Below are 54,714 nucleotides of genomic sequence, written 5' to 3' on the forward strand. Positions count from 1 at the left end.
GCCGGCGGTCCATGGCCAGCCAGGAGACGGTGGACATAGGGACCGTCGTGCCGGACGGACCTCTCCTGCGTGCTGCGCAGCGCTCCTATCCTGTCCGCCCACCCTCTAGGATCGAGGTGTCCGAGCCCTGGACGCCCGCTGTGTGCCCCGAGGAGGCCTGCCATGACGAGCCCGATGACCGAACAGCAGTGGACCGACAAGTTCACCGCGGACCACGGCCGCGAGCCTACCCTGTCCGAGTACCGGGCAGCGAAGTCCGCCGGCGAGTTCAGCGAGCCCGCAGCGACGGCCGCACCGGGGACGGCTTTCCCCAACCGCCTCCGAGGCATGCCGGCCGTCTACGAGTACCTTCCGATCATCCTCGCCGGCCTCGGCGGCCTCGCCATCCTCTGCCTGTTCCTGCCCGTCCTCACCGCCCTGGGGGAGAGCGCCAACTGGTTCTCCACCGGCTTGAAGGAAGAGGGATACCTGCTGCTGGTGTCCTTCCTTTTGCTCATCGGCGCCGGGGCCCTGCTCTGGTTCAAGCGCGTCACCTGGGTGCGCATGACCACCGGCGGCCTCGCCGTGCTCGTCGGCATCTTCGCGACCGTGGACGGCTTCGCCAACATCAACCACCTCAGCAACACCCCGTGGGTCAGCCCCGGCATCGGCCTGTACATCATCGGCCTGCTCGGCCTGGCCATGATCGCCGGAGGCGTCCTGTGCTTCCTGCCGGCCGCCGAACGGCACCTCGGGCAGGGACAGCAGCGCCACGCCGTCACCCAGCCCATCGCCTGACCCAAGCCGGTCGAACCCGGTGACCTCAGCGGCGGCGGCGAGCGGCCGCCGTCGGGAAACGCAGGAGGGGAACCCATGACGCAGGACGACCACCACACCACGCCCGAGGAGTGGGAGGAGCTCAAGGCGGAGCAGGCCCGCCAGGACGCCGGCCGGAGGAAGAACCGAGGCGCGGGCGCCCGGCCCCGGAGCCTCGGCCGGGACCTCTGGGACTGGATCTGCGGCTGGGGGCTCGGGATCCTCGGCATCGTGGTGATCCTCTTCGGTGCCGCCTCCATCTCCAACACCCTGAACGGCAAGGGGCTCGTCTCCTCGGACGCCGGCAGCTACGCGATCAGCGGTGCGGCCATCGCCGTGGGGCTGTGGTGCGCGCTCGCCGCGTTCCGGCGGTGGAGCCGCTCCGGCTTCTGAGCCTGCGTTTCGCCGTGCGGCGGCCGTCAGTCGATCCCGAGCCGTGCGCGCTCGGTGGCTCCGGACGCAACACGCCCCCGCCGGCCACACCCACCACGGTGGGCGGACCGACGGGGGCGAGTGCCGTCGTCGGGCATCACCGGCGGGGAGGCCAGCGCCAGGAGACGCTGCGCCGCCGCGCCCGGAGAGTTCAGCGGCCGCGGCCGCCCAACAGCCGGCGCCAGCTGATGCCGACGCCGCGGTTGGAGACGTTGAAGATGCCGAAGCGGCGGCCGACGCGCGGGCCTCCACGGCCGACGGAGGCGGTGGTGTTCTTGCCGATGCGCTTGCCGATACGGAACATGCTGGGGTCCTTTCGTTCGAAGAATGCCTTCGAGTCGCCCACGCTACGGGCAGGCCGTCCCGCCTGGCCACCCGTGGGCGGCCGTCGGGCGGGAGGAAGCACGGAGGGGCTGCCGGTTCGAACGGGCCGTGTCAGGCCGGGCGGCGTGACGTCGGATCCTGGACGAGCGTCAGGCTGGGCTGACGTGGATCCGCAGTGCTCGGGCCGCGAACTCGGCGGCTTCGGGGCCTCCGAAGGCGGGATGGAAGTCCGGATCGGTGACGTAGAGGTCCGCCACGCCGAGCACCATGGCAGTCGCGTTGGTCGGGTCGTCGGCGCAGGTGGGAGTGCCGGGGACCTGGGCGAACCATGCGACATGCGCGGCGGCGTGGGCCTGCGCCTCGGGGCTCGACGGCCCCAGGCCGGCTGCGTGCAGCTCGCCCCAGCGAGCAAGCAGCTGCTCAGCATCGGCCTCGAACTGCTGCTGCTGGGTCAGCGTCTTGGCGTGCCACCACCGGTGGGAGACGTCGAAAGCCTCCTGGCCCCAGCGGGAGACCACCTCAGCCTCATAACGGTCGTTGAAACCCTCGAGCAGCATATCCATGCGGGGTCGGCGCCCCTGGCGACGCATCGCGATGGTGTGCTCGACCGATGCGATGCGCCGGTCCAGCGCCTCACGATCCCGGCGGAGCTGGACGAGGTGCGTCTCCAGGGCTGCCACCTCGTCGGCCTGATCGTGTTCGGAGTCGAGAACGGCGGCGATCTCGTTGAGCGGCAGCCCGGCATCGCGCAGCAGCAGGATGCGTTGGAGGCGGGCCACGGCAGTCTGACCGTAGTAGCGATAGCCGTTGGCGCCGATCCGGTCAGGGTGCAGCAGGCCGATCTGATGGTAATGCCGCAGGGTTCGGCCGCTGATCCCGGCACGCTGCGCCAGCTGCTGGACGGTCCACTCCACCACGACCCGCCTTCCCTCACTGTCCAGTCGTTGTCAGCCCCAACTGGGGCAGGGCCACGGCCACGACGTCGGCTGCGGGGACCGTCACGCACTCGGCCGCACTGCGACCCGTCGCGGACAGGTAGGCCTCGGCGATACGGGCGCCCGCCGCATAGCCCGCTCCGGTGGGCAGGCCGACCGGGGTTCCGCCGAACAGGCGTGCGCTGGCATCCCCCAGCACCCAAGCACCGAAGTCCTGCATCCCGGTCACCTCCAGCCCCTCCACGACGCGCGCGAGGATCGCGTCGCTGGTGCGGGTCTGGTCGCTGACGAAGTGAGTGAGTCCCCGCGTGCCGTAGGCCTCGGCGGCGAACAGGTCCGCCAGCCCCTCGGCCACCACGTGCTCACCGACGGTGACGGTCCTCGGATCCCACACCACACCACCGGGCGAGTAGCGCACGTTGTGGTGGAGCTCGTGCAGGGCAATGGCCTCCAGGCGGTCCAGCACCTCCGACGACGGCCAGACGGTGATCGCGATGAAGCCGCTGATCCCGCCTGAGGCCGACAACCCGCGGACCTCGTCCATGAAGTGCCTGTTGTCAGGGTCGCCCAGGACGAGCAGCACCCGAAGGTCAGGCATGCGCATGGTCGGATTGGCTGCTGACAGACGCTCCAACCCGTCCCGTACAGCACGCTCGACCCGGCCCCACGCATCGGCTTCCTCCAAAGCCCTCAGGCCTTCGAGGACCCGGTCATGTGAGGTTTCCGGTCCGAAACCGAAGTTCTGGGCATGCACCTGGGCCAGGTCCGGCCCACCCGGGATGAAGAAGTACATTCCTGCCATCGGCGCCCACAGATCACGGGCCGCCTCGTTCCACTCGTCAGGCTGGGCGTGGGCCAGGCGCCGCATGCCGACGAGGCTGTCGATCATCGAGACTGTCATGCACTCGACCGTAAACATTGACGCGACGGCAAGGTCAATCCCGGCTTTGAGCAGCGTCTCCGGTGCAGTGCACACGACGTTTTCCCGAACGAAAGCGCATCGGGACGCGACGGTTTTCCGAACGAAAGTGCGCCGGGACGCGACGGTTTCCCGAACGAAAGTGTCACGGGGGTCAGTCGGGCAGGTCGACCTCGTGGCAGCCCTCGTGGCCGATCGGCCCGCCCTCCCATGCGCGGGCGATGCGGTCCAGGCGCTGGACCTGCTCGTCGTGGCCGGTGCCGGCGAGAGTGTTGCGGGCGATCGACCGGGCCAGGGCGTCCGCCAGCTCGTTGCCATGATGGCCCACGTGCCCCTTGATCCAGCGCACCTTCACGGACTTGCCCAGCGAACAGATGTACTCCCGGATCTCCAGCAGGTGGCGAAGGGACTTGCGTACCCGGTCGCCGCGGGCACCGCCCAGCGTCAGCGGCTCGTTCACGGCGTCCCGCAGCAGGGCCAGTGCCGCCCGGGAATCAGAGTGCATCACCACGGGTCCGTCCTGCCGCCCCGCCCATGCGGCCACTACATAGCCCAGCAGCAGCGCGTCCAGTTCGGACTCCACGGGCCGGGTGGCGCCGGGCACGGTGCGGGCCGCCCACACTCCGGGCTCGGCCGTCGCCGCCGCGCCGCCGATGCGGGCCCCGCGCAGGGTGGCGCCGTCCACGAAGACGTCCGTCACCTCCGCGGGGGTGCGGCGGTCCATGTTGTGCAGCAGCTCCGGGGCCACGCGCTGCAGATAGCGCTGCACCCGCCGCCACTCGGCACGGTCCGCGGCAGTCCCCGTGGGGGTCACCGTGCTCGGGGCGTCGTCGAGACGGATGCGCAGGGAACCGAGCTCCATCACCGCGTCCGGGACGATCTCCGGCAGCAGATAGGACGAGCGCTGGGTGCCGTCAGCGGACTCGTCCAGGCGGTAGCCCACCACGTTCAGCCCCGGCGGCCCGACGGCCTCCAGCAGCCGGAGGGTCTCGGCGTCCTCGTCCGACCGCTTGTGCACGATCACCGGGTCTTGCGGATCCTGGTCCGCCAGCGCGTGCTCCCAGAAGCGGTGCAGCTCGGTGACCGGGACCATGCCGACGTACACCTCGCCGCGCTCGTCGTCCCCGAGCTCGTCCAGCACCAGGGCCCGCGTGATGTACACGATGCCTCCGCGCACCGAGAACAGGTCCAGCCGGCAACACGGGCCGAACCGGACGCCCTGGAGCAGGGCGGGCGTCTGCATCACCTTCACGCCGTCCCTGCGGGTCCGCGTCACCGGCGGCCGGGGACGGACGGCCGAGGGGCGGACCGGCGCCGGGGTGGTCAGGCGCACCGGCATGCCCCGGTGATCCACCTCGAGCCGGCGGGGGCGCGGCGGGACAGACCGGGCGGCGGGGCCGAGGAACGCGAGCGCGGGGTCGAGCAGCGCACCCTGCGAGACGGCGTCCGCCTCGCTGTGCAGACCCCGCACGGACTCGCGTGCGGGGTGAGTGCTGCGCTGCTCCATGGTTCCTTTCCCTGCCCGTCGGTCCGGCGTCCTTCTCCGCGTCCGTTCCCGCCGTGCGGTGCGGCGGAACCCCCTGTGCCGCACAAATGGTCAATCCTAGAGCCGCCGGAGCGGAGACCCCACAAGAAGACACCTGCTGTGCGTCCGCTGCGGCCCTTCGCGGGGTGCTAGCCCGGAGCCGCTCTCTCCGCCTGATCTGACCTGCCGCGCCGAGCGTGCGCCTGACAGTCCGGACCGAGCTCCACACCGAGGGCCGCGGCCTGCTCCCGCTGCTGCCGCAGGGCCGCGGCGCCGAGCATGCCGGCCAGCGCGCGCTCGCCGGAGCCCGGATCCGAGGCCGTCTCCACGAACATCCGATGCAGGGCCGAGCCCCCCAGCCCCAGGGCCAGGGAGGAGAGCACCACGTCCGCGCCGTCCCGGTGGCGCAGCAGGACGGCCTCGGCCGCCGAGGTCAGTTCCTCGAGGTCCTCGAGCCGATGGGCACGGACCGTGCGCTCCACGTCCGCGACGATCCTGTCCGCCACGCGGGCCAGCAGCGTCTGCTTGTTGGGGACATGCCAGTACAGCGCCGAGGCCTGCACCCCGAGCACCCCGGCCACGCGGCGCATGGACAGGTCCCCCATGCCGAAGTCCTGCAGGATGGTGACGGCCGCGTCCACGACCTCGTCCACGGTCAGCCGACCGCGGGGGCGAGGAGCGTCAGGAGCAGAGGTCACCCTGCGAACATATCCGAGCCACCCGAGGACCGGGAGGTTCGGCGGCTGAACTTTCGCTGGATGCGTAACAGGACGCAGGCGACACCGCCAGGACGCAGGCGACACCGCGGCGCCGCAGCCCGCCGGCGCCGCACCCCGGCACCCCCGCCGACGGCCGCTGCCGGCGACGGCTCAGACCACGGTGAGGGAGCCGTCGTCGTGCAGGCGGACCACCCGGTCCGCGAGGGCGGCGGCCTCCTCGCGGTCATGGGTGACGTGCACGGCGGTGGTGCCGGTGGCCTTGAGGATCTGCCGGATGTCCGCGGCGAGGCGCTCGCGCAGGTCACGGTCCAGGGCGGAGAGCGGCTCGTCCAGCAGCAGCACCCGCGGGGACGGGGCCAGCGATCGGGCCAGGGCCACCCGCTGGGCCTGACCGCCGGAGAGGTTCTGCACGGGGCGGTCGCCGAAGGCGGCGAGGTCCACCAGCTCCAGCATCTGCGCCACCCGGTCCTGGCGTGCGGCCCGCGGCACCTTCGCGGACTCCAGGCCGTAGGCCACGTTCCGTGCCACCGAGCGGTGTGGGAACAGCTGGCCGTCCTGGAAGACCATGCCCACCCCACGCCGGTGGGTGGGCACACCGGTGACGTCCTGGCCGTCCAGCAGGATCCGCCCGGCACTGACGCGCTCCAGGCCGGCGATGCCGCGCAGCAGAGTGGACTTGCCGGAGCCCGAGGCGCCCAGCAGCGCCACGATCTCGCCCGGGGCCAGCGCCAGGTCCACCCCGGACACCGGCGCGGTGCCGTCCGGGTAGGACACCGTCACGTCCTCGAGCGTCAGGCCCGCACCGTGCTCCATGCCCATGCCCATGCCCATGCCCATGCCCATGCCCACGCCCATGCTCACCATGCTCCTCCCGTCCCGGCGGCGCCGCGCGGACGCAGCCTCTCGCACACCACCATCACGGTGGCGGTGACCAGGGCCAGCACCACCGCGCCGGCCAGGGCCATCCCGTAGTTCTCCGCCCCCGGACGGCCCAGCAGCTTCACCACCACGATCGGCAGCGTCTGATAGTCCGGGCTCGCCAGGAAGCTGGTGGCCCCGAACTCGCCCAGGGACACCGCGAACGCGAAGCCCGCGGCCAGGCCCACCGCCCGCAGCAGCACCGGCCCGTCCACGGTGAGCAGCACCCGCCAGGGGCCGGCGCCGAGCGTGCCGGCGGCTTCGCGCAGCCGGTGGTCCACCGCGCCGAGCACCGGCACGAGCGTGCGCACCACCAGCGGCAGCGCCACCACGGCCTGGGCCAGCGGCACCAGCGCCCCGGACTGGGCGAGCTCCCGGAACTCCAGCTGCAGGGACACCACGAATCCGAAGCCCACCGTCACCGCGGAGACGCCCAGCGGCAGCATCACCGCGCCGTCCAGCCAGCGCTGGGCCCGCCGTGCCGCGGCGGAGTGGAACGGGCGGGTCAGCAGCAGGGCCAGCGGGATGCCGGCCAGCAGGGTGAACACGGTGGCGTCCCCGGCGATCTTCACCGAGTGCTCCAGCGCCTGCAGCACCGTGGTGCCGCCGGCGAACCCAGCGCCCGAGCTCTCTGCGAGCAGCCGGTAGTTCCGCAGCCCCCAGCCCTCGCTTGAGTGGAACGAGCGGACCAGCAGCGAGCCCAGCGGCAGCAGGATCAGCGTGGCCGCCAGGGCGGTGACCAGCGCCGGCGCCCAGTCACGCCGTCCCAGCGGCACCGCGTACGCGTCCCGGATGCGCAGTGCACGCACGGTCCTGGCGGAGGCGGCGGAGGACAGCCCGATGGCCGCCAGCACCACCAGCAGCTGCAGCACAGAGAACACGGCGGCCACCCGCAGGTCCAGGTAGACCGAGGTCTGCACCCAGATCTCCGTCTCCAGGGTGCCCACCCCGGGGCGGCCGAGCGTCTGGACGATCCCGAACGCCGAGCAGCAGAACAGGAACACCAGCGAGCCCGCCGAGGCGATCGCCGGGCCCAGCTGCGGCAGCGTGACCGTGCGGAACACCCGCCACGGGGACGCCCCGAGCGAGGCCGCCGCCTCCGCCTGCCGCGGGTCCAGCACGGACCACAGCCCGCCGACCTGGCGCACCACCACGGAGACGTTGAAGAACACCATGGCCAGCACCACCGCCGTGGTGGTCTGGTCCAGGCCGAGGAACCCGAGCGGCCCGCCCGGGGCCAGCAGGGCGCGGAAGGCCACGCCCACCACCACGGTGGGCAGCACGAACGGCACCGTCACCACGGCGCGCAGCGCGTCCCTGCCCGGGAACGTGCGCCGGTAGAGCACGAAGGCCGCCGGCAGGCCCACGGCCAGGGACAGGGCCGCGCCGGCCGCCGCCATGCCCAGGGTGTGGCCGAGGATCCGCCAGGTGCGCTCGCGGCCGAGGACCTCGCCGAAGGCGGTGAGGTCCAGGGCGCCGTCCGCGGTGACGCCCCGCAGGAACATCGCGCCGACCGGCCACAGGAAGAAGACCGCGAGGAAGGTCAGCGGCAGGACGGCGGCCAGCAGCCACCAGGCGCCCAGCCCGTCTCCGGACGGCCGGGCGCGCGGCCGCCGCTGAAGGACGGACGGCAGGCTCACGTGCTCAGCGGTCCTCGCGCAGGGCGGTGAAGTCCTTCAGCCACTGCTCGCGGTGCTCTGCCACGGCCTTCGGGTCCGGGGTGATGGGGTCCTCCGCCATCTGCGCGTTCTCCGCCCACTCCTCGGGCAGCTCGACGGACTCGTCGATCGGGTACATGTACATGGACTCCGGGAACGCCTCCTGGAACTCCTCGGACAGCATGAACTCGATGAACGCCTGGGCGCCCTCCGGGTTCTGCGCGCCCTCGACCACACCGGCGAACTCGGTCTGCGGGGTGCAGGTGCCCTCCACGTTGCCGGTGGTCGGCGCGTAGGCGGGGGAGGAGGAGTAGGAGAGCACGAGCGGGAAGTCGCCCTCGCCGTCACCGCCGGAGAAGTCGGTGTAGTAGGCGTCGGACCAGGAGGAGGCCACCTTGGTGCCGCCGTCCAGGGCCTTCGTCCACCAGTCCTGCCAGCCGTCCTCGCCCTCGGCCTCCACGGTGGCGGCCAGGAAGGCCAGGCCGGGGGAGGAGGTGACCGGGTCGGTGACCACGAGCAGCTCGGCGTACTCCGGCTTCGTGAGGTCGTCGAGTCCCTGCGGCTCGTCCATGCCCTTGTCCTCGAACCACTCGTGGTCCACGTTGACGCAGACCTGGCCCTGGTCGATCGGGATCATCTTGCCCTCCACCACGCGGTCCTTCGCCGACTCCGGCAGGCCCTCCGGCGTCACATCCGCCAGGACGCCGCCGTCCACGAGGGTGTGGGTGGAGTGGTCCTCCACGCCGTAGACGCCGTCCACGGTGGGGGAGTCCTTCGCCAGCAGCAGCTGGTTGACCACGGTGCCGGCGTCGCCGGGGGCGGTGGTCTTCAGCTCGTAGCCGGTCTCCTCGGTGAACTTCTCCAGCAGCTCCTTCGGGGGCTCGAAGGAGTCGTGGGTCATGATGGTGACCGTCTTCTTCGGGGCGTCCGAGCCCTGCTCCTCGGAGGATCCCCCGCCGGTCTGGTCCGCCACGGAGCAGGCGGACAGGGCCAGGACGGCCAGGGCGGACAGGCCGAAGGCGGCCGTGCGGGAACGGGCAGTGGTGTGGGACATCGTCTGTCTCGGCCTCCTGTGGTGCGGAGGGGCCCGGGCGCCCACACCCGGACGGGGCGCGGAGCATCCGGGTTGAGAGGTTCTCGACTTCCTTCGCCGGTGCGAGCCGGAGCAGGTTCGAGGGTCTGCGCATCGGGCGCACTCTCAGCGCCCCGTGCGGGCGCTCCCCTGTCGATGTGCGCCCCACCCTACCGGCACCGGCGGTGCAGCGGGAAATGCCGGTCACGGGCCGTCGTCGGGAAGGAGACCGGGCGCGGTGCGCCCGTCATCCTGAGGCACGACGACGGCTCCCTCGCCTGGCGCGTCCGTCTCGCCCCGTACACTGCCTGACGTGAACGAGGCCACTTTCAGCGCGCGCGACGACGCGGCGCATGACCACCGCGTGCCGGGCGCATCCCACCCGGCGGGCGACCGTGCGCGTCGGCAGAGGATCCGATCCATCGAGTCCGAGTGGAACACCTCCCGCCCGCACCGGCTCTGGCCGCGGATGCTGGTGCTGGTGCTCATCGCCGCGGGCCTGGTCATCACGGTGGAGTTCGTGCAGGGCCTGTCCCAGATCATCGCCCCGGTCTTCCTCGGCCTGAACTTCGTGGTGGTGGTCTACCCGGTGCAGGCGTGGCTGACCCGCCGCGGCCTCCACCCGGTGTTCGGGGCCACCGTGTCCGTGCTGCTGGTGGCGGCGGTGTTCTGCGCGTTCGTGGGCCTGCTGTTCTGGTCCATCCTCGAGCTCGTGGACGCCCTGCCGCAGTACACCGGCGAGGTGCAGGCGCTGGTCGTGGACGTCAGCGACCAGCTGATCGCGTGGGGCCTGTCCCCGGAGGCCGTCCAGCAGCAGGTGAACGGGATCGACTGGAAAGACGTCTCCGGCGCCGCCGTGTCCACGCTGACCGCCATCGCCACGAACACGTGGGCCGTGTTCGGCCTGCTGCTGACCGTGGTGATGTCCATGTTCTTCCTGGCCATGGACTCCATGGGCGTCGAGCGCCGCGTACACCTGCTCAACACCGCCCGGGACGAACTCGGCGACGCGCTGATCGCCTTCGCTCAGGGCGTGCGCCGCTACTGGTTGGTGACCACCGTGTTCGGCCTCATCGTGGCCATCCTGGACGTGGTGGCCCTCATGATCATCGGCGTCCCGCTGGCCCTGGTGTGGGGTGTGTTCAGCTTCCTCACCAACTACATCCCGAACATCGGCTTCGTGATCGGCCTGATCCCGCCGGCCCTGCTCGGCCTGGTGGAGGGCGGCTGGCCCGCCTTCTTCGCCGTGGTCATCAGCTACTCCGTGCTGAACTTCGTGCTGCAGTCCATCATCCAGCCGAAGGTCGCCGGAGACGCCGTGGGCGTCATCCCCACCGTCTCCTTCATCTCCCTGCTCTTCTGGGCCTGGGTCCTGGGCCCGCTCGGCGCGATCCTCGCCCTGCCCGCCACCCTCCTGGTCAAGGCGATCCTCATCGACGCGGACCCGCACGCCAGGTGGCTCAACGTGTTCATCGCCGCGGACCTGAAGGGCATGGAGCGGTTCCACCTGCCGAAGCTGCTGCAGCGGCGGCAGAAGGAGCAGAAGGCGAAGGACAAGGCCGTGGCGGAGGCCGCGGAGAAGGAGCGCGTGGCCGCCACCGGCGGTGCCGAGGGGCAGGCGCCGCCGGAGAAGGAGCGCATGGCCGCGCAGGCGGAGGAGCACCGCGTGGACGCGCAGAAGGACTGGATGGCCGCCGAGCAGGAGGCCGTGGCCTCCTCGCCCGACACCCCCGTGCAGCCGGTCGCCGAGGCTGTGGCTCCCGCCGAGACCGACGCCGCCACCCACGCCGATCTGCGCCGGGGCACCGAGCTCGAGGACCACGTCGTCCGGGACGTGGACGACGACCCCGGTGCCCGCAAAGGCTGAACCGCTCCGTGCACGCTGAACGGAACCGGGCGGAGAGCCAGAAGCCTGCGGCCCCTCGAACGGAGCCTCGTCGGGAGGGCGCCCGGCGGAAGGGTGCCGGCCGGCAGGATGGTCGGCAGTCCGGTGCCGGTGCCGCCGGGCGGCGCCGCGGTGGGGGACTGCTGTTCGTCCTGGTCAGCATCATGGCGGCCGGACCGCTGCTGAACTACGGCGTCTCCGCCTCCTCCGCCCTGGTGGTCGAGCGCCTCGGCATCAACGACGGCCTGCTTGGCAGCATCGTCTCAGTCGTGTTCGTCTCGGCCGCCGTCACCTCGCTCTGGCTCGGCCGCCTGGCAGACCGGCTGTCCGTCCGCGCCCAGGTGGCGATCGTCTACGGCGGCTCCGCCCTGGCCCTCGTGGTGGCCGCCTTCGCCCAGCAGTACGCCCTGCTCCTCGTGGCCGCCGCCCTCGTGGGCCCGACCCAGGCGATCGCCAACCCGACCACCAACCGCATCATCCTGGCCGAGGCCCCACCTGGGCGGAAGACCAGCTGGATCGGAGTGAAGCAGTCCGGCGTGCAGGCCTCCCAGCTGTTCGCCGGACTGTTCTTCCCGGCCGTGGCCCTGGCCTTCGGCTGGACCGGTGCCGCCCTTGGCGCGGCCTGCGTGACGCTGCTGCTGTGGCTCATCGCCGAGGTCGTCCTCGGCCGCGCCGCGGGCGCCGCCCCGTCGGAAGGCGAGGCCTCCGGGAGGAAGGTGAGGGGCCGCCGTCGCCAAGGGCGTCCGGACGCCGCGGAGAAGGTGAGGGCACCAGACGCGGTGAAGGCGACGACGTCGTCGGCAGGCCGGGGAGCGACGCGCGCTGCGGAGCGGCTGCCGGCCGAAGTGTGGCTGACGGCGGCGATCGCGTTCCTGAACGGCCTCGGCACGCAGAGCACCAACGTGTACCTGGCGCTGTTCGCGGTGCGCGAGGTCAGCTTCGGCGTGACCGCCGCAGGCATGGCGGTGGCCGTGGCCGGCGTCGTCGGTGTGGTCTCCCGCGTGATGTGGGGACGGCGCATGGACGCCGGGGCGCGGCCGACCACGCTGCTGATGATCATCGGGCTCGGAGCGATCGGCTCCACCGTGCTGCTCGTGCTGGCCGGCACGCTGCACCAGCCGGCCCTCGTGTGGGCGGCCGCGGCCATGCACGGCATCTCCGCGCTCGGCACGAACGTGGTGCTCAACGCCTTCCTGCTGACCCTCGTGCCGCGGGAGCGGATCGGCGCCGCCTCCGGCGTGAACTCCATGGGCATGTTCGCCGGGTTCTCGCTCGGGCCGATCGTCATGGGCGCCGTGCTCGGGGCCACCGGGCACTTCACGGTCGGCTGGTGGGTCATGGGCGGGCTCTACGCGTGCGGAATCCTCGTGGTGCTGGTGCTGCGGGCCCGCGTGGGCGGCCGGGCCTGAGACCCGGGGGCCTGTGTGGCAGGCGTAGGATTCCGGGCATGAGTGCAGAGTCCCTCACCCGGTCCGGTGTCCGCCGCCTGTTCGCGGACACGGCCGGCGGACCGCGCGGCGGACGTGCGGTTCTGCTGCTGGTCCCGGGCCTGTGGCTGGGCCTGCTCACCGGCATCTCTCTGATCGAGGCGCCGCTGAAGTTCACCGCACCGGGGATCACCATCCCACTGGGCCTGGGCATCGGCCGCCGCGTGTTCCTCGCCATGAACATCGTGGAGTTCGTGCTCGCCGTGCTCCTGGTGGTGGCCCTGCTGAAGACCGCAGGGCGCCCGGCGCGCCGCCCGCTCTGGGGGTGGACCGCCGGAATCCTGGCGGTCTATGCCGTGAAGGTGCTCGTCATCCGGCCGATCCTCAACGTGCGGACCGACGCCGTCCTCGCCGGTCAGTCCGCAGGTGGCTCCATGACACATCTGTTCTACGTCGCAGCGGACGGTGCCCTCATTGTTCTGCTGGTCGCCTTGACGGTCACCGCTGTCCGGGGCCTGCTGCCGGCCGAACGCTGACCCGGTGAACGCCGATCCGGTGAACGTTGATCCGGTCAACGCTCACCCGGCGCACCCCGACTCGCCGAACCAGAAGGTCTGGCTACTTCACGAGCCGTCGAAGTGGCCGTTTGTTCTGGTTCGCCGTGCCGGACGACATGGTTTGGTGTGCCGAGCCAGAAGAAATGGTTGGTTCGCGGCGGCCTGAAACGGCCGTTTGTTCTGGTTCGCCGTGGCGGACTCTCTGGGTCGTCGTGGCATCCCCAGCACGCTCAGGGGCGACGATCAGAGCGGCCTGCGAACGGCGCCAGGCGGCGAGGGGCGCCGGGCGGCGAGACTCAGGCGCCTCGACTGGCGAACGCCGCGGCCAGGTCCGCCATGAGCGCCAGACGTCCGTCCTTGGTCAGTGCCGAGCCGGCGACGCGGATGACGATCCATCCCTCCGCCTGCATCCGGCGGTCGCGGTCGATGTCCTTGCGGAACTGCTCTTGGCCCCGGTGGTGGTCACCGTCGTACTGGATGCAGATCTTGAGTTCTTCCCAGGCGAGGTCAGGACGCACCAGGCGTCCGTCCGTGAGACGGATCACCGGGTTCACCGCAGGCTCGGGGAACCCGTGGTCCACAGTCATGAGACGGACGCGGGTCTCGGGGATCGAGTCGACGCCGGAGCGCACCGACTCCCATGCTTCTCTCGCGAGACGGACGCCGCGTCGGCCGCGGCGATCGGTCATCGCCTGAAGGACCTCGGAGGGTTCGGCGAGTGGGAACTCGAAGCGGGAGTTCTCGGCGCCGGGGCCGTCTGCGCGCTGGCGCAGGCTGTCGCCGCAGGCCACCAGGTCGTCGAGGAACCGGGTCTGTCCTGCCAGGTCGACCCAGGTGTGCGCCGGCGAAGTCAGCCGTATGCCGTCGACCTCGGTGATGCCGGCAGTGCTCTTCAACTCGTGACCCTTCACCCCGATGCGGCGCGGGGTCCCGCCGTCGTCGCGGTGCCGAGAGAGATGGATGTCGTCATTGCGCGGCTCCAACGTGCCTGGCAGCCACATGCCCCAGAGGGCGGCCGCTGTCCAGTGGGTGGCGATCGATCCGGGGGAGAGCCGCTGCAGGAGCCGGACCTGGTCTGCGAAGCTCGGCGGGCAGTCTGTGCGGGAGCGAACACCCCAGTAGGGGCTGACGAGGTCGCCGGCGCGGAGCCGGTTGCGGCGGACGTCGAGCGAGGTGGCCTCGGCGACGGTGAACAGGGACGGCAGCGAGGCAGGCAACGGGGTGGAGAGCATCGGCATGTGGCCAGCGTGGTTCGAGGCCGCTGTGCTGTGGGCGTCGCAGGCACATTCTGTGGAGGGAACCGGCAGGTCGGTCCGCTGTGGAGGAGAGGAAACGGTTCGTGGACCGTGATGAGGGCGAGGACGACGTGCGCGTGCAGCGTGTGCCGGTGGCGCGCGTCCCAAACGCTGAGACGGCATGGCTCGCCGCGCTGAGAGGGCAGGCCCCGCGCCCTGTGACGGTGCCTCATTGCCCTGGGCCAATGTCTCTGGCTCGGCGAACCAGAGAGTGTGGCCCCTTGGGCCTGCCTGCAAGTGACCGATTCCTCTGGCTCGGCGCACGGGGCTCGCTCCTCTGACAGCGAGCCAGAAGAAATGGCCCCTTCAGCACCCCGTGAAGTGGCCGAAGTCTCTGGCTCGGCGAACCAGAAGGAATGGCCGCTTCAGCGCCCCGTGAAGTGGCCGAAGTCTCTGGCTCGGCGAACCAGAAGGAACGGCCCCTTGAGCCCGCCCGCAAGTAGCCGAAGTCTCTGGCTCGGCGGCACGGGTCCCGGCGCCCACCGAATTGCCCCGTGCCGCCGGTTCCGGACACAGTGGGAGCATGACCGAGACCTTCTCCGCCCAGGACCACGACGACCTCGACCGCCTCCTCGACGCCACCGGAGGCATCCCGGACCCCGCCGACCTGCACGACGCCGCGGACGCCGCCATCGAGCAGGTCCGCACCTGGCTGACCGAGGCCCGCGGCCACAAGGCCGACTTCGCGGCCACCCAGCTCGCCGGCGCGCTCAAGGAGCCGGGCGGCCTGGACTTCATCGTGCGCTTCGTGGACCACGTGGTCCGCCCGGAGGACCCGGCCATCGCCGCCCGGGCCCTGCGTGAGCTCGCCCAGGAGTCTCCGCAGTTCCTGCCGCCGGCCCTCAAGGCCGTGTTCGGCGTCGGCGGACGCGTGGCCCCGATGGTCCCGCACGTCGCGGTGCCCACCGCGCGCCGCGTGCTGCGCCAGATGGTGTCCCACCTGATCGTGGACGCCCGGGACAAGCAGCTCACCAAGGCCATCGCCTCCCTGCGGGACGAGAAGACCCACCTGAACATCAACCTGCTCGGCGAGGCCATCCTCGGCAAGGGCGAGGCCGACCGCCGCCTCGAGGGCATCGCCGACCTCGTCCGCCGTGACGACGTGGACTACGTGTCCGTGAAGGTCTCCGCCGCCACCGCCCCGCACGCCCCCTATGCGTTCGACGAGGCCGTGCAGGAGATCACCGAGCGGCTCACCCCGCTGTACCTGTTGGCGAAGGAGAAGAAGACCTTCATCAACCTGGACATGGAGGAGTACCGCGACCTCGACCTCACGCTGAACGTCTTCACCGAGCTGCTCTCCCAGCCCGAGCTGAAGGACTACCCGGCCGGCATCGTGCTGCAGGCCTACCTGCCGGACGCCCTCGCCGCGATGATCCGCTTGCAGGAGTGGTCCGCCCGCCGCGTCGCCGACGGCGGCGCCCCGGTCAAGGTCCGCGTGGTCAAGGGGGCGAACCTGCCGATGGAGCAGATGCAGGCGTCCCTGATGGGCTGGTCCCTGGCCACCGTTCCTTCCAAGCAGGAGGCGGACACCAACTACAAGCGCGTCCTGAACTACGCCCTCACCAAGGAGCACGTGGAGAACGTGCGCATCGGCGTGGCCGGGCACAACCTCTTCGACGTGGCCCTGGCCCACCAGCTGGTCAAGCGCCGCGGCCTGTCCACCGAACAGCCCAGCGGCGTGGCGGAAGCCGGCGGCATCCCGCCGGAGGTCGAGTTCGAGATGCTCCTGGGCATGGCCACCGGCCAGGCCGAGGCGGTCAAGAAGGACGTCGGCTCCCTGCTGCTCTACACCCCGGTGGTGAAGCCCGGCGAGTTCGACGTAGCCATCTCCTACCTGGTCCGCCGCCTGGAGGAGGGCGCCTCCTCCGAGAACTTCATGTCCGCCGTGTTCGACCTGGACTCGGACCCGGAGCTGTTCGAGCGGGAGAAGCACCGTTTCCTCGCCTCCCTCGAGCAGATGGACACCGAGGTTCCGGTGCCCTCCCGCGGCCAGGACCGCTCCCGCCACGTCGACGGGGACACCCCCGCCCCCGTGGACGGCTTCGCCAACACCCCGGACACGGACCCGTCCCTGCCGGGCAACCGCGCCTGGGCCCGCCGGATCCTCGAGGCCATCCCGCACTCCACCCTCGGCACCGAGGCCGTGGACGCCCACCGCGTCACCACCGCCGCCGGCGCCGAGGACGCCATCGCCCGCGCGGAGAAGGCGGGCAACGCCTGGCGGAAGCTGACCGGCGAACAGCGCGCCGAGGCCCTCGACTCCGTGGGCCGTGCCCTGCACGCCGCCCGCGCCCGCCTGCTCGAGGTCGCCGGCTCCGAGACCGGCAAGGCCCTGGACCAGGGCGACCCCGAGGTCTCCGAGGCCGTGGACTTCGCCCACTACTACGCCCGCCTCGCCCGGGGCCTGGACCAGGTCGAGGGGGCCCGCGCGATCCCCGTGAAGCTCACGCTCGTCATCCCGCCGTGGAACTTCCCGGTGGCCATCCCGGTCGGCGGCGTCATGGCCGCCCTGGGCGCCGGCTCCCCGGTGGTCTTCAAGCCCGCCCCGCAGTCCGAGCGCACCGGCGCCGTGGCCTGGGAGCACATCATGGAGGGCCTGCGCGCCTCCGAGGCGTTCGCGGCCGACGGCCCCATGGCCGGCATCGACCCCGAGGACCTCGTCCGCCTGGTCACCATGGCCGACGAGGACGAGAAGGAGGTCGGCACCGCGCTGGTCACCCACCCGTCCGTGGAGCGCCTCATCCTCACCGGCGGCTACGAGACCGCCCAGCTGTTCAAGTCCATGCGCCCGGACCTGGACCTGCTGGCCGAGACCTCCGGCAAGAACGCCCTGATCGTCACCCCGTCCGCGGACCTCGACCTGGCCACCGATGATGTGGTGAACTCCGCGTTCGGCCACGCCGGCCAGAAGTGCTCCGCCTCCTCCCTGGTGGTGCTCGTCGGCTCGGTGGCCACCTCCGAGCGCTTCCACCGCCAGCTCCTGGACGCGGCGCGCTCCCTGCACGTGGCCTACCCGGACGACGCCCGCGCCCAGATGGGCCCGGTCATCGAGGAGCCGGGGGAGAAGCTGCGCCGCGGCCTCACCCAGCTCGAGCCCGGCGAGTCCTGGGCCCTGCAGCCGAAGCAGCTGGACGAGTCCGGCCGGCTGTGGAGCCCAGGCATCCGCTACGGCGTGAAGCCGGGCAGCCACTCCCACCTCACCGAGTTCTTCGGCCCGCACCTGTCCGTGATGACGGCCAAGGACCTGGAGGAGGCCGTGGAGATCGTCAACGCCGTGGACTTCGGCCTCACCTCGGGCCTGCACTCGCTGGACCCGGACGAGATCGACTACTGGCTGCAGCACGTCCGCGCCGGCAACCTCTACGTCAACCGCGGCATCACCGGCGCCATCGTGCGCCGCCAGCCGTTCGGCGGCTGGAAGCGCTCCGTGGTGGGCGCCACCACCAAGGCCGGCGGCCCGCACTACCTCCACGGCCTCGTGCACTGGGAGGACGCCCCGACCTGGCTGACCAACCCGGAGTCCTCCTCCGGCGCCGACGGCGAGCCGAACGTGGACCCGTCCTGGCTGCACACCGCCCAGAAGCTGGACGAGCAGACCTGGACCACCGTCTTCGGCCCGGACCAGGACATCTCCGCGCTGCGTGCCGAGCGCAACGTGCTGCGCCACGTGCCGACCCCGGTGCTGGTGCGCTGGGAGCACGGCCCCGCCGAGCACCTGCTGCGCGTGGTCTCCGCCGGCCTGCGCGCCGGCGCCCCGATGACCGTCTCCATCAACCCGGTCCCGTCCACCGAGGAGGGCGACGCCTCGAACATCTCCTCCGAGGGAGTCCGCGGCCAGGTGGAGCAGCTGCGCCGCGAGTTCCAGGGCACCGAACTCGGGGCCCCGGTGGACATCCACGTGGAGCCCACGGGCGAGTTTCACCGCCGGGCACAGCAGCTCGCGGAGGTCCCGCCGACCGCCGAGGGCGGCGGCGACGCCCGCATCCGCCTCATCTCGGACTGGGTCGGCGACCGTGCCGGCGCGCTGGCGGCGAAGCGTGCCCTCCAGCACGCGCTGGGCGGCACCCCGGACGTGGCCGTCTACGCCGGCCCGGTGGTCTCCGCCGGCGAGGTGGAGCTGCTGCCGTTCGTGCACGAGCAGGCGATCTCCATCACCGCCCACCGCTTCGGCACCCCGGACCACCTCACGGACGGGATCCTCTGATCCGCACGGATGATCCGGCCGGCCGCGGGCCGTCTCCCTCCCGGGAGACGGCCCGCGGCGGGTCTCGGGGCGCCTGCGGTGCTGCCTGCTCTCCGCCCTGCGGCGGGCCGGGATGAGCTCGCGGCTCGGTGCGCCTGCGGTGCCGCCCGTGCCGCGTCCGGGGGACTGCCGCCGACACCCTCTCCACCCGGGAGTTACTCCCCGGTAGGGTTGCGTCCATGCACCTGATCTTCCGTACCGTCGCCACCCTGCTGAAGTCCCGCCGTCGCAGCCGCGTCTCCCTGTGGGAGCCCACGTCGGTCCCGTTGCGTGCTCTGCTCACGGACGTGGACATCGCCTGGCACATCAACAACGGGCAGTACTTCGGCCTGTTCGACCTCGGCCGCTTCGACCTCATGGACCGCTGCGGCCTGTGGAAGGAGTCCCGCAAGCGCGGCTGGCTGCCGGTGGTGCAGGCCGAACAGATCGCCTTCCGCCGTTCCGTGGAGTTCGGCCAGAAGTTCTCCGTGGACACCCGTTTCCTCGGGTTCGACGAGCGCTCCATGTGGCTCGAACAGCGGATCGTGGTGGACGGGGAGGTCTACGTCCGCGGCTACATCTGCGGCCGCCTGCGCGCCAAGGACGGCCGCCCGGTGAGCAATGAGGAGATCGCGGACGCCGTGCGTTCCCTCGGCCACGACCCGGAGGGCGGCCCCGGCATCCCGGAGTGGCTCCACGAATGGCGTCGGAACATCGCCCTGCCCTCCTCCCGCACCCCCGTGCCCCACACCTGGTGAGCCTTCCCGACGACGGCCCCGCCGCCTGTCGGGGCCGGCTCGCCGGCCGCTGCGGCTGGCCCGCCGGCACGGTGATGCCCGACACGTCCAGGAGGCGGCCGTCGTCGTGAACGAAACGCCACCGGCGAGGCCCCGCATGCGGCTATGCGGGGCCTTTCCGCGCCCGTCCCGTGGACGAAGTGTCCACGGCGGACACGGAATGTGAGGGGAACGTCCGTCGGTACTGTCATTCCACATCCTGATACGGCACGATGTTCGGGTGAACAACAGATTTCTCGTCATCGCCGCGCTGTCGCTCGGGGCTCTGATCGTGGTTCTGGTGGCCTCGCTGGGCAACGAAGCCTGGTGGTTCCTGGCCGTCATCCTGGTCGCCCTGGCCATCCTGGGCATCTGGGACTTCACCCAGCGTCGGCACGCGATCCTCCGCAACTACCCCATCCTCGGCCACTTCCGGTACCTGTTGGAGTCCATCCGCCCGGAGATCCAGCAGTACTTCATCGAGCGTAACTTCGACGGCAAGCCGTTCGACCGCGACACCCGATCGCTGGTCTACGCGCGCTCCAAGGGCCTCGACAACCACAAGGCGTTCGGCACCGAGCGCGACACCGGTGAGATCGGCTACGAGTTCCTCCTGCACTCGTCCGCCCCGGTGAACCCGCCGGCCGAGCCGCCGACGGTCCGCATCGGCGGGCCGGACTGCAGCCAGCCGTACGACATGTCCCTGATGAACATCTCCTCGATGTCCTTCGGCTCGCTCTCCGCCAACGCGGTGCTGGCCATGAACAAGGGCGCCGGCATGGGCGGCTTCGTCCACGAGACCGGCGAGGGCGGCCTCACCAAGTACCACCGCGGCAACGGCGCCGACCTGTTCTGGGAGATCGGCTCCGGCTACTTCGGCTGCCGCAACGAGGACGGCACCTTCAACGCGGACAAGTTCCGTGAGAAGGCCGTCCTCCCCGAGGTCAAGGGCATCACCATCAAGATGTCCCAGGGCGCCAAGCCCGGCCTGGGCGGCATGCTCCCGGCCTCCAAGATCACCGCGGAGATCGCCGAGGCCCGTGAGATCCCGGAGGACAAGGACTGCCTGTCCCCGGCCTCGCACTCGGCGTTCTCCACCCCGCGTGAGATGGTGCAGTTCATCGGGCAGCTCCGTGAGCTCGCCGACGGCAAGCCGATCGGCATCAAGTTCTGCGTGGGCTCCCGCGTGGACGTGCTGGCCATGTGCAAGGCCATGTGGGAGGAGCGCATCGCTCCGGACTTCATCATCGTGGACGGCTCGGAGGGCGGTACCGGCGCCGCCCCGCTCGAGTACTCCGACCACATCGGCACCCCGCTCACCGAGGGCCTCATGCTCGTCCACAACGCGCTGGTCGGCACCGGCCTGCGCCACATGGTGAAGATCGGCGCCGCGGGCAAGATCGCCACCGGCTCGGACATCGTCAAGCGCCTCATCCAGGGCGCGGACTTCACCATGTCCGCCCGCGCCATGATGATGGCCACCGGCTGCATCCAGGCCCAGAAGTGCCACACCAACGAGTGCCCGGTGGGCGTGGCCACCCAGGACCCGCGCCTCATGCGCGCCCTGGACGTGGAGGACAAGTCCGCCCGCGTGTACAACTACCACCGCCTCACCGTGCGCGAGGCCGTGCAGATCATGGCGTCCATGGGCGTCACCGACCCGTCCCAGCTGAACACGCGCATGCTGCGCCGCCGTGTGGACCACCTGAGCACCCGCTCCTACGCGTCCATCTACCGCTGGATCCGCCAGAACGAGCTCCTGAACGCCCCTCCGGGCGGCTGGGACATCGACTGGGAGGAGGCGGACGCCGACCACTTCGGCGAACATGCCCCGATCCAGTACCTGAACGACCACAACCCGGAGTGGCGTTCGGAGCTGCTCGTCACCCCGACCCAGCGCGCCCAGGCGAATGCGGCCGAGCGCCGCGCGTCGGCCGCCGCGGAGGAGGCGCACCCGTCGACCTCCCCGATGCCGCGCGTGACCCAGCTGGCCGAGGGCCAGTCGCTGTACGACTACTACGGCAACGGAGTCACCGGCCAGCGCGCAGTGGAGGACAGCCGCAGCACCTCGGCTGCCGGGGGCTCCACTGCTGCACAGCAGGCCCCCGTCCGCGATGAGACCGCCGAGCATCCGCACGACGACGAGCACACGGAGCCGTACGCCGCCGGCCCGTCCCAGGACGATCACGGCAACCGCCGCATCGAGGAAGGCGACGAGGACACGAGCCATGGCACCACCGAGACCGTGGAGGGCGGCGACCGCCCCGAGGGCCGCGCCTGACCCCGAGGTCGGCGCGTGACCCCGAGGGCCGTGCCTGAGCCCGCGGACCCGCCGCGGTCCCGACACGAGCCGGCCCCGGCAGACCAGACGGTCTGCCGGGGCCGGCTCTTCCGTGTGCGGGTGGGGCGGTCAGCCGCCCTGGCGCTCCTCACGGCGGCGCTGGAAGGCGGCGAAGGACCGGTAGCCGAGCGCACCGAGGGTGGCGACGCTGACGAGCAGCAGGGCGATCAGCCACCCGGGCGCCTGCCCGACGCGGGCCAGGAGCGGGCCTCGCTCCGCCCAGTCCATGGAGGAATCGTCCGTTTCGCTCTCGGAGAGGATGCTGCGCAGGTCTTCGGTCTGGTCGCCGGAGGCCTGCGGCTTCACCAGCTTCTCCTTCTGCGCGTGCTCGAGGGCGGCGAGGGCGTCGTCCTCGAGGAGACGGCCGGAGTTCTGCAGGCCGGACAGGGCGCTGTCCGAGGCGTCGCGCAGGGTGCTGTTGCGGCTGGAACCGTCGTTCGAGCCGAGGGACGGGGCGCCCTGGGCCTCGGTGGCCCCACCGGGGGTCGGCGCAGGGTAGAAGTCCAGGTCCAGCGGCTCGCCGGACGGGGACATCGCGCCGTCTCCGGGGGTCCCGGAGGCCTCGGGGCTCGGGGTGTCGTCCGTGCCGGGGCTCGGGGCCGGAGTCCAGGAGTCGTCCTGGCCGTCGGCGGACGGCGACGGGGTCCAAGAACCGGGCGCCTCGGAGGACGGGGCCGGCGTCCGGGTGCCGGGCGCGGTCGAGGACGGGCTGCCGGGGCCGTCAGGGGCCGAGGAGGCGTGCGGGGTCCACGGGGTGGACAGCGGCGGGGTCGGACTCGGCGACCGCGGGGTGTCGGACGGGCTGGGCGACCGCGGATCGTCCGACGGGCTCGGTGACCGCGGATCGTCCGACGGGCTGGGCGACCGCGGATCGTCCGACGGGCTGGGCGACCTCGGATCATCCGACGGGCTGGGCGTCGGGTCCTCGGACGGGTCGTCCGACGGGCTCGGTGACTTCGGGGTGTCGGACGGGCTCGGCGTCGGGTCGTCGGAGGGCGAGGGGGACGGCTCGCGTGACGGGGAGGGGTCTTCGGTGGGGTCGTCCGACGGCCTCGGCGAGGGGTCCTCGGAAGGGGAGGGGCCCTCAGTGGGGTCGTCAGACGGCGAGGGGGACGGCTCGCGTGACGGGGAGGGGTCTTCGGTGGGGTCGTCGGACGGGCTCGGTGACTTCGGGGTGTCGGACGGGCTCGGCGTCGGATTCTCGGAGGGGTCCTCAGTGGGCTCGGTCGGGGTACTCGACGGCGAGGTATACGGCTCGTGTGACGGCGTGGGATCCTCGGACGGGGAGGGGTCCTCGGTCGGATCGCCCGACGGGCTCTGCGACGGATCCTCGGACGGCGTCGGTTCCTCCGTGGGGGAAGCGGTCGGCTCCTCGGTCGGCTCCGGGGTGGTGGTCTCCGCACTCGACGACGGCGCGGTGCTCGGCTCGGCGGTCTCCACAGCGTGGGCCGGGCCGGCGAGCACGGCGGCAGAGAGCAGCACGCCGGTCACGCCGAGGGCGCGCGCGTGTGCGGAGCCGGTGGTGCTGCGTGCGGTCATCAGTGGGTCCCCTCCGGGCTCATGGCCGGTGCCGGGTGCAGTCAGGTCTGGATGCACGAGGGCCGGTCGGCCGCATGTCGAACGCCTGCAAAGACGATACTAGCGGCTCACCGGCCCTTGTGACACTCCTGTGTCCATGCCCTGGGCGTGGTCTCATGCCCAGGTCAGCGCCCCGCCGGGCGGGGTGTCACGGACTCAGAGGCGGGTGACGTTGGCGGCCTGCAGGCCCTTGTCGCCCTGGACGGTCTCGAACTCCACGCGGTCGTTCTCCTGGAGCTCCTTGAAGCCCTGTGCCTGGATGGCGGAGTAGTGCACGAAGACGTCGGCGGAGCCGTCCTCCGGAGCGATGAAGCCGAAGCCCTTCTCGGTGTTGAACCACTTGACGGTGCCCACGGTCATGGGGGTGTCCTTTCGCTGTGCCCGCCTGCGGTGCGCAGGCTGTCGGCGTCGGTGCCGTGCAGCGGGCTCGCGGCACGGGTGAAGCGGTGACACTGCACCGCGAAGACCAACGCCCCCTGGCCGTCAGGCCCGGGTACTGCAAGAAGACGGGTAAACAGGGAGAACTGCTTCTTGCCCATCGTCTCACGTTTCCCGACGACGGCGGTACACCGGCCGCTGTCCTCCCGGCCCTGTCGCAGGGAGGGGGACGGGCGGATGACGCGGGGCGGCCGTCGTCGTGCCTCCCGCCGCCGGCGGGCGGAGGCGATCCGGGCGGATCAGGCGAGCGGGCGCAACCCGGTGAAGGCGTTGTGGTGCAGGGCTGCCGGGGCGTGGACGTCCGTGTGGTCGGCGAAGCCCAGGACCTCCAGCAGGACCACCGTGTGGTCGCCGGCGTCCACCTCGGCGTGCAGGCGGGTCTCCAACCACAGCGAGGAGCCCTCGAGCAACGGGGTGCCCCGGCCGGTGCGGTGCAGCTCCAGCCCGGCGAGGCGGTCTCCGGTGCGGGAGGCCAGCTGACGGCACAAGTGGTGCTGCTCCTCGGCGAGCAGGGAGACGCCGAGGGTGTCCGCGTTCCGCAGACGGGCCCACGTGCGGGAGGACTTCTGCACGGAGAAGGACACCAGCGCCGGCTCCCAGGAGATCCCCACGGCGAAGGAGGAGGACACCATCACCTCGTCCACACCGCCCGACCGGCCGGTGACGGCCACCGCGCCGGTGGGGAACGCGCCGAGTCCTCGGCGCAGGTTCAGGGGTGTGATGTCCTCGTCCCAGCGCGGATGCGCGGCGGTGGCGGGGGAGAGCAGTGCGGTGGTGGTCATGCGTCGGATCCCTTCGGAACGGACGCGGCCCTGCGGTGCAGGCGGGCGGACCGACGTGTCCGCAGAGACGCTGTACTTGCCCAACCGGGGTGCCGGAGGGCCGAATCCTCACCTGGAGCACCCCACTGCAGCGTTGAGAGGGTTGCCGTCCCGCCGGCCAGGGCCGTGAATGGCGGGAACTCGTGATTCTGGGCTCCACGGTAGGAGCGGGCACGCCGGGGCGTCAAAGGTGTCGACCCTGTGAACGACACGCGAGGTCACACCGATGCCGTCGCCGTGCCGAGCAGCGGCGAAACGACGGTTTTCCTGCGCCGTAGTCTCGGCGGAGCACTGCCAGAATGTGATGCTTGACACATCTAGGGCGGCTGGGTCAGGATGACGCTACTCGAGAGAGGGGGGGGAGCTCGAGACCGCAACCCGCGGCCCCACGGCCGGTTCACCTGAAAGGGGTCGGATCATGTGGATGGACATCAAGAAGAAGCTGTCGGCGGTATCGGCAGGGGTCGTTGTGGCAGCTGCGCTGACGGCAGCCCCGGGAGCGGGGGCGGTGACCTCATCCCCGGAGGGGGGTGTCATCTCGCCGAACGCCGACTGTGCAGAGGAGAGTTGGACGACTGTCAATGTGACCTCGAATACCTTCAAGAAGTCCCATTCGGCTTATTCCTCTGTGTCTGGGGCGCCCGGCGTGACCCTCTCCATCGCGACTGGACGAACGTTTGCCGTCAGCGGGGACATTACGGGCGAGGTGTCAGGTGATGTTCGTGCAATCCTCGCGGGTGTTTCGGCCAAGGTAGGCACCCGAGTGGGTGTCACCTATTCCTCCACCAATACGATCAGTGGAGCGTGGAAGGTGCCGGCTAGCTATAAGAACGGTGGCAAGCTCGTGATTGGTGCCAAGCGGGCTAAGGGAACTTGGAAGCGCCAGATGCTGACCAGGAACTGCAAGGTAGTGACCGTGCGTAGCGGGTCGTTCACCACTCCATGGCAGCAGTTCCACTTTCAGCACTACCGTCTCTGACCCAGGGGAAGTGCTCCGGCGTCGAACTCGAAAGGTTCGGCGCCAGAGCACTCCCGTTTCGTTCACTCATGACAAGAAGGTCAATCATGTCCTCCTTCCCCCTCCTGCGATCTACTCGTTGCGCCTCGGTTATCGTCGCGGCGATTCTCTTCGGTACAGCCATGACAGGATGCTCCTCCGCCTCGGACAACAAGACGTCCAGTTCGGGGGAATCCAGTGTTGCAGCGTCATCGAGTGACCCGGCACACGCGTCCGCATCTTCTGCGGAGTCCACGGCCGCTTCCGGCGCGGGCTCGTCAGGCTCGGACGCTGAGGAGGCGCTTCCGGCCGCTCTCTTCGAGAAGGACGGGATGACGTTGGTCGAGTACTCACGCCAGCATCCGGATGCCGGCTACCTCGACCCGGCGACGGAGTCTGTGCTCGAGGAAGCGGTCGGGACCGGTTCGCAGGAGATCACCGTGGATGCACAGAAGGGTGCGGTTCTGCGGGTCATCCTGCTCTGCCCCTCGGACGCGACGGGTAAGACGGATATTCACACCTCTCGGGAAGGCGAGGACGAGAAGACGTGGATGGCCGGCTCGGAGGGTGCGTGCGGTGACTGGTCTGCGGCGACGGCTCCCGTGCCAGAGGCCGGACCCATGACCTTCACGGTCACGGTGGACAACGATTCCCCGTTCCGGGTCGTCCTGACTGCACTCTCCGAATGACGCAGCCTCGGAGAAGGGGCGCGGCGGGACGTGAATCCCCGGGAGAAGCGTCTCGCCGCACCGCTCCCGCCTGGCCGGCTCTGCCGAGCGTTCGCATGCTCCGGCTGGTGGCCGGTGCCCTTGCCCTGACACTTGTCGTGGGCCTCACCGTCCAGGCGCAGGCCACACAGCGGCTCCGGGACCTTGTCGATCGCAGCTGGCGCGGTACCTACGACCTCGTCGTCTCCGCCCCCGGTGCCGCCCCGAGCTCTGAAGCGCTCTCCGCTCCGCTGGACACGGCCGCGTGGACGAGCTCGGCCGACCGCCTCAGCACCGCCGACCTCGACCGCATCCGCGCGGTGTCCGGCGTCGAGGTCGCCGCCCCGCTCGGCGACCTCGGCGTGCGCAGCGTGGCCAACCAGGATGCCGTGATGATCGGGTACCCAGCGGACGGCAGCGTGGAGGGTCCCCGCGCGTTCGACCTGGAGGCCCGTGTCCACACCGACGACGGCCTCGGCCGCCGTCCCGTGCTCGGTATGGACACCACGCTCATCGGTTATTTCTCCGACGATGGCCCGATCGAGGACGCCCGGCCGCTGCTGGAGGACCAGGCTGTCTGCGATCCAGCTCCTCCTGAGCCCGGCCCCTGCACGGACGTCGAACTCCCCACGCTCGCCCTCGGACCCCGCGGACGCACACCCGAGCCTGCGCAGCGTGAGGTCCCCGCCGGAACCTACTGGGCCGCCCCGTGGGCGGAACCCGACCCGCAGGGCAACCGGATGGTGGTGGTGGACGCCGCGGCGGAGGCGACGTTGCTGGACCTCGGCGGCAACACGGCCGCCGCGGACGCGTTCCGTGTGCTCGCCCAGTCCTCGCCTGCCGGGTCGCTCTCCGCAGTGGTCGACCGTCTCTCGGGCGCAGCAACCGAGGAGGCACGTGCGCTCGTCGAGGCGAAGGACCGGCTCCCCGCCCACCTGCAGATCCTCGCGGACACCACCGGTCGCTCCGCGGAGTCCCTGAGCGCGGTCCCCATGCTCGCCACGAGCGTCGGCTCGGCGCCCTTGTCCCTGGAGGTGCGCGCCAAGCCCTACCGCGAACCGGCCACCCGCCTGCGCATCGAGCAGGCTCCGGTGGACCCACGGGACCCCACCGGTCCGCGCGGCATGCTCGGCCTGCCCACCTGGGAGCTGCCCACGGGCGGTCTGGCGACGCAGGAGGACGTCTCCACCTCCGACGTCTCGGGGCGGTTCGGCGGCCTCGGCCTCGGGGTCACCGTCATCCCCGTGCCCGGGCTGACCACGGGCCAGGACCCGGTCCTGAGCTATGACTCACCTCGTCTGTCTCTGGTACAGGAGACGCGCACCCTCACCCGGCCGACGACGGCGGACGGGAACCTGGCCGAGGCCGCCGGCGTGGAGACCGCCTCTGGGACGCTCCCCGGCCGGCCCGAGGTCGCCGTCGCCCGGGCCCTGCCGGCGTCCACGTCCCGCGAGTCCGCCTACTACGCGGCCACCGACGACGGGCGTCGCTTCGGCACGGGCGACGCCCCGCTGCTGGTCAGCGTGGGCACCCTCGTCCCCGAACCGGACACGGACCTGGCGGGGATCGCCCCGCTGCTCACGGATGTGGAGCTGCCCACGACCCTCGTCGCGGACCCGGACGGCACCCCGCGCGAGGTGCGTCTGCAGCCTGCCTCCACCGGCTTCGGCCTGGCCAACCAGATGCCCGCCGCCTATGTCGACGCGGCCTCGGCCGCCACCCTCGGGCTGGAACGGCCCTTCAGCACCGTGCGGGTCCGGGTGGCCGATGTGGGGGAGGACCTCACACCGGAGAACCTCGCCACGATCGACGCAGTGGCCCAGCAGCTGAAGGACGCCGGATTCGCGGTGACCACCGTGGCCGCCTCCAGCCTCTCGCCCCGGCAATTCCAGGTGGTGTCCTACCGGTTCGACTCCACCGACGGCGAAGCCCACACCGGCCCGCTGGGCACCGTGCGCCAGCTCGGCCCGGAGCTGGCCGCCTCCCAGCGGGTCTCGGCGGCGGTCGGGTCCGCGGGGACCGCGCAGGCCATGACGGTGACCGCGCTGCTGACCGGCCTGGCAGGCCTGTGCATCCTGGCGGCGGCCCGGCCGCGACGCCGTCGGGCCGGTGTGCTGGCTCTCCAGGGCTGGACGCGCGGGGCCACGGTGAGACGCCACCTGAAGGAGGATGCTCCTACGCTCATGGTGCTCGCCCTCACCCTCGCCGCGCTCACCGCGGCCGGGGCCACGACCGCACGCATCGGGGTCGAACCCCCGCTGGTGGCCGTGGGCCTCGGGGCGACGGCGGTGCTCGCCGCCGCCATCGTGACCACGGCGGTGACCGCCGCCCGTCCCACGACCGCCGACACCCGGGAGCACGCCACCCGGTCGACGGGTCCGGCCCGGCCGGCCCGCACGGCAGCCGCGCTGCTGACCCGGTGGACAGCCCGCACATGGCCGCGCCTGCTCACCGGCGCCGCCTACCGGGCGGCCGTCGCGGTGGGGGCGGGGCTGCTGGTCGCCGTCGTCCTGCAGGCCCGCCGCGAGGCTGGCACCTCCCTGCTGGCCGGGGCCGCCGTGGCGCAGGACCTGCCGTTCCGGCTGGCGTTGGGGGCGCTGGCCGCCGTCGTGGGGATGATCCTGCTGGTGCAGCTGCATCGCGTGGAGGGGGACACCGTCCGTGCTGAGGCTATCGTGCTGCTGCTGGCGGGCTGGTCCCGGGCCAAGCTGATGGTCAGGCACCTGCCCACTCTGGCCGTCGAGGCGGCCGTGGCAGGCCTGGTGGCAGGGCTCGTGCTGGTTCTGCTCACCCCGGCGGTGGACCTGCCGCCGGTGGTGGGAGCGGCCGGTCTCGGACTGCTCCTCACCCTCCTGATCACCCTGTTCACCCGGCGAGCCCAGCTCGCCCGTGCCTGGAAGGGGCAGCCCGCATGACCGCGATCGCGCCCGTTCTCACCCTCGACCGCGTGCAGGTCGGGTACCGCAGTCCGGACGGCGGCACCCGCGTGCTCATCGAGGGGTTGGATCTCTCGCTCCACCCCGGGGAGATCGTGGGGCTGTGGGGGCGTTCGGGCACCGGGAAGTCCTCCCTCATCCGCCATCTTGCCGGGCTGACGATCCCGTTGGCGGGCCGGATCCGCTACCGCAGTCCCGACGGCGGGCTGGACGGGGACCTCGGCGGGTTCGCCGCGGAGGCCCTGGCACGGTACCGGCGTGAACACCTGGGGTACGTGGACCAGTCCTGCGAGCTGATCGGGGAGTTGTCCGCGCTGGACAACGCGGCCATCTGGGTCCACGGCGGGCCTGTCGCCGGCTCGCCCCGGGACGCACTGGACACGGTCCGGACCCAGCTGGAACGCCTTGGCCTGGGGCACCGGCTCGGCGCACCCGCCTCCCGGCTCTCCGGCGGCGAAGCCCAGCGGGTGGCGATCGTTCGGGCACTGGCCAAGCACCCGCACCTGGTCGTGGCCGATGAACCCACCGGGCACCTCGACGCCACCACGGCCCGCGAGGTCATCGCCCTGCTGCGCGAGCACGCGCAGGCTGGGTCCGCGATCCTCGTGGCCAGCCACGACCCGCTCGTCCACGCTACGGTGGACCGGGCCGTCCGGGTCGGTGAGGACTGACTCGCCCTCAGCGCCGGCCCCGCAGCCGGTCGATCTCGCGGCGCTCCTTCTTGGTGGGCCGCCCGGCGCCGCGCTCGCGCACGGGCACGGCGAGCAGCTCGCGGGGGATCGGCGGTGGCGAGTGGTCGATGTACTGCCGCTGCGCCACCGGGGCGCCCACGCGCTTGGAGATCAGCCCGGTGACCTGCAGGATGCGCTCGCGGTGGTCTTTGCGCAGGCGCACCGTGTCCCCGACCGCCAGGGTGTGCGCCGCCTTGACGGGCTCCCCATTGACGCGCACGTGTCCGCCCCGCACCGCAGCGGTGGCGGCCGAGCGGGTCTTGTACATGCGGACCGCCCACAGCCAGGCGTCCAGACGGACGGCGCTCACCAGTCAGCTCCGGCGGATCCGCATGGCGGCGCCGTGGCCCTCCAGGCCCTCGTCATGGGCCAGGGCGCTGACACCGTCGATCAGCTCCTCCAGGCCCTGCGCGTCGTAGCGGATGAGCTGCTGCAGACGCAGGAACGTCACGGTGTTCAGACCGGAGGAGAAACGAGCGGTGCCGGAGGTCGGCAGCACGTGGTTGGACCCGGCGGAGTAGTCGCCCAGCGGCACCGGGGTGTGCGGGCCCACGAAGATCGCGCCGGCATGGGTGACCCGGCGGGCCACCTGCTCCGGGTTGCGGGTGTGCACCTCCAGGTGCTCGGCGGCGTAGGCGTCCGCCACCTGCACCGCATGGTCCATGTCCCGCACCAGCAGGACGCCGGACTGCGGGCCGGTCAGGGCGGTGCGGATCTGCTCGGCCAGCGGTAGCCGCGGGGCCTGGCGCTCCACCTCCGCCAGCACGTCCCGGACGAGCTCCTCGGAGTCCGTGATGAGCACCGAGGCGGCCAGCGGGTCATGCTCGGACTGGCTGATCAGGTCCGCGGCCACCCATGCGGCCTGCGCCGTGCCGTCGGCGATCACCGCGATCTCGGACGGGCCGGCCTCGGCATCCACGCCGATCCTGCCCAGCAGCGCACGCTTGGCCGCGGCCACATAGACGTTGCCCGGACCCGTGACCATGGCGACGGGCGCGCAGACCTGCGTGCCGTCGTCGTCCTTCACACCCAGGGCGAGCATCGCGACGGCCTGGGCCCCGCCGGCGGCGTAGACCTCGTCCACGCCCAGCAGGGCGCAGGCGGCCAGGACGGTGGGGTGCGGCAGGCCGCCGTGCTCGCGCTGCGGCGGGGAGGCCACGGCCAGGCCCTGCACACCGGCGGCCTGCGCCGGCACCACGTTCATCACCACCGACGACGGGTAGACGGCCCGGCCTCCGGGCACGTAGAGCCCCACGCGGTCCACCGGCACCCAGCGGTTCTCCACGATCGCGCCGTCGGCCAGCTCGACCTCCGTGCCGGAGGGCACCTGCGCGGCGTGGACCTTCCGGGCGCGGCGGATGGACTCCTCCAGAGCGGCGCGGACCTCCGGGGCCAGGGTCTGGAGGGCCTGCTCGATCGCCTCGGCCGGCACGCGCAGGGCTGGGGCACGCACGCCGTCGAAGCGCTCGCCGAGCTCCAGCACGGCCGAGGCCCCGCCGGTCCGGACCTGCTCGATGATCGGCAGGACCGCGGAGACGGTCGAGGACACGTCCACCTCGGCGCGGGGCACCACGGCGTCCAGGGCAGTGTCCGCGGCGGCGTCGCGCAGGTCGGTGACGGAGAGCATCGGTGAACCTCCAGGCTGGTCGGTCTCGTCCGGCCGGCCGATCGGCTGGAAGCCCTCGCTCCCCGCGGTGCCGGCCACCGGTGTCCAGCCTCCATTCTGCGCTCTCCCGTGAACCGTCCGGGGCCAGGTGTCAGACTGGTGACATGCCTGTAGCCGCCGCGCCGATGCCCCTGTTCCTCTCCGGCCTGTTCTCCGCGACACAGCAGGAAGGCGTGCCGGAGGAGGTGCAGCAGGGCGCCGACGCCACCGTCCGCGTCCTCGGGCTGGAGCTGGCCACGCTGCTCGGTGTGTGCGGGGCCTTCGTGCTCGGCTGGGCGCTCGTCTTCCTCGGCTTCCTGGTGGTCCAGGCCGTGCTGTTCAAGAGGCGGGCACTGGCCGGGCGTCTGCGCCGGCTGCGGCACCCGCTGGGCTGGCGCTCGGCTTCAGCATGTCCCGCGTGGCCCTGGTGACCATGGCGAAGGCCCCGGCACGGGAGGCGGCGTGGTTCCCCTTCGTGTCCTTCCTGCTGCTCGCCGCCTTCGTCGGCTGCCTGGCCTGGGCCGCCGTCCGCGCGGTGAACGTGGTGGAGGAGCAGGTCCTGGACCGCTACCGCGAGGCCGGTGTCAACGACCGCCGCGAGCGCAAGGTCCGGACCCAGACCGTGCTCATCCGGCGCATCCTGCAGGCGGTGATCGTGGTGGTGGCCGTGGCCGTCGTCCTGCTGACCATCCCGGCGGTCCGCTCGCTCGGTGCCGGCCTGCTGGCCTCGGCCGGCCTCATCTCCGTGATCGCAGCCCTGGCGGTGCAGTCCACCCTGACGAACGTGTTCGCCGGCGTGCAGCTGGCCTTCACCGACTCGGTGCGTGTGGGGGACGTGGTCACCATGGACACCACCTTCGGCACCGTGGAGGACATCACCCTGTCCAACGTGGTCCTCAAGCTCTGGGACGGCCGACGCATGGTCTATCCCTCCAGCCAGTTCACCACCCAGCCGTTCGAGAACTGGACCCGCGTGGGCTCGGCCGTCTCCGGCACCGTGGAGATGGACGTGGACTGGCGGGTGCCCATGGAGGACCTGCGTGAGCGCCTCAAGGAGCTGCTCGCCTCCACCGACCTCTGGGACGGCCGCGAGGCCTCCATGCAGGTCACGGATGCCGTCGGCGGCATGGTCCGCATCCGCGCCGTGGTCTCCGCCCGCACCTCCGGCGACCTCTGGGACCTGCGCTGCCTGGTCCGCGAGGACCTGGTGAACTTCATCCGCCACGACCACCCGGAGGCCATCCACGCCCAGCGCCTCAGTGCGCTCGAGACCCCGTTCCGCCCGGGCGGTCTGACCGACGACGACGGCACCGCCTCCGCTTCGGGCCTCCCCTCGTGTGCGGGGTCGGCTCCGGCCTCGTCCGGAGCGGCTCCGGAGGGTGGCTCGCCTGCTTCCGAGGAGCGGGGAGGCGCAGGCAGGGCCTGTGCAGGCAGGGCTGGCACCGGCGCAGAGGAGGCCGGTGCGGTTGAGAGGGGCGCCGGGCAGAGGAAGGCCGGTGCGAAGGACGCCGGAGGCGACGTCGCGGCGGCACCGGCCGACCGTGAGGGGTTCCACCCGCCGACGGCGCGCCTGCCGCGCGTGGACGGGGACACGCGCCCGCAGATCGGCGCGCAACCGACCGCACCGCTGGCCCGCGTGGGCGAGGACACCTCCATGTACACCGGCTCCATCACCGCGGTGGAGCGCAACCGCGAGTTCGCCGGCCCCGGCGAGGACGCCTACGCCGAGCGCATGGCCAAGGTCCGCGCCGAGCGTGAGGAGGAGAGCCGCGGCGCCGAGCGGGAACAGGAGCGCCGCAGCGCCGGGCGTGAGGAGGCCGGACGGGACGACGAGGGCGTGCAGCGCGCGAAGCCCGAGGCCGACGACTGAGCGCAGGCCGGACGCGCCGACGCATCACCCCGACCAACACCCGCCCTGCCCCGTGCCCCCACGCGTCTTGGGGATAAGACACGGTCACATTTCGCGATCTCAACACCGTGTTGTATCCCCGAAACGGTAGGGGGAGCTGTGTCTCAGCGGTCCTCGGGGCGGGGGAGCTCCTCGCCCACCGGCTCGGGCTCGGCCACCGGTTCGGGCTCGAGGGCGTGAGGCGGCTCAGCCGTGTCCTGCCCGAGGGTGTGAGGCGGCTCAGCCGTGTCCTGCCCGACGGCGTCCTGGTGCCCGGCAGCGTCCTCGCGCTCCACAGGGTGCTGCTCCACGGCTCGGGCGCGGCGAGAGCCGGAGACCGGGACGGTGTCCGCCTTGGAGGAGACGGCGTCCGGCGTGTGGTCTGCGTACTGCTTCACGCACAGCACCGGCTGGTCCAGCTCGCGGAGGAGCTCGTCTGAGACCGAGCCCATCATGAACCGGCCCACGGCGCCGCGGCGGCGCAGGCCGATCACCACGATCGACGGCTCGAGCTCGGCGGCGACCTCCTTCATCTCCGCAGCGGTGGAGCGGCCGCGGGCGTACTGGCGGAACTCGGCGTCCACGCCGCAGCCGTCCAGGACCTGCTGCAGATCACGCTGCTGGGCCTCGTTGAGCAGGTTCGACGAGCGGTGCTCGCCGCCGGGGCCGGCGTTGACGACCACAATGCGCTCGCCGGTCGTGCGGGCGATGTCGATCGCCTTGTTCAGTGCGGCGCGGGACTCCGCGCGCGGGGCATAGCCCACCAGGATGGTCATGCTTCGGTCCTCTCGGAGTCGGAGTCGGAGTCGGGATCGGAGGTGGAGCGGGTGGCTGCGGAGACCTCCGCGGCCACCCGGTGGCGGGAGAAACGCTCGACCAGCGTGTCCGGGGCCATCTTCGCGGCCTGGATCAGGGAACGGAAGCGGCGGGACGGCACGCAGGTGGACTGCCCCTGGGCCAGGGCGGCCAGACCCTCGCGGGCGACCTCGTCCACGGGCATCCAGGCCCAGGACGGGTAGGAGGCGGCGTCGATGCCGGCGCGCTCGTGGAAGCCGGTGTACACCGGTCCGGGGCAGAGGGCGGTGACGTGCACACCCTCGGAGCGGTAGCGGATGTTCGCCCAGCGGGCGAAGGCCACGGCCCAGGACTTCGCGGCCCCGTAGGTGCCGTCCGGGATGAGGCCGGCCACCGAGGCCACCAGCAGGATGCGTCCGCCGCCGCGCGCCAGGAACGCGCGCAGCGCCGCCTGGGACAGGGCCAGCGGGGCCTGGACGTGGAGGAAGGCCTGGTCGAACTCCTGACGGCGGGTGGTCTCGTGGACCTCCGGGCCCACGCCGGTCCCGGCAGAGTGCACCAGTCCGGTGATGGGCTCGGCCGGGGACTCCAGGCGTTCGGCGACGGCGTCCAGGCCGGCCTCGGTGAGCAGGTCGGCCTGCAGGGCCTCCACCGGCACGCGGTAGGCGGCGCGCAGGGACCGGGCGGTCCGTTCCAGGCGGTCTGCGTCCCTACCCACCACCACGAGCCGGTGACCCTGCGCCGCCAGCTGGCGGGCGATCTCCTCACCGATGCCGGAGGTGGCTCCGGTGACGAGGTACCGCATGGTCGGAACGCCGCCGGGCAGGTCCGTCACAGGGGAGTCCTCCGTCGGCACCTCGCCGATCGGTCGGACGCGGCGGGCGACGCGCTGGGCCTGTTTCTTCTGTGCGCGCGCCAGCCTGCGTTCGGCCTTGGCGGTGCGCTTGGCCAGGCGGGCGTCCTTGGCGTCCTGCTTCAGGGCGGCCCGGGACTCGCGGCGTGCCTGCTTCTCAGCGGCCTTCTTGGACGCCTGCTCCTCAGGCGTCAGGTCCGTGGCGTCCCCGGGGTCCCCGCCCTCGGCGAGGCCAGGCGTGGGCGAGGGGGAGGAGGAGGTGAGGGAGCCGCCGTCGGGAAGGTCCGCGGCGCGCCCCGGCGCACGGCGACGGCGTGGGGAAGAGGAGGCCATGCCTCCAGTCTAGGGCGAGCCGGGGGCCCGGGACCGTGCGCTCAGGCGGTGGCGCGGACGTAGTCCAGGGTGGCGGCCGTGACCAGCGCGGCCACCTGCTTCACCTTCCCGTCCAGGCCGGGATAGATGCGGTCGGCGAGCTGCTCCGGGGTGGCCTGCGCGGCCTGGTCCTCGGGCAGCTGTGCGAGGGCCTCGCGGACCTGCGCCACCCGCTCCATGCGGTGGTCCGTGTACTCCTGGGCGATCTGCGCCACGGACGGCAGGACCGGGCCGTGGGCGGGCAGGACGGAGGTGTCGCCGAGCTCGCGGAGGCGCTCCAGGGAGGCCAGATAGTCGGCGAGGGTGCCGTCCGGGAAGTCGAGCATGGTGGTGCCGACGCCGAGGATGGTGTCCCCGGTGAGGACCGAACCGTCCGGGCCGGCGGAGGGGACCATGAAGCAGAAGGAGTCGGAGGTGTGGCCCGGCGTGTGCATCGCCTCGATCACGGTGTCCGCCTTGACGATCCGGTCCCCGTCCTCGAGCGGGTGCCCGCCGCCGCGGCAGTGCTCCTCCAGATGCGCGCGCACCGGCGCTCCGGTGACCTCGTGGAACACGTCGATCGCGCCGGTGTGGTCCTCGTGCCGATGGGTGGCGAGGATCAGCTCCACCCGGCGGCCGTCCGCGGCCTCGAGGACGTTGCGCACGTGCTCCTCGGCGGTGAAGGCCGGGCCCGGGTCCACCACCACGACCGTCTCGGAGCACGGCGCGCCGATCAGGTAGGTGTTCGTTCCGGACAGGGTCATGTCGGACGGGTTGTCCGCGGTGACGCACTGGACGAAGGGGGCCGGATTCGGTCCGGGGACGGTGTGGCGTGCAGGCATAGGGTGGATTCTATGGAACACAGCACCCGTGGCGCGTACGTGACCGGCGGCCGGGAGTTCACCCGGGACACGCAGTACATCGAGGACAGGATCGTGGCGGACGTGGACGCCGCCCGCCGCGCCCCGGCGCTGCCGCCCACGAAGGTGGGGCAGATCGGCGCCGGGCTGCGGGAGGGCGCGCAGGCCTGGCCCGTGGAGCCCGGACGCTACCGGCTGGTGGCCGCGCGGGCGTGCCCGTGGGCGAACCGGGCGATCATCGTGCGCCGGCTGCTGGGCCTGGAGGACGCCGTCTCCCTCGGCCTGCCCGGGCCCACGCATGACGCCCGCTCCTGGACCTTCGACCTGGACCCGGACGGCCGGGACCCGGTGCTCGGCACGCAGCGGCTGCAGGAGAACTACCTCGCCCGGTTCCCGGACTACCCGCGCGGCATCACCGTCCCGGCCATGGTGGACGTGCCCAGCGGCGGCGTGGTCACCAACGACTACCCGCAGCTCACCCTGGACCTCTCCACCGAGTGGACCGCCTTCCACCGCGAGGGCGCCCCGCAGCTGATCCCGGACGCCGGCCCTGAGCGGGACGAGATGTTCGAGGTCATCGAACGGATCTTCACCGAGGTCAACAACGGCGTCTACCGGTGCGGGTTCGCCGGCAGCCAGGAGGCCTACGACTCCGCCTACGCCCGCCTCTGGACCGCCATGGACTGGCTGGAGGAACGCCTGAGCGGCCGCCGCTACCTGATGGGAGAGCGCATCACGGAGGCGGACGTGCGCCTGTTCACCACGCTGGTGCGCTTCGACCCCGTCTACCACGGCCACTTCAAGTGCAACCGGAACCGGCTCGTCGAGATGCCTGCGCTGTGGGCGTATGCGCGGGACCTGTTCCAGACCCCCGGCTTCGGGGACACCGTGGACTTCGCGCAGATCAAGGCGCACTACTACGTGGTGCACGAGGACATCAACCCCACCGGCATCATCCCGCAGGGCCCGGACCTGTCCGGCTGGATGAGCGCCCACCGGCGGGATGAGCTCGGCGGCCGGCCGTTCGGGGACGGCACCCCGCCCGGTCCCGTGCGCGAGGACGAGAGGGTGGACCCGGCGCACACGCCGCTGCGCTGAGGCGTAGCCGGGCCGCCTCCGGAGCTGCAGGGCCCACGTCCCGACGACGGCCGCTCGCCTGGATGGGGAGCCGCACCGTCCCGGACGGTGCGGCTGCGCTGGTTCCCGCCGGCGTCACACTGCGGACCCGGCTGGTCCCGTGCGGCGGGCCGGGAGCATGATCGGGGCATGGCAGTGCTCCCGACCCGACTCACCCCGCTGGCCCGCCGTCTCCCGGACGTGAAGGAGCTGGCCTCGCTGATGCGCTTCGGCGCCCCGCGGGCGGACCGCCGTGCCGCCCGCCTGTCGAAGGCCGCGGACGTGGCGGACCTGCGCCGCATCGCGAAGCGCCGCACGCCCACCCCGGCGTTCGACTACGTGGACGGCGCCGCCAAGCGCGAGCTCACCCACACCCGGGCCCGCGAGGTGTTCGACTCGGTGGAGCTGCTGCCGCGGATCCTGCACGGGATCGCGGAGCCGGACCTGTCCGTGGACATCGCCGGGGCCCACTCGGCGCTGCCCTTCGGCATCGCGCCCACCGGCTTCACCCGCTTCATGCACGCCGAGGGCGAGAACGCCGGCGCCGCCGCCGCGGCGGCCGCGGGCATCCCGTTCACCCTGTCCACCATGGGCACCCGCTCCATCGAGGAGACCGCCGCGTCCTCCGGGGACGGCGACCGCTGGTTCCAGCTGTACCTGTGGCGGGACCGGGACCGCGCCCGGGACCTGATCGAGCGAGCGGCCGCCTCCGGCTACGGGGCGCTCGTGGTCACGGTGGACACCCCGGTGGCCGGCCAGCGTCTGCGGGACGTGCGCAACGGCATGACCATCCCGCCGCAGCTGACGCCGAAGACCGTGGTGGACGCCGCCTGGCGCCCGGAGTGGTGGTTCAACTTCCTCACCACGGACCCGCTGACCTTCGCCTCGCTCTCCGACTCCGCCGGGGACCTGCCGTCCATCATCAACGGCATGTTCGACCCCACCCTGTCCCTGAAGGACCTGGAGTGGATCCGCTCGGCGTGGAAGGGGCAGCTGTTCGTCAAGGGCATCCTCACCGCAGAGGACACCCGCCGCGCGCTGGACACCGGCGCGGACGGACTGGTGGTCTCCAACCACGGCGGCCGCCAGCTCGATCGCGCGCCGGTGTCCCTGCAGGCGCTGCCGGGTGTGCGCGCCGAGGCCGGCCCGGACGTGCCGATCATCCTGGACTCCGGCATCACCACCGGCGAGGACATCGTGGCGGCCCTGGCCCTCGGCGCCGACTTCACCCTGATCGGCCGCGCGTACCTCTACGGCCTCATGGCCGGCGGCCAGGAGGGCGTGGCCCGCGTGATCGAGCTGCTCGCCCAGGAGGTGACGGTGGCGATGACGCTCATGGGCGCCGCCACCACGAAGGACCTCACCCCGGACTCGGTGCGCGCGCCCTGGCTGCAGGGGTGAGCCCTCCGGCCCGCCGCCGGGGCGGATTCCCCGCCTCTGTGTTCACAGAACCCCCAGGTGAGGTCACATTCCCCGGCACTTGTTGAACAATTGGCCGCCATGGCCCATCATGGAATGTGCCGCGTGATGTGCGGCACACCGAACGACCCAGGGGGAGAGCCATGCGCATCGACATGAACAGCGACGTCGGGGAGTCCTTCGGCAGCTGGACGATGGGCGACGACGCCGCGATCTTCCGCTCCGTCTCCTCCGCCAACGTGGCCTGCGGGTTCCACGCCGGCGATCCCTCCGGCATCGCGCAGACCTGCCGGGACGCCGTGGCCGCGGGGGTGACCGTCGGCGCCCACGTGGGCTACCGGGACCTGGCCGGCTTCGGCCGCCGCTTCCTCAACTGCACGCCCACCGAGCTGGCGGACGACGTGCTCTACCAGATCGGCGCCCTGCAGGCCCTGGCCCGCGCCGCCGGCACGGACGTGCGCTACGTGAAGCCGCACGGCGCCCTCTACAACACGATCGTCCACCACGAGGAGCACGCCCAGGCCGTGGTGGACGCCGTCAAGGCCTTCGGCGGCGATCTTCCGCTGCTGCTGCTGCCGGGCTCCATCGCCCTGGAGAAGGCGGAGAGGGCCGGCCTGCGCGGCGTGGCCGAGGCCTTCGCGGACCGCGGCTACACCCCGGAGGGCACGCTCGTCTCCCGCCGGGACCCGGGCGCCGTCCTCCACGACCCGGCCGAGGTCTCCGCCCGCATGGTCCGCCTGGCCACCGAGGGTGTGCTCACCGCCGTGGACGGCTCGGACATCCGCATCGAGGCCGCCAGCATCTGCGTGCACGGGGACACCCCGGGTTCGGTGTCCATGGCCGCCTCCGTCCGTGCCGCCCTCGAGGACGCGGGCGTCGAGATCGTCTCCTTCGCATGAGCGGCTCGCACGCCCCCGGGCCGGTCCCCGGCGCCTCGGCCGCAGACCGCTGCGCCGCCGGCTCGCCGACGCCCCGCCCCCTGCGCTGGGCCGGCACCCGCGCCTTCCTGCTCGAGTGCCCGACCCTCGCGGACGTCGTCGCCCTGCACGCCCGCCTCACCGCCGAGCCGCTGCCGGGCCAGACCGAGGCGCTCGCCGCCGCCGAGACCCTCATGCTCGCCTTCCGCACCCGCGCCGAGGCGGTGGCGGCCGCCGAGCTCGCCCCGAGCCTCGTGGCCGCCGGGGACGCGGGCCAGGACGCCCGCACGGTGGAGGTGGACGTCGTCTACGACGGCGAGGACCTCGCCGCCGTCGCCGAGCTGACCGGCCTGTCCGAGGAGGCCGTGGTGGCCGCCCACGCGGACACGCTCTGGGTGGGCGCCTTCGGCGGCTTCGCCCCGGGCTTCACCTACTGCACGGCCGCGGATGCCTCCGCCGGCTTCGACGTGCCCCGCCGCGAGAGCCCGCGCACCGCCGTGCCGGCCGGCTCCGTGGCCGTGGCCGGCACCTTCTCCGCCGTCTACCCGCGCACCTCGCCCGGCGGCTGGCAGCTGCTCGGCCGCACCGACGCCGTCCTCTGGGACCTGGACCGCGAGCGCCCCGCGCTCATCCGCCCCGGCGACCTGGTGCGCTACCGCCCGGTGCGCGCCCTCGCCTCCGTCTCCGCAGGCCCCCTTCCCGACGACGACGCCCGCGTCTCCGCCTCGCAGCCCTCCTCCGGTGCGGCGTCGCCGGGGGAGGGATCCGAGCACTCCGCGCCGACCACAGGCTCCTCCGAGCCGGCCACCGCCGCAGGCGAGCGGACGGGGCGGCCGGGGCTGTCCGTCGTCGACCCCGGGATGCAGTCCCTGCTGCAGGATTTGGGCCGGGCCGGTCACGGCGACCTCGGCGTCGCCTTCTCCGGCGCCGCGGACAAGGACGCCGCCCGCCAGGCCAACCGGCTCGTGGGCAACGCGCCGGACGAGGCCGTGGTGGAGACGCTCCTGTCAGGCCTGTCCGTCACCGCTCGCGGCCTGCAGGTGCTCGCCCTGACCGGGGCCGAGGCCCGCGCCGTGGTCACGGACGCCGCCGGCACGGTGCTGCGCCGAACCGTGCCGCGCGCCCCGTTCGCCCTGCGGGACGGCGAGACCCTGACCGTCGAGGAGCCGCCCGCCGGACTGCGCACGTATCTCGCCCTGCGCGGCGGCATCCACGCCCGAGCGGACCTGGGCAGCCGCTCCACGGACGTGATGTCCGGGATCGGCCCGGCCCCGCTGGCCGCCGGGGACGAGCTCGTCCGCCGCGAGGATCCGGGGAACCGGCTCGTCGGGGACGCCGAGCCTCCGCTGCGCCGCACCCCGCGTGCTGGGCACACCGCCGTCCTGCGCATCACCCTCGGCCCCAGGGACGACTGGTTCGACCGGGACGGCATCGACCTGCTCACCTCCCAGGAGTGGGAAGTGACCGCCGAGTCCAACCGCATCGGCGTCCGCCTGGCCGCCCCGAAGGAGGGGAAGGCCCTCACCCGTGTCCGCGAGGGAGAGCTGGCCTCCGAGGGCGTGGTCTCCGGGGCCCTGCAGGTCCCGCCGTCCGGGCTGCCCGTGCTCTTCCTGGCCGACCACCCCGTCACCGGCGGCTACCCGGTGATCGCCGTGGTGGTCCGCGAGGACCTCGGCGCCGCCGCCCAGCTGCCGCCCGGCGCCCGGCTGCGCCTGATCCCCGTGGATCCGGAGACACTCGAGCCGCTGGACGCGGACGCCCCGGAACCCACCACATCCGCCCTGCCCCTCGTGGCGCCGACGACGCCGGCCGCAACCGCCTGCCACGACCCCGCCCCCGCGGCTGCCGCCGCCCAGACCACCGAGGACTGATCCCGTGACCGCACGCCCCCTGACCAAGGTCCTGATCGCCAACCGCGGCGAGATCGCCGTCCGTGTGGCCCGCGCCTGCCGTGACCACGGCATCGGCTCCGTAGCCGTCTACGCGGACCCGGACGCGGATGCGATGCACGTGGCCGTGGCGGACGAGGCCTACCACCTGCCCGGCTCCGCCTCCGGCGACACCTATCTGGACATGGACGCCCTGCTGTCCGTGGCCGAGCGCTCCGGCGCGGACGCCGTGCACCCCGGCTACGGCTTCCTCTCCGAGAACGCGGACTTCGCGCAGCGGGTCATCGACGCCGGCCTGACCTGGATCGGCCCCGCCCCGCAGGTCATCCGGGACCTCGGGGACAAGATCACCGCCCGCTCGATCGCCCAACGCGCCGGTGCCCCGCTGGTCCCCGGCTCGGACGGCCCGGTGGCCTCCCCGGCCGAGGCTCGCGCCTTCGCCGAGGAGCACGGTCTGCCGATCGCCGTCAAGGCGGCGTTCGGCGGCGGCGGCCGCGGCATCAAGGTGGTCCGGGACCTCGAGGAGGTCGAGGACGCCTTCGCCTCCGCCACCCGCGAGGCCGTGGCCGCCTTCGGCCGCGGCGAGTGCTTCGTGGAGCGCTTCCTGGACCGCCCCCGCCATGTGGAGGCCCAGGTCCTGGCGGACGGACACGGCACCGTGGTGGTGGTCGGCACCCGCGACTGCTCCCTGCAGCGCCGCAACCAGAAGCTCGTGGAGGAGGCCCCCGCCCCGTTCCTCACGGACGAGCAGCGCACCCGCATCCACGACTCCGCCCGCGCCATCTGCGCGGAGGCCGGGTACACCGGCGCCGGCACGGTGGAGTACCTGGTGGCCCCGGACGGGCTGATCAGCTTCCTCGAGGTCAACACCCGCCTGCAGGTGGAGCACCCGGTCACCGAGGAGACCACCGGTGTGGACCTGGTGCGCGAGCAGTTCCGCATCGCCGCCGGTGAGCCGATGAGCCTCGCCGAGGACCCGGCCCCGCACGGCCATGCCTTTGAGTTCCGGCTCAACGCCGAGGACCCGGCCGTCGGCTTCCTGCCCTCGCCCGGTCCGGTGGAGCACTTCGAAGCCCCTACCGGCCCGGGCCTCCGCATGGACGCCGGCGTCCGCTCCGGCTCCGTGGTGCCCGGCGAGTACGACTCGCTCATGGCCAAGCTCATCGTCTGGGGCGAGGACCGCCCGCAGGCCCTGCGCCGGGCCCAGGACGCGCTGGCCGAGCTGCGCATCGAGGGCGTGCCCACCGTGGTGCCCTTCCACCGGGCCGTGCTCGAGCAGGACGCCTTCACCTCCGAGGACGGCCTCGGGGTGTACACCACCTGGATCGAGTCCGAGTTCGCCGCCGAGTTCGAGGCCTCCGAGCACCTGGCCGCGGCCGGCCCCGCAGGCTCCCGCACCCAGATCACCGTGGACCTGGACGGCCGCGCCGTCCGCCTCGGCCTGCCGGACGCCCTCTACGCGGCGCTGATGCACGGCGGCGGGGCGGCGGCGGGCGCCGCGGCGGCCGGTGAGCCCGAGGGCCCGGGCGAGGACGCCGTCGTCGCCCCGGTGACCGGCGCCCTGGTGGCCTGGAAGGCGGAGGAGGGCGCCGTCGTCGGCAAGGGCGAGCCGGTGGCCGTCCTGGAGGCCATGAAGATGGAGACCGTGGTGCGGGCGCACCGCTCCGGTACGATCACCCGACAGCAGATCGACGAGGGGGCCACGGTGCAGCGCGGCCAGGTCCTCGCCACGATCACGGACTGAACGCCGGCACCCCGCCCGCCGGAGAGGGGATGTGCGCCCGCCCGCGTGGCAGCGGCGCGGAACGATCACCGGCAGAAGGAGACGCCCCCACATGGTTCAGAGCCGTCGTCCCCGCCGGTCGGAAGCCCAGCGCCGCGGTGCTGTCGGCGGTGCCGCGGAGGAGCTGCGCCGCCGCATCGAGAACGCCGAGCTGGCCCCCGGCACCCGTCTGGGCGAGGTCGCCCTCGCCGCCGAGTTGGACGTGAGCCGCAACAGCCTCCGCGAGGCGTTCGCCGAGCTCGCCGCCGAGCGGCTGTTGGTCCGCCGTCCCCACCGCGGCGTTATCGTGGCGTCCCCGGACGTGCCCCAGGTCCGGGAGATCTACCGCACCCGCCGCATCATCGAGCTCGGCGCCCTGCGGTTCGGCGAAATCACCCCGGAGGTCGAGGCCGAGCTGCACCAGGTGGTGGCCGTGCTCTCCCCGGATCCGAGCGCCGTGGACCCACGCCTGATGGGCGACGCCAACCAGCGCCTCCACGGCGCCATCGCCGCCATGACCGGAGCCTCGGACCTGCAGCGCACCCTCCGCCAGGCGATGGCCCGCGTGCGCCTGGCCTTCCAGCCCATGGACCGCGAGACCGCCCTGCACCCGCTCTTCGCCGAGCGCAACCTGCAGATTGCGCAGACGCTCCTGGACCGTCGCCCCGAGGACCTGCAGGAGACGATGGCCTCTTACCTGGACCAGGCCGAGCAGTTCGTCCTCGACCACCTCTCCGAGCGTCAGGACGCCTGAGCCCTCCCGCACGGCGTGCCTCGGCCGTCCGGGGCGCTTCGCAGACACCACGACGACGGCCGCCCGCCTCGCGAGGTGGACGGCCGCCGTCGTGGACCCGGGGATCGGATCAGGCTCCGGAGAACAGGGCCACCATCGGCGTGAAGGCGTTGACCGCGATGTACACGGAGACCAGCCAGGCCAGCACACCGACCACCAAGAGCCACGCCGGGTAGCGGTAGCCGTTCATCAGGTCTCGGCGACGCCAGGCCACGAACAGCAGCACGGCGAAGCCGACCGGCAGGATCATGCCGTTGAAGGCGCCGGCGAAGACCAGCAGGGTCTGCGGGGCCTGGCGCAGGGTCAGGTAGAGGGCGGCGCAGACCACGATGAACGCGACCGTCAGCAGGTTGCGGGTGCGTGCCGAGGTGGTGGACTTCGTGATGAAGGAGACCGAGGTGTAGGAGGCGCCGATCACCGACGTGATGGCGGCGGCCCACAGGATCACGCCGAAGACGCGCATGCCGACGTCGCCGGCGGCGTGCTGGAAGGCCGAGGCGGCCAGGTTGTCCGGATCCAGGGTCGCGCCGCCGACCACCACGCCGAGGATGGCCAGGAACAGCAGCACGCGCATCACGCCGGTGACGATGATCGACAGGACCGAGGAGCGGGTGATGGACGTGACGTCGTCCACTCCGGAGACGCCGGAGTCGATCATGCGGTGGGCGCCGGCGTAGGTGATGTAGCCGCCCACGGTGCCGCCGACCAGGGTGACGACGATCAGCATGTCCACGGTGTCCGGCAGGACGGACTGGCGCAGGGCGTCGCCCACGGGCGGGTCGGAGACGATCGCGACGTAGGCCATCAGGACGATCATGACGACGCCGAGGCCCACCACGATGCGGTCCAGGGCCAGGCCGGCACGCTTGGACAGGAAGATGCAGATCGCGATCACGGCGGAGACGCCGCCGCCGATCAGCGGGTCCACCCCGAGCATCGCGTCGGCTCCGAGGCCGGTGCCGGCGATGTTGCCGATGTTGAAGACCATGCCGCCGATGAACACGAGGGCGGAGAGCAGCCAGCCGAGGCCGGGCAGGGCCCGGTTGGCGAGCTCCTGGGCGCGCAGACCGGAGACACCGATGACGCGCCACACGTTCATCTGCACGGCGACGTCGATGATGATCGAGACCAGGATGGCGAACGCGAAGGCCGCGCCGACCTGCACCGTGAAGGTGGAGGTCTGGGTGATGAAGCCCGGGCCGATGGCACTGGTGGCCATCAGGAACATCGCGCCCAGCAGGGCCGTGCGCCGGTGGCGGGCGGCGTCCGGGGCGGGCGCGTCGGTGGCGCCGGCCCGCTGGGCGTGCGCGGCCGCGTCCTGGCGGTGCGGGTCGGTGGGGGTGTGGGCCATGGGCTCCTCCGGAGGGTGCGGGACAGGGGGCGCGTGACCGTGGTCACAGAACGCCTCGATGGAGGGAGCCTATGTCTTGTTCAACAATCAGGCAAGCGGCGAGTGTGAGTCGGTTCTCCCGCTCCCCGGTTGAAGCCGGCGCGGGTGCTCCCGTAAGATGGGACGGCGCAAGCCGCGCTGTTCTCCTTCCCGGGCATGCCCGGAAGGGGTCGGAAAAGCAGCGTGATCCCGCGGACTGGACTCCCGGAACGCTCCTGCGGGGCAGGCCGGGACTCGCCGTTCACACCAGCGATCCAAGGCGACTTCGGTTGGCTCTCACCCAGCCTGGTTCACCTTCAGATGAGTCGCAGTAAGAGTGCGGTGTCCACACCCGAGCGGGACTCTCAAGGAGTCCGACGGCGCCTCGTGCGTCGGAAGGGCTCCGGCATGCGGGTTCCGCCCGTCCTTTTACTACAACTTGCACGAGGAGTGATCATGGCAGCTCACTGCCAGGTAACCGGGGCTGGGCCGGGTTTCGGCCACAGCATCTCCCACTCGCACCGTCGCACCAAGCGCCGGTTCAACCCGAACATCCAGAAGAAGACCTACTGGGTCCCGTCCCTGCGCCGCAACGTCACCCTGACGCTGTCCGCCAAGGGCATCAAGACCATCGACGTCCGCGGCATCGACGCCGTGGTCGCCGACCTGATCGCGAAGGGAGTGAAGCTCTGACATGGCGAAGGAGAAGGACGTCCGTCCGATCATCAAGCTGAAGAGCACCGCCGGCACCGGGTTCACCTACGTGACCCGCAAGAACCGCCGCAACACCCCGGACCGCATCACCCTGAAGAAGTACGACCCGGTGGTCCGCAAGCACGTCGACTTCCGAGAGGAGCGCTGAGGCATGGCCAAGAAGTCCAAGATCGCCAAGAACGAGCAGCGCAAGGCCATCGTGGCCCGCAATGCCGAGAAGCGCCTCGAGCTGCGCAAGACCCTGGTCGACCCGAACGCCTCGGACGAGGCCCGCGAGGCCGCCCGCGTGGGCCTGCAGAAGCTCCCGCGCGACGCCTCCCCGGTGCGCGTGCGCAACCGCGACGCCATCGACGGCCGCCCGCGCGGCACCTTCCAGCGCTTCGGCATCTCCCGCGTGCGCTTCCGCGAGATGGCGCACCGCGGCGAGCTGCCGGGCGTGACCAAGTCGTCCTGGTGACCTCGTCCACGGCCTGACCGGAACGGTCCGGCCGGACGCGCCGTCCCTGACGACGGCCACCGACCTGCAGGTCCTCGACCTGTCCGGGGCGGTCCACCCCCACGGTGGGCCGCCCCGTCGTCGTCCCCGGCCCGGAGCCGCGGATTCCTGCGGAACCGCACGAACGGCGCCCGAAGGCAGGGCGGCGGAGCCGCAGACGCCGCCGGATCAGGCCCTGACCAGGGACGGAAACGGCCACGGGGCAGCGTCCCGGCGGGGCCGCACGGGTTCCCGGGAGCCTTGGAATCGCCTGAAAATGGCAGAATCAGGCCGCTGGAGGGCGGCGCGGCGGGACGGTCGATGGTACGTTCGGCAGTGGAAGCCCGGGGAACGTCCCGGGATCACCCCTACGATGTCCCAACACTCAGGAGGACTTCCCAATGGCTATGAACCGCAAGGAGCTCGTCGCCGCCGTCGCCGAGCGCTCCGGCAACACCCAGGCCGCCGTCAGCGATGTGCTGGACGCCGTCTTCGAGGTCTTCACCGCTCAGGTGAAGAAGGGCGAGAAGGTCTCCATCCCGGGCTGGATGGCCGTGGAGCGCACCGAGCGCAAGGAGCGCACCGGTCGCAACCCGCGCACCGGCGAGGAGATCACCATCCCGGCCGGCTACTCCGTGAAGGTGACCGCCGGCTCCAAGCTCAAGGCCGCCGCCTCCGAGTGAGCCGCCGAGCGGATCTGCCGATGAGGGCATGATCTGCACAGCGCACACAGGGCGCCCCACCATCGCGGTGGGGCGCCCTGTCGTACGTCGGGGCCGTGCGTGACGGTCCTGCCGTCGGTCCTGAGCTGTGACGCAGTCGAGGGGCATCGTCCCCGGTCCGGGCGTAGAATGGGATGTCCGGGGCGTGTGCCCAGCACACTGCCCGAGGCGACGACGCGAAGGGGGCCGGCATGCAGCACCTGATGCCCGCACGCCCCGCCGCGCCTGCCCCGGCCCCTGCGCTGCCGGTGCACGGCGGCGCCCGCCTGGCCCGCGGGTGGGCCGGGGCCGTGCTGGCCGTGGTCCTCGCCGCCGCCTCCCACACCGTCCTCGGCGCCGCGCACGCCCCGCACCCGATGGTGCTGCTGCTCGCGGTCGCCCTGGCCGCCCCGGTCTGCACCGTGCTCGCCGGCCGCCGCCTGTCTTTGCCGCGCGTACTCGCGGCCGTGCTCGGCAGCCAGGCCATCCTCCACGGCCTCTACAGCCTGGCCTCCCCGGCCCCCGGAGCCTCCGCCGCCTTCCCGACGACGGCCGGTCACCTCGGCCACGCCGTCCCGGCCTCCGGGGAGCTCGCCTCCTTCGCCGCGGCGCACTCCTCCGCGCACACTGCCGCGCATGGGGGAGCCGGCGGCCATGACCACCTCGGTCTCGGGATGCTGGCCGCCCACGTGGTGGCGGCCCTGCTGACCGTCCTGCTCATCCGCCACGGCGAGCGGCTGCTCGTCCGTGCCGCCGGACTCGTGGTGGGCGCCGTGCTGCGCCGCCGCGTTCCCGCCCTGCGCCCGGCCGTCGGCCGGGTGCGTCTGCTCTGGGGCACCTCCGCGCCCCTGGTGCCCGCCGGCCGCGAGCTCGTCGGCTCCACCGGCCTGCGCGGGCCGCCCGCCGCCCTCGTCGCGGCCTGATCGGCAGACCGCGCGGCACCGTGTCCGCGTGCGCGCCGGACGGGCCCGGCCCCTGACCTCCCCGCCGTCGGCGAGGACGTCACAGGGCTCACCGTTCCCTGAACGAGACAGACCAGCCGATGCCCCGGCCCCACACCCAGCGGGCCGGAGACGAGGCATCGGAGGCGAAAGGCACCGTGCCATGCACCTGAACGCGATGCACACCTGCACCGAGCGCGTCCGCGAGGACGTCATCCCGCGCCGCCGGCGCACCGCCGCCCTGACGGCGGCCCTGGCCCTGGCCGCGGCCCCCGTGGCGGGGGTCGCCCTGGCCGCACCGGCCCAGGCCCACGACGAGCTGCTGTCCTCCACCCCGGAGGCCGGCCAGACCCTGATCGAGGCGCCCGACGAGGTCTCCCTGACCTTCTCCGGAAACCTGATCGACGGCCAGGGGATCCAGAACCTCATCCGGGTCCGGGACGCGGACGGCAACCAGTGGCAGGCGGACTCCGGCACCGTGGAGGGGGACACCTTCTCCGCCGCGGTCTGCCCGGACCTGCCGAACGGCGACTACGAGCTGGCGTACCGCGTGGTCTACTCCGACGGGCACTCCGAGGAGCGACGACTCGACTTCACCCTGGACGCCGAGGGCGCCCCCGAGGCCGGCACCGTCCCGGAGGACTGCGGCGTGGCCGCAGAGTCCGCCGGCGGGTCCGCCGCGGAGGAGGCGACCGACGCGTCCCAGGCCGCGGAGGAGAACGGCCAGGCCGCCCAGGCCTCGGGCGACCCCGCGGCCACCACCGAGGCGCAGGACGACCAGGCCCAGGAGCCGGGACTGCCCGGCTGGGTCTGGGGGCTCGGCCTCGGCGGCGTGGCCGTGATCGGCCTCGCCGCCGTGCTGATGTTCCGCAAGGCCTCCGCGCTCGGCCACACCGACACCCCTGAGGACCGGTGACCGCGGCGTCGAGGACGATGCCGCGGGGACACCGGAGAAGAAGGACACGAACATGAAGAAGAAGACCACCCGCACCACAGCCTCCCTGGGCGCCCTCTCCGCCGCCCTGCTGCTGCTCACCGCCTGCGGCGGCGGCCAGGACGCCCCGGCCGAGCAGGACGACTCGGCGTCGCCGGCGGCCGCCTCCGAGGAGGCCGGCCAGACGGAGCAGGGCACGGACGCCGAGGAGACCGGAGACGGCCAGGACGATGCTCAGGGCGAGGACGAGTCCGCGGGCGAGGGCCCGCTGACGGTCGTCGACGCCTGGACCAAGGCCACCGAGTCCGGCATGACCGGCTCCTTCGCCACCCTCGAGAACACCACGGACGAGGACGTGCACATCACCGGTGTGCACTCGGAGCTGAGCGCCGTGGTGGAGCTGCACACGATGGTGGACGACGGCTCCGGTCAGATGGTCATGCAGGAGGCCCCGGACGGCTTCACCGTCAAGGCCGGCGAGACCCACGAGCTCGCCCCCGGCGGTGACCACGTGATGTTCATGGACCTGCAGGAGCCGCTCCTGCCGGGCGACACCGTGGACTACGTGCTGGAGCTCGAGGACGGCACCGAGGTGCCCGTCGCCGGCGAGGTCCGCGACTTCGCCGGCGCCAACGAGAGCTACCACGGCGGCGAGGCCTCCGGCTCCGAGGACGCGGACATGGACCACGACGGCCATGACCACGGGGAGCACGAGGGCGACGACCACGGGGACCACGAGGGCCATGACCACTGATCCTCGCCCCGAGGACCACACCGGCTCGGCACACCGGTCCGGTGCCGGCCCCTCCGCCTCGCGCCGTGGCCTCCTGCTGGGCGCCGGCGTGCTCGGCGGCGGCCTGCTGGGCACGGCCGTCGGCTACGCGGCAGGCCACTCGGCCACGGCCGCCCCGTCTGCCGGCACCGGCGGCGCGGGGGCAGGCCAGGGGGCGGGGCCGTCGTCGGGAAGCGGGGCGATGTCCGCCTCCGGCGACATCGGCACCTCCGGCTGGGCCGAGCCCGGCGGCGAGGCCTCCCGGGTGGCGGTGAGCTCGCCGATCGGCACGGACGCCGTGCCCTTCCACGGTGACCGCCAGGCCGGTGTGGACACCCCCGGCCAGACGCACGCCGTGTTCCTCGCGTTCGACCTGGACGAGGACCTGGACAGGGACGGCGTCCGCCGCATGCTCCGCATCCTCAGCCAGGACGCCGCCCGTCTCACCCAGGGCAGGGCGACCCTCGCGGACACCGAGCCCGAGCTGGCCGCGGCGCCGGCCCGCCTCACGGTGACCTTCGGCTTCGGCCGCGGACTCGTGGACCGGATCGACCCGGACGCGGTCCCGGAGTGGCTCGGCCCGCTGCCGCGCTTCGAGCAGATCGACGGCGAGCTGTCCGACGAGTACTCCGACGGCGACCTGCTGCTGCAGATCTGCGGCGACGACCAGATGTCCGTGGCGCACGCCCGCCGCATGCTCACCAAGGGGACCCGGGCGTTCGCCACGCCGCGCTGGACTCAGATCGGCTTCCGCGAGGCCCGCGGCTCCCATCCGACCGGCACCACCATGCGCAACCTCTTCGGCCAGGTGGACGGCACGGCCAACCCGCAGACCGGCTCCCCGGCGATCGAGCGCCTCGTGTGGGGTGTGGACGACGGGCTCGGCGCCGACCTGCAACCGTGGATCGAGCACGGCACCACCATGGTCATCCGCCGCATCCGCATGGAGCTGGACACCTGGGACGAGCTGGACCGCCCCGCCAAGGAGGACGTGATCGGCCGTCGCCTCGGCACCGGCGCCCCGCTCACCGGTGAGCAGGAGAACGACCCGATCGACTTCGAGGCCACCGGACCCGCCGGCTTCCCCGTCATCTCCGACACCGCCCATGTGCGGCGCGCCCGGATCGGCGACGGGCCCGAGCACGGCATGCTCCGCCGCGGCTACAACTATGACGGCGCGGACGGCGAGTCCGGGCTGATCTTCGTGGCGTTCCAGACCGACCTGGAACGGCAGTTCGTCCCCGTCCAGCAGAGCCTGGCCGAGTCCGACCACCTGAACATGTGGACCACCCCCGTGGGCTCCGCCGTGTTCGCCGTGCCTCCCGGCTGCGCCGAGGGCGGATTCGTGGGAGACGTGCTGTTCTCCTGACCGCCTGCCCCACATGCCGGGTCGGCCGCCGCTCCGTGCGGCGCCGCCGGCCCGGCCACCGATCGACCACCACCGCGAGAAGACAGGACCCATGCCCTCCACCGAGACCGCACCCCGCCACGGGGACCGCGCCGCCCGAGACGGCTCCCGTCCCGCCGGGAACACCACCGTCCCCGGCGGCGCCGAGCGCGCCCTCCCGGTCTGGACCTGGCCGGCGGTGGCCGCCGCCGGTGCCCTGGCCCTGGTGCTGGCCGCCTGGTTCACCGGCGTCTCCGCCGCTCGCGAGCTGTCCGACCCCGGTGCCCTGACCCGCTGGGGCGTGCCGATCGTCGAGTACGGCTCCAACATGGCGATGTCCGTGACCATCGGCGCCCTGATCTTCGCCGCCGCCATCCTGCCGCCCCACACCGGCGGCCGGGCCCCGCGCCGCCGCAAGGACGACCCGCCGGCCGAGCGCCTGCCGGAGCACCCCGCGTTCGCCCGGACCATGCTGGTGGCCTCCGTGGCCGCCGGGGTGTGGACCCTGTGCGCGCTGGCCGTGGGCATCCTGTCCTACTCGGACCTGGCCGGCATCCCGCTCGGCGCCGGCGCTGCCTTCTCGGACGGGCTCGTCGCCTACTTCGTGTCCATCTCGGTGGGGCAGGCCTGGTTCTGGGTGACCGTCATCGCCGCCGTGGTGACCTCACTGGCGGTGGCCGTGCGCTCCCACAGCGGCCTGTTCTGGGTGGGCATCCTCGCGATGATCGCCCTCGTGCCGCTCGCACTGATCGGCCACGCCGCCGGCGGCGACGACCACATGGCGGCCGTGAACTCCATCGGTCTGCACCTGCTCGGCGTGGTGGTGTGGGTCGGCGGCCTGCTGGTGCTCGCCCTGATCGCCCCCACGCTGGTCGGCCCGGACGGCGGCACCGGCCGCACCACCTACCGCCGGCAGGGAGCCGCCCCGCTCGTGCACACCGTGCTGTCCCGCTACTCGGTGCTCGCCGGACTCGGCCTGTTCACCGTGGCCCTGTCCGGCGTGGTCAACGCCGCCCTGCGGGTGGAGCACCTGCACCAGCTTCTCGCCCCGTACGGAGGCCTGGTGGCCGTGAAGTTCCTGGCGGTGGTGCTCCTGGGCCTGATCGGCCTGGCCCACCGCCGTTGGATCATTCCGCAGCTGCGTGGCGGCGCCGGCGAGGACGCCGCAGCCGAGGCCCCGCGTCCGGCCCGCCGTCTGCTGTGGCAGCTGATCGCCGTGGAGGCCGTGGTGATGTCCGCCGTCATGGGCGTCTCCGCCGTCCTCAGCCGCACTGCGCCGCCGAAGCCGGAGGAGCTGCCGGACGGCGCCAGCCCGGCCCGCATCCTCACCGGCTACGAGCTGCCCCCGGAGCTCACCGGCGCCCGCTGGTTCGACCTGTGGCGCTGGGACTGGCTGTGGGTGGCCGTGTGCGTGTTCCTGGCGATCTGGTACGTGCGGTCCACGGTGCAGCTGCACCGCCGCGGGGACTCCTGGCCCGTGCTGCGCACGATCTGCTGGATCCTCGGGCTCGTGGTGCTGACCTGGGCCACCTCCGGCGCCCCGGCCGTCTACGGCCGTGTGCTGTTCTCCGCCCACATGGTCGGGCACATGACGTTGACGATGATCGCGCCGCTGTTCCTGGCTCTCGGCGCACCGATCACGCTGGCCCTGCGCTCGTTGCCGGTGCGCACGGACGACACGCGCGGCCCGCGCGAATGGATCCTGTGGATCGTGCACTCCCGGTGGGGGGCGTTCATCACCCACCCGATCGTGGCGGGCGCCAACTTCGCCGGCTCGATCCTGGTCTTCTACTACACGGACTTCTTCCGGTTCGCGCTGGAATACCACGTGGGCCACGAGTTCATGAACGTGCACTTCCTGCTCACGGGCTTCGTGTTCGCGCTGGTGATGGTGGGCGCGGATCCGCTGCCGAACCGCCCGCCGTATCCGATCCGCCTGGTCGTGCTGCTGGCCACCATGGTGTTCCACGCGTTCATCGGCGTGGCCATGACCTCCTCCACGGGACTGATGCAGGCCGACTGGTTCGGCAACATGGGCCGCCCCTGGGGTCCGGACGCGCTGGCCGACCAGCAGATCGGCGGTGCGGTGATGTGGGGCATCGGCGAGTTCCCGACCGTGGCGATGGCCGTGACCGTGGCCGTCCTGTGGGCGCTCGACGACCGCAAGGTCGCCGAGCGCTACGACCGCAAGGCCGAGCGCGACGGAGACGCCGAGCTCGCCGCCTGGAACCAGATGTACTCGAACCTCGCCGACCAGGAGGACCGCCATGGCCGCCGCTGACACCGCCGACCGCCTGCCCGCCCGCCGCGCCGCCCGCCGCTGCGCCGGCCTGGCCCTGGCGGCGCTGCTCGCCCTCACCGGCTGCGCCCCAGGGGACGACGACGGCGCCGGCACCTCCGCCCCGGACGGCGCCTCCGCCTCGGCCGGCCAGGACGGGGACGCCTCGGCAGACGACGCGAAGCCGGAGCCGGCCTCCGAACAGGAGGCCGCGGACGTGGTGGACCAGCTGGACCTGGGCGACCGCCAGGACCAGCGGATGGCCGCCGCGGCGGCCGAGCGCGCCGCATCCTTCGGCTTCGTCCGCCAGCGCGCCGCCACGGACGAGGAGATCTCCACGACCCGCGAGGACAACGCCGCGCGCCTGCGCGACGCCTCCCGCACCACCGTGGAGCCGAGCGAGTGCAAGGCACCGCTGAACGCTCTGGACTTCTCGCCGATCCTGCTGGACCAGGAGGAGGTCTCCCGCGTGGACGTGGGCGCCGGCTCGTTCACCGGCACCGGCACCGTGGAGGTGGCGAGGCTGGACGGCCCCGCCCGCCAGCGCGTGGAGAAGCACCTGCAGACCGTGAACACCCTGCTGACCGACTGCTCGGAGATGACCATGACGGTCACCGAGGGGGACAGCACCGTGGACTACGTGCTGACCACCGAGAAGCCCGACCTGTCCGACGGCACCCCGGCGCAGTCCGCGATCACCTGGACCCGTCACCCCGCGAGCGACGAGGAGAACACGCTCACCGCGCAGGTGCTCACCGCCACCACTGCCGACTCGGTGGTCATGGTGTCCTTCGTGGGCCAGCAGGCCGCCGGAGACAAGGAGTTCACCATCATGGCCGAGGAG

At 72.4% G+C, this 54,714-nt stretch carries 49 protein-coding genes and 2 riboswitches; of the genes, 30 read left to right on the forward strand and 19 right to left on the reverse strand.

All coding sequences use genetic code 11. The features are described from left to right. Positions 1 to 162: 162 nt before the first annotated feature. Together MLY01S_RS04390 and MLY01S_RS04395 are read left to right on the forward strand one after the other, a co-directional pair. Positions 163 to 777: a hypothetical protein gene (locus MLY01S_RS04390; protein ID WP_067189679.1), complete on the forward strand. Its 615-nt coding sequence runs from the start codon at positions 163 to 165 to the stop codon at positions 775 to 777. A 75-nt stretch (positions 778 to 852) separates the two neighbouring features. Continuing rightward, positions 853 to 1,188 (forward strand): hypothetical protein, encoded by a 336-nt coding sequence (locus MLY01S_RS04395; protein WP_067189681.1) that lies wholly within the window; start codon positions 853 to 855, stop codon positions 1,186 to 1,188. Between the two features lie 190 nt (positions 1,189 to 1,378). Here MLY01S_RS04395 and MLY01S_RS12370 read toward each other — a convergent pair whose 3' ends face one another. The 8 genes from MLY01S_RS12370 to MLY01S_RS04430 form a co-directional block, all read right to left on the reverse strand. Continuing rightward, a complete protein-coding gene (locus tag MLY01S_RS12370; RefSeq protein ID WP_157531272.1) occupies positions 1,379 to 1,531 on the reverse strand; it encodes a hypothetical protein in 153 nt (50 codons plus the stop codon). A 169-nt stretch (positions 1,532 to 1,700) separates the two neighbouring features. Further along, a complete protein-coding gene (locus tag MLY01S_RS04400) occupies positions 1,701 to 2,465 on the reverse strand; it encodes a MerR family transcriptional regulator (RefSeq protein WP_209279945.1) in 765 nt (254 codons plus the stop codon). Between the two features lie 16 nt (positions 2,466 to 2,481). Next, positions 2,482 to 3,387: a DUF2268 domain-containing putative Zn-dependent protease gene (locus tag MLY01S_RS04405; protein ID WP_067189744.1), complete on the reverse strand. Its 906-nt coding sequence runs from the start codon at positions 3,385 to 3,387 to the stop codon at positions 2,482 to 2,484. Positions 3,388 to 3,559: 172 nt separating this feature from the next. Beyond that, positions 3,560 to 4,912 carry an RNase H family protein gene (locus MLY01S_RS04410; protein WP_067189685.1) on the reverse strand — a complete coding sequence of 451 codons (1,353 nt, stop codon included), beginning with the start codon at positions 4,910 to 4,912 and terminating at the stop codon, positions 3,560 to 3,562. Between the two features lie 167 nt (positions 4,913 to 5,079). Further along, a complete protein-coding gene (locus MLY01S_RS04415) occupies positions 5,080 to 5,628 on the reverse strand; it encodes a TetR family transcriptional regulator (RefSeq protein ID WP_067189686.1) in 549 nt (182 codons plus the stop codon). 171 nt (positions 5,629 to 5,799) lie between these two features. Beyond that, positions 5,800 to 6,504, reverse strand: coding sequence for an ABC transporter ATP-binding protein (locus MLY01S_RS04420; RefSeq protein WP_255218005.1), 705 nt, complete (start codon positions 6,502 to 6,504; stop codon positions 5,800 to 5,802). 2 nt (positions 6,505 to 6,506) lie between these two features. Next, positions 6,507 to 8,201 (reverse strand): ABC transporter permease, encoded by a 1,695-nt coding sequence (locus MLY01S_RS04425; protein WP_067189748.1) that lies wholly within the window; start codon positions 8,199 to 8,201, stop codon positions 6,507 to 6,509. Positions 8,202 to 8,211: 10 nt separating this feature from the next. Then, positions 8,212 to 9,279, reverse strand: coding sequence for a thiamine ABC transporter substrate-binding protein (locus tag MLY01S_RS04430; RefSeq protein ID WP_067189688.1), 1,068 nt, complete (start codon positions 9,277 to 9,279; stop codon positions 8,212 to 8,214). Positions 9,280 to 9,350: 71 nt separating this feature from the next. Continuing rightward, positions 9,351 to 9,459, reverse strand: a riboswitch (TPP riboswitch). Between the two features lie 151 nt (positions 9,460 to 9,610). On the opposite strand from MLY01S_RS04430, the gene MLY01S_RS04435 reads away from it, so the two are divergent. The 3 genes from MLY01S_RS04435 (at position 9,611) to MLY01S_RS04445 (ending at position 13,145) form a co-directional block, all read left to right on the forward strand. Further along, complete coding sequence (locus MLY01S_RS04435) at positions 9,611 to 11,164, forward strand: AI-2E family transporter (protein ID WP_245232139.1); 1,554 nt, start codon at positions 9,611 to 9,613, stop codon at positions 11,162 to 11,164. 182 nt (positions 11,165 to 11,346) lie between these two features. After that, positions 11,347 to 12,591, forward strand: coding sequence for an MFS transporter (locus tag MLY01S_RS04440; protein ID WP_082739688.1), 1,245 nt, complete (start codon positions 11,347 to 11,349; stop codon positions 12,589 to 12,591). Between the two features lie 38 nt (positions 12,592 to 12,629). Continuing rightward, positions 12,630 to 13,145 (forward strand): hypothetical protein, encoded by a 516-nt coding sequence (locus MLY01S_RS04445; RefSeq protein WP_227718867.1) that lies wholly within the window; start codon positions 12,630 to 12,632, stop codon positions 13,143 to 13,145. A 317-nt stretch (positions 13,146 to 13,462) separates the two neighbouring features. Here MLY01S_RS04445 and MLY01S_RS04450 read toward each other — a convergent pair whose 3' ends face one another. Beyond that, positions 13,463 to 14,404 carry an endonuclease domain-containing protein gene (locus MLY01S_RS04450; RefSeq protein ID WP_067189690.1) on the reverse strand — a complete coding sequence of 314 codons (942 nt, stop codon included), beginning with the start codon at positions 14,402 to 14,404 and terminating at the stop codon, positions 13,463 to 13,465. A 580-nt stretch (positions 14,405 to 14,984) separates the two neighbouring features. Here MLY01S_RS04450 and MLY01S_RS04455 point away from each other — a divergent pair. The 3 genes from MLY01S_RS04455 (at position 14,985) to MLY01S_RS04465 (ending at position 21,743) form a co-directional block, all read left to right on the forward strand. Further along, on the forward strand, positions 14,985 to 18,668 hold the full coding sequence (locus MLY01S_RS04455) for a bifunctional proline dehydrogenase/L-glutamate gamma-semialdehyde dehydrogenase (RefSeq protein ID WP_067189692.1): 3,684 nt from the start codon (positions 14,985 to 14,987) through the stop codon (positions 18,666 to 18,668). Between the two features lie 218 nt (positions 18,669 to 18,886). Further along, positions 18,887 to 19,444: an acyl-CoA thioesterase gene (locus tag MLY01S_RS04460; protein WP_067189694.1), complete on the forward strand. Its 558-nt coding sequence runs from the start codon at positions 18,887 to 18,889 to the stop codon at positions 19,442 to 19,444. Between the two features lie 259 nt (positions 19,445 to 19,703). Next, positions 19,704 to 21,743 (forward strand): FMN-binding glutamate synthase family protein, encoded by a 2,040-nt coding sequence (locus MLY01S_RS04465; protein ID WP_067189696.1) that lies wholly within the window; start codon positions 19,704 to 19,706, stop codon positions 21,741 to 21,743. Between the two features lie 129 nt (positions 21,744 to 21,872). Here MLY01S_RS04465 and MLY01S_RS12375 read toward each other — a convergent pair whose 3' ends face one another. From MLY01S_RS12375 to MLY01S_RS04485, 4 genes are all read right to left on the reverse strand, one after another. Then, positions 21,873 to 23,342: a hypothetical protein gene (locus MLY01S_RS12375; protein WP_135103307.1), complete on the reverse strand. Its 1,470-nt coding sequence runs from the start codon at positions 23,340 to 23,342 to the stop codon at positions 21,873 to 21,875. A 195-nt stretch (positions 23,343 to 23,537) separates the two neighbouring features. After that, a complete protein-coding gene (locus MLY01S_RS04480; RefSeq protein ID WP_067189701.1) occupies positions 23,538 to 23,741 on the reverse strand; it encodes a cold-shock protein in 204 nt (67 codons plus the stop codon). Beyond that, positions 23,738 to 23,920, reverse strand: a complete 183-nt coding sequence (locus tag MLY01S_RS12380; protein WP_127913495.1) for a hypothetical protein — start codon at positions 23,918 to 23,920, stop codon at positions 23,738 to 23,740. The genes MLY01S_RS04480 and MLY01S_RS12380 overlap by 4 nt, the downstream gene beginning before the upstream one ends. A gap of 138 nt (positions 23,921 to 24,058) precedes the next feature. After that, a complete protein-coding gene (locus tag MLY01S_RS04485; protein ID WP_067189703.1) occupies positions 24,059 to 24,601 on the reverse strand; it encodes a flavin reductase family protein in 543 nt (180 codons plus the stop codon). A 67-nt stretch (positions 24,602 to 24,668) separates the two neighbouring features. Then, positions 24,669 to 24,789, reverse strand: a riboswitch (SAM riboswitch). 275 nt (positions 24,790 to 25,064) lie between these two features. Between MLY01S_RS04485 and MLY01S_RS12045 the strand changes: the two genes are divergently transcribed. The 4 genes from MLY01S_RS12045 (at position 25,065) to MLY01S_RS04500 (ending at position 29,951) form a co-directional block, all read left to right on the forward strand. After that, the gene (locus MLY01S_RS12045) at positions 25,065 to 25,619 is read left to right on the forward strand and encodes a hypothetical protein (RefSeq protein WP_227718866.1); all 555 of its coding nucleotides are present in this window, start codon (positions 25,065 to 25,067) and stop codon (positions 25,617 to 25,619) included. Positions 25,620 to 25,705: 86 nt separating this feature from the next. Then, positions 25,706 to 26,326, forward strand: coding sequence for a hypothetical protein (locus MLY01S_RS12940; RefSeq protein ID WP_227718865.1), 621 nt, complete (start codon positions 25,706 to 25,708; stop codon positions 26,324 to 26,326). 107 nt (positions 26,327 to 26,433) lie between these two features. Next, positions 26,434 to 29,259, forward strand: a complete 2,826-nt coding sequence (locus tag MLY01S_RS04495; protein WP_245232138.1) for a hypothetical protein — start codon at positions 26,434 to 26,436, stop codon at positions 29,257 to 29,259. After that, positions 29,256 to 29,951 carry an ABC transporter ATP-binding protein gene (locus MLY01S_RS04500; RefSeq protein WP_067189709.1) on the forward strand — a complete coding sequence of 232 codons (696 nt, stop codon included), beginning with the start codon at positions 29,256 to 29,258 and terminating at the stop codon, positions 29,949 to 29,951. Before MLY01S_RS04495 ends, MLY01S_RS04500 begins: the two co-directional genes overlap by 4 nt. A gap of 7 nt (positions 29,952 to 29,958) precedes the next feature. Here MLY01S_RS04500 and MLY01S_RS04505 read toward each other — a convergent pair whose 3' ends face one another. Both MLY01S_RS04505 and hisD read right to left on the reverse strand, forming a co-directional pair. After that, entirely contained in the window at positions 29,959 to 30,321 is a 363-nt protein-coding gene (locus MLY01S_RS04505) for an RNA-binding S4 domain-containing protein (protein WP_067189711.1), read from the reverse strand. 3 nt (positions 30,322 to 30,324) lie between these two features. After that, on the reverse strand, positions 30,325 to 31,638 hold the full coding sequence (gene hisD, locus MLY01S_RS04510; RefSeq protein ID WP_067189754.1) for a histidinol dehydrogenase: 1,314 nt from the start codon (positions 31,636 to 31,638) through the stop codon (positions 30,325 to 30,327). 143 nt (positions 31,639 to 31,781) lie between these two features. Between hisD and MLY01S_RS04515 the strand changes: the two genes are divergently transcribed. Both MLY01S_RS04515 and MLY01S_RS04520 read left to right on the forward strand, forming a co-directional pair. After that, the gene (locus MLY01S_RS04515; protein WP_135103306.1) at positions 31,782 to 32,087 is read left to right on the forward strand and encodes a hypothetical protein; all 306 of its coding nucleotides are present in this window, start codon (positions 31,782 to 31,784) and stop codon (positions 32,085 to 32,087) included. Beyond that, positions 32,075 to 33,526, forward strand: coding sequence for a mechanosensitive ion channel domain-containing protein (locus tag MLY01S_RS04520; RefSeq protein ID WP_135103305.1), 1,452 nt, complete (start codon positions 32,075 to 32,077; stop codon positions 33,524 to 33,526). Before MLY01S_RS04515 ends, MLY01S_RS04520 begins: the two co-directional genes overlap by 13 nt. Before the next feature lie 143 nt (positions 33,527 to 33,669). Here MLY01S_RS04520 and MLY01S_RS04525 read toward each other — a convergent pair whose 3' ends face one another. From MLY01S_RS04525 to MLY01S_RS04535, 3 genes are read right to left on the reverse strand one after another with little or no spacing between them, the layout of a single operon-like run. Further along, the gene (locus MLY01S_RS04525) at positions 33,670 to 34,320 is read right to left on the reverse strand and encodes a universal stress protein (protein ID WP_082739692.1); all 651 of its coding nucleotides are present in this window, start codon (positions 34,318 to 34,320) and stop codon (positions 33,670 to 33,672) included. Then, entirely contained in the window at positions 34,317 to 35,525 is a 1,209-nt protein-coding gene (locus MLY01S_RS04530) for an SDR family NAD(P)-dependent oxidoreductase (protein ID WP_067189717.1), read from the reverse strand. Before MLY01S_RS04530 ends, MLY01S_RS04525 begins: the two co-directional genes overlap by 4 nt. A 41-nt stretch (positions 35,526 to 35,566) precedes the next feature. Beyond that, positions 35,567 to 36,385 carry an MBL fold metallo-hydrolase gene (locus MLY01S_RS04535; RefSeq protein ID WP_067189719.1) on the reverse strand — a complete coding sequence of 273 codons (819 nt, stop codon included), beginning with the start codon at positions 36,383 to 36,385 and terminating at the stop codon, positions 35,567 to 35,569. Between the two features lie 12 nt (positions 36,386 to 36,397). Here MLY01S_RS04535 and MLY01S_RS04540 point away from each other — a divergent pair, with 12 nt between their 5' ends. The 6 genes from MLY01S_RS04540 (at position 36,398) to MLY01S_RS04565 (ending at position 44,260) form a co-directional block, all read left to right on the forward strand. Further along, a complete protein-coding gene (locus MLY01S_RS04540) occupies positions 36,398 to 37,501 on the forward strand; it encodes a glutathione S-transferase family protein (protein WP_067189721.1) in 1,104 nt (367 codons plus the stop codon). A gap of 168 nt (positions 37,502 to 37,669) precedes the next feature. Further along, entirely contained in the window at positions 37,670 to 38,920 is a 1,251-nt protein-coding gene (locus MLY01S_RS04545) for an alpha-hydroxy acid oxidase (RefSeq protein WP_067189724.1), read from the forward strand. Between the two features lie 161 nt (positions 38,921 to 39,081). Then, entirely contained in the window at positions 39,082 to 39,837 is a 756-nt protein-coding gene (locus MLY01S_RS04550) for a LamB/YcsF family protein (protein ID WP_067189726.1), read from the forward strand. Beyond that, positions 39,834 to 41,726 (forward strand): 5-oxoprolinase subunit B/C family protein, encoded by a 1,893-nt coding sequence (locus MLY01S_RS04555; protein ID WP_082739694.1) that lies wholly within the window; start codon positions 39,834 to 39,836, stop codon positions 41,724 to 41,726. Before MLY01S_RS04550 ends, MLY01S_RS04555 begins: the two co-directional genes overlap by 4 nt. A 19-nt stretch (positions 41,727 to 41,745) precedes the next feature. Next, positions 41,746 to 43,488 (forward strand): acetyl/propionyl/methylcrotonyl-CoA carboxylase subunit alpha, encoded by a 1,743-nt coding sequence (locus tag MLY01S_RS04560; protein ID WP_067189755.1) that lies wholly within the window; start codon positions 41,746 to 41,748, stop codon positions 43,486 to 43,488. Positions 43,489 to 43,579: 91 nt separating this feature from the next. Continuing rightward, a complete protein-coding gene (locus MLY01S_RS04565) occupies positions 43,580 to 44,260 on the forward strand; it encodes a GntR family transcriptional regulator (RefSeq protein ID WP_067189727.1) in 681 nt (226 codons plus the stop codon). Positions 44,261 to 44,369: 109 nt separating this feature from the next. Here the strand turns inward: MLY01S_RS04565 and MLY01S_RS04570 are convergent, their stop codons facing one another. After that, positions 44,370 to 45,650: an NRAMP family divalent metal transporter gene (locus MLY01S_RS04570; RefSeq protein WP_082739696.1), complete on the reverse strand. Its 1,281-nt coding sequence runs from the start codon at positions 45,648 to 45,650 to the stop codon at positions 44,370 to 44,372. 474 nt (positions 45,651 to 46,124) lie between these two features. Here MLY01S_RS04570 and rpmB point away from each other — a divergent pair, with 474 nt between their 5' ends. The 10 genes from rpmB to MLY01S_RS04620 all read left to right on the forward strand — a co-directional run. After that, positions 46,125 to 46,361 (forward strand): 50S ribosomal protein L28, encoded by a 237-nt coding sequence (gene rpmB, locus MLY01S_RS04575; RefSeq protein WP_067189728.1) that lies wholly within the window; start codon positions 46,125 to 46,127, stop codon positions 46,359 to 46,361. A gap of 1 nt (position 46,362) precedes the next feature. After that, the gene (gene rpmG / locus MLY01S_RS04580; protein WP_067189730.1) at positions 46,363 to 46,530 is read left to right on the forward strand and encodes a 50S ribosomal protein L33; all 168 of its coding nucleotides are present in this window, start codon (positions 46,363 to 46,365) and stop codon (positions 46,528 to 46,530) included. A 3-nt stretch (positions 46,531 to 46,533) separates the two neighbouring features. Further along, positions 46,534 to 46,839, forward strand: a complete 306-nt coding sequence (rpsN, locus tag MLY01S_RS04585) for a 30S ribosomal protein S14 (protein ID WP_067189732.1) — start codon at positions 46,534 to 46,536, stop codon at positions 46,837 to 46,839. A gap of 419 nt (positions 46,840 to 47,258) precedes the next feature. Next, positions 47,259 to 47,540 carry an HU family DNA-binding protein gene (locus MLY01S_RS04590; RefSeq protein WP_067189733.1) on the forward strand — a complete coding sequence of 94 codons (282 nt, stop codon included), beginning with the start codon at positions 47,259 to 47,261 and terminating at the stop codon, positions 47,538 to 47,540. A gap of 230 nt (positions 47,541 to 47,770) precedes the next feature. Beyond that, positions 47,771 to 48,481 (forward strand): hypothetical protein, encoded by a 711-nt coding sequence (locus MLY01S_RS12385; RefSeq protein WP_067189735.1) that lies wholly within the window; start codon positions 47,771 to 47,773, stop codon positions 48,479 to 48,481. Positions 48,482 to 48,662: 181 nt separating this feature from the next. Then, a complete protein-coding gene (locus MLY01S_RS12730; protein WP_067189737.1) occupies positions 48,663 to 49,415 on the forward strand; it encodes a copper resistance CopC family protein in 753 nt (250 codons plus the stop codon). Between the two features lie 52 nt (positions 49,416 to 49,467). Continuing rightward, entirely contained in the window at positions 49,468 to 50,187 is a 720-nt protein-coding gene (locus MLY01S_RS04605) for a copper chaperone PCu(A)C (protein ID WP_067189739.1), read from the forward strand. After that, positions 50,177 to 51,574, forward strand: coding sequence for a Dyp-type peroxidase (locus MLY01S_RS04610; protein WP_067189741.1), 1,398 nt, complete (start codon positions 50,177 to 50,179; stop codon positions 51,572 to 51,574). The genes MLY01S_RS04605 and MLY01S_RS04610 overlap by 11 nt, the downstream gene beginning before the upstream one ends. 91 nt (positions 51,575 to 51,665) lie before the next feature. After that, complete coding sequence (locus MLY01S_RS04615; RefSeq protein ID WP_067189742.1) at positions 51,666 to 53,873, forward strand: bifunctional copper resistance protein CopD/cytochrome c oxidase assembly protein; 2,208 nt, start codon at positions 51,666 to 51,668, stop codon at positions 53,871 to 53,873. Further along, on the forward strand, positions 53,860 to 54,714 hold an 855-nt coding region (locus MLY01S_RS04620), incomplete at its 3' end, for a hypothetical protein (RefSeq protein ID WP_174520636.1). The genes MLY01S_RS04615 and MLY01S_RS04620, both read left to right, overlap by 14 nt.

The organism is Micrococcus lylae NBRC 15355 (assembly GCF_001570885.1).
In the GTDB taxonomy this organism is placed as follows: Bacteria; Actinomycetota; Actinomycetes; order Actinomycetales; family Micrococcaceae; genus Micrococcus; species Micrococcus lylae.

Bases quoted from the DNA above. Each gene is read 5' to 3' on its own strand.
- MLY01S_RS04390 (WP_067189679.1), top strand. From the start codon at position 163: ATGACGAGCCCGATGACCGAACAGCAGTGGACCGACAAGTTCACCGCG.
- MLY01S_RS04590 (WP_067189733.1), top strand. From the start codon at position 47,259: ATGGCTATGAACCGCAAGGAGCTCGTCGCCGCCGTCGCCGAGCGCTCC.
- MLY01S_RS04440 (WP_082739688.1), top strand. From the start codon at position 11,347: ATGGCGGCCGGACCGCTGCTGAACTACGGCGTCTCCGCCTCCTCCGCC.
- rpsN (WP_067189732.1), top strand. From the start codon at position 46,534: ATGGCCAAGAAGTCCAAGATCGCCAAGAACGAGCAGCGCAAGGCCATC.
- MLY01S_RS04525 (WP_082739692.1), bottom strand. From the start codon at position 34,320: ATGACCATCCTGGTGGGCTATGCCCCGCGCGCGGAGTCCCGCGCCGCA.
- MLY01S_RS04610 (WP_067189741.1), top strand. From the start codon at position 50,177: ATGACCACTGATCCTCGCCCCGAGGACCACACCGGCTCGGCACACCGG.
- MLY01S_RS12375 (WP_135103307.1), bottom strand. From the start codon at position 23,342: ATGACCGCACGCAGCACCACCGGCTCCGCACACGCGCGCGCCCTCGGC.
- MLY01S_RS04605 (WP_067189739.1), top strand. From the start codon at position 49,468: ATGAAGAAGAAGACCACCCGCACCACAGCCTCCCTGGGCGCCCTCTCC.
- MLY01S_RS04500 (WP_067189709.1), top strand. From the start codon at position 29,256: ATGACCGCGATCGCGCCCGTTCTCACCCTCGACCGCGTGCAGGTCGGG.
- MLY01S_RS04530 (WP_067189717.1), bottom strand. From the start codon at position 35,525: ATGGCCTCCTCTTCCCCACGCCGTCGCCGTGCGCCGGGGCGCGCCGCG.
- MLY01S_RS04535 (WP_067189719.1), bottom strand. From the start codon at position 36,385: ATGCCTGCACGCCACACCGTCCCCGGACCGAATCCGGCCCCCTTCGTC.
- MLY01S_RS04570 (WP_082739696.1), bottom strand. From the start codon at position 45,650: ATGGCCCACACCCCCACCGACCCGCACCGCCAGGACGCGGCCGCGCAC.
- MLY01S_RS04455 (WP_067189692.1), top strand. From the start codon at position 14,985: ATGACCGAGACCTTCTCCGCCCAGGACCACGACGACCTCGACCGCCTC.
- MLY01S_RS04485 (WP_067189703.1), bottom strand. From the start codon at position 24,601: ATGACCACCACCGCACTGCTCTCCCCCGCCACCGCCGCGCATCCGCGC.
- MLY01S_RS12730 (WP_067189737.1), top strand. From the start codon at position 48,663: ATGCACCTGAACGCGATGCACACCTGCACCGAGCGCGTCCGCGAGGAC.
- MLY01S_RS04405 (WP_067189744.1), bottom strand. From the start codon at position 3,387: ATGACAGTCTCGATGATCGACAGCCTCGTCGGCATGCGGCGCCTGGCC.
- MLY01S_RS04545 (WP_067189724.1), top strand. From the start codon at position 37,670: ATGGCAGTGCTCCCGACCCGACTCACCCCGCTGGCCCGCCGTCTCCCG.
- MLY01S_RS04395 (WP_067189681.1), top strand. From the start codon at position 853: ATGACGCAGGACGACCACCACACCACGCCCGAGGAGTGGGAGGAGCTC.
- MLY01S_RS04555 (WP_082739694.1), top strand. From the start codon at position 39,834: ATGAGCGGCTCGCACGCCCCCGGGCCGGTCCCCGGCGCCTCGGCCGCA.
- MLY01S_RS04430 (WP_067189688.1), bottom strand. From the start codon at position 9,279: ATGTCCCACACCACTGCCCGTTCCCGCACGGCCGCCTTCGGCCTGTCC.
- MLY01S_RS04460 (WP_067189694.1), top strand. From the start codon at position 18,887: ATGCACCTGATCTTCCGTACCGTCGCCACCCTGCTGAAGTCCCGCCGT.
- MLY01S_RS04615 (WP_067189742.1), top strand. From the start codon at position 51,666: ATGCCCTCCACCGAGACCGCACCCCGCCACGGGGACCGCGCCGCCCGA.
- MLY01S_RS12045 (WP_227718866.1), top strand. From the start codon at position 25,065: ATGGACATCAAGAAGAAGCTGTCGGCGGTATCGGCAGGGGTCGTTGTG.
- rpmB (WP_067189728.1), top strand. From the start codon at position 46,125: ATGGCAGCTCACTGCCAGGTAACCGGGGCTGGGCCGGGTTTCGGCCAC.
- MLY01S_RS04420 (WP_255218005.1), bottom strand. From the start codon at position 6,504: ATGGGCGTGGGCATGGGCATGGGCATGGGCATGGGCATGGGCATGGAG.
- rpmG (WP_067189730.1), top strand. From the start codon at position 46,363: ATGGCGAAGGAGAAGGACGTCCGTCCGATCATCAAGCTGAAGAGCACC.
- MLY01S_RS04410 (WP_067189685.1), bottom strand. From the start codon at position 4,912: ATGGAGCAGCGCAGCACTCACCCCGCACGCGAGTCCGTGCGGGGTCTG.
- MLY01S_RS12370 (WP_157531272.1), bottom strand. From the start codon at position 1,531: ATGTTCCGTATCGGCAAGCGCATCGGCAAGAACACCACCGCCTCCGTC.
- MLY01S_RS04450 (WP_067189690.1), bottom strand. From the start codon at position 14,404: ATGCCGATGCTCTCCACCCCGTTGCCTGCCTCGCTGCCGTCCCTGTTC.
- MLY01S_RS04480 (WP_067189701.1), bottom strand. From the start codon at position 23,741: ATGACCGTGGGCACCGTCAAGTGGTTCAACACCGAGAAGGGCTTCGGC.
- MLY01S_RS04550 (WP_067189726.1), top strand. From the start codon at position 39,082: ATGCGCATCGACATGAACAGCGACGTCGGGGAGTCCTTCGGCAGCTGG.
- MLY01S_RS04540 (WP_067189721.1), top strand. From the start codon at position 36,398: ATGGAACACAGCACCCGTGGCGCGTACGTGACCGGCGGCCGGGAGTTC.
- MLY01S_RS12940 (WP_227718865.1), top strand. From the start codon at position 25,706: ATGTCCTCCTTCCCCCTCCTGCGATCTACTCGTTGCGCCTCGGTTATC.
- MLY01S_RS12385 (WP_067189735.1), top strand. From the start codon at position 47,771: ATGCAGCACCTGATGCCCGCACGCCCCGCCGCGCCTGCCCCGGCCCCT.
- MLY01S_RS04565 (WP_067189727.1), top strand. From the start codon at position 43,580: ATGGTTCAGAGCCGTCGTCCCCGCCGGTCGGAAGCCCAGCGCCGCGGT.
- MLY01S_RS12380 (WP_127913495.1), bottom strand. From the start codon at position 23,920: ATGGGCAAGAAGCAGTTCTCCCTGTTTACCCGTCTTCTTGCAGTACCC.
- MLY01S_RS04445 (WP_227718867.1), top strand. From the start codon at position 12,630: ATGAGTGCAGAGTCCCTCACCCGGTCCGGTGTCCGCCGCCTGTTCGCG.
- hisD (WP_067189754.1), bottom strand. From the start codon at position 31,638: ATGCTCTCCGTCACCGACCTGCGCGACGCCGCCGCGGACACTGCCCTG.
- MLY01S_RS04515 (WP_135103306.1), top strand. From the start codon at position 31,782: ATGCCTGTAGCCGCCGCGCCGATGCCCCTGTTCCTCTCCGGCCTGTTC.